The organism is Nocardia cyriacigeorgica (assembly GCF_005863245.1).
GTDB classification, from domain to species: Bacteria; Actinomycetota; Actinomycetes; order Mycobacteriales; family Mycobacteriaceae; genus Nocardia; species Nocardia cyriacigeorgica_C.
Genome location: NZ_VBUT01000002.1, coordinates 113476 through 170509, shown reverse-complemented (window position 1 = coordinate 170509; position 57034 = coordinate 113476). Strand labels below are relative to the sequence as shown.

Below are 57034 nucleotides of genomic sequence, written 5' to 3'. Positions count from 1 at the left end.
CTCGCCTTCGAGTTTGCGGATGTCGCGGTCCAGGTCGTCCAGCACGATCTCCACGGCCACCGCGGCGTCTTTCTGCGCGTTGCGCTCGGCCTCGAGCCGGTCGACCTCCTGCTGCTCGGGCAGTACCGTGCGCCGGTGCGAGATTCGGGTCAGCTCGGCGTCGACGGCGGCGAGCTTCAGCAGCTTGGCCTGGATCGGTGGTTCGACATTCAACGCGGACAAACTCCTGACAACGCTGTGGACGGATAGAAGCTCAACCGTACCGCGCCGACCAGCCGATACCCGCCACCCGTTGGGATCGGCCACGAACCGGGTCGTGACGTGGGCGGTTACCGGCGGGCCAGGGCCGCGAACTGCACGCTCGCGCCCACGAATCCGGCGACCCCGAGGCCGACGCACCACGCCACCGCGATGCCGGCGTGGGCGCCGGTGCCGGTGCCGTCGAGCAGCCCGCGCACCGTCTCCACCACCGGGGTCGCCGGCTGGTGTTCGGCGAAGCCGCGCAGCCAGCCCGGCATGGTGGAGGTCTGCACGAACGCGCTGGAGATATAGGGGATGAACATGATCGCGTAGGTGAGCCCGCCCGCCGCCTCCGGATTCTTGGCGACCAGGCCGAGCGCGACCGCGATCCAGCACACCGCGGTGACGAACAGCGCGATCATCAGCGCCGCCGCCACCCACCCCAGCGGACCGGCCTCGGGCCGGTAGCCGAGCACCACCGCCACCGCCACCGCGATCCCGATCGCGACCATATTCCGCACCACGCCCTCGGCGACGTGGCCGGCCAGCACCGCCTGCCGGAACATCGGCAGCGTGCGGAACCGGTCGACGCTGCCGTTGGTCATATCGGTGGACACGCCGGTGGCGGTGATCGAGGAGGCGAACCCCGCGCACAGCAGCATGATGCCCGGCACCACATAGTCCAGGTACGGTCCGCCGACGTTGATCGCGCCGCCGAACACATAGGTGAACAGCAGCATGATGAGGATCGGCATCAGCAGCGAGATGATCAGCGTGTCGCGGCTGCGCAGCGTCTTGCGGGCGCAGCGCTGGAACATGGTGGCCGTATCGGCGACAACGTGCCCGATCACCGGCCCGCGGCCTCGATGACGTCGGCGGCGCGTGCGCTGGCACCCTCGGTGATCAGCGTCGCGGCGAACTCCCGCGCCCGCGCCGTGCGCTCGGGCGTGAGCACCGACCGCAGTTTCTCCTCCAGCGCGGCCTCGGTGAGCCGGGTGAAGCGCAGATGCGCGCCGACCCCCAGTCGCTCGACCTGCCCGCCCCACATCGGCTGCTCGAACGACACCGAGCACACCAGCGTCGGCAGTCCGGCGCGCAGACTTTCGAACAGCGTTCCGACACCGCCGTGGTGCACCGCGGCCGCACAACGCGGGAAGACGACGTCATGCGCGAATGGCCCGACCACCTTGACGTGCGCACCCACCTCGGCGTCGACGTCCAAATCACTCCACCCCACACTCACCAGCGCCCGCACCCCCAGCCGGGCCGACACCTGCGACACCATCGCCAGCACCGAGGCCATATCGCGGATCGGCATGCTCCCGAAGCCGAAGAACACCGGCGGATCGCCGGCCTCGACCCAGGCCAGGATGTCGTCGTGATCGTCGGCGAGCTCACCGACGGCCGCACGAGTCTGCTGATCGAGGGTGAGGAAGCCGGTGAACGGCCGCCGCTCACCCCACTCCTGGGCCAGGCCCGGCACCAGCGCCGGATCGTAGATCTGGATCTCGGGCACCTTCGCCTTCGCCAGCACCGCGGCAGTGCTCGCGTACGACTTCGGCAGGCCGAGGCGCCCGCGCAGTTCGTTCAGGTAGCGCGCGAACACCACCCGGCGCAGATTCTCGGCCAGCACCCACGTGGTGCGATTGACCAGTGCGGGCGGATCCCAGTGCGGCGGCAGCGCGCCGGGGAACGGATACCGGCCGGTGTAGCGGCACGGGTAGTAGTGCACGCTCACCAGCGGCACATTCATCGCCTCGGCCACCGAACTGGCGCGGTCCTCGGTGACGGTGGTGGCGACGATCAGTTCGGCGTCGGCGCACACATCGATGACTTCCTGATTCATCTGCGCCGCATACCCGGCCATCTGCCGCCCCACCAGCTGCATCAACCGGAAGGTGCTGCCCGCCGCCAGCGCCTGCTGCCCTTCGGGCGAACTGTAGAGCTGTTGGATATCGGGACCGCAAGCGCGGGCGGTGAGCCCCGCGTCGGTGACGAAGTCGACCAGATTCGGTGGCGCGCCGATCAGCACATCGTGCCCGCGGCCTTCGAGTTCGCGTCCCAGCGCGACGATCGGCTGCACGTCGCCACGGGTTCCCGTGAGAGGGATGGCAATCTTCACTCGCGCTTCTTTCGGTATCGCCCGCCCGCCGATGCGGTGCGTCTACTCGTGATGCCTCGGTACAGTGACATTGTGCACATCGCGATGTTCATGGATTACCACCCGGCCACGCTCGGTGGTGTCCAGACGGCGGTCGATTCGCTGTGCCGGGGGCTGGAAAAAGCAGGTCACCGCGTCACGCTGTTCGTCGCGCCGCTCGCGGGCGCTCGGGTGGAAACCGCCGCGAACGTGGTGGAACTCGAGGCCGTCCCGGTCGCGGTGAACGGTTTCCCGATGGTGCTGCCCAGCAAGCGCAATGCCCGCCGCATCGATGACGCCTTCGCCGCGCGCGGCCCGGTCGACGTGGTGCACACCCACACCACCTACGGTGTCGCCATCGCGGGCATGAAAGCCGCACGGCGGCATCGCCTTCCGCTGGTGCACACCGCGCAGAGCCGCGACGACGCGTTCATCGAGCACACCTCCCCCGCGCCCTATCCGGCCGCGCTGGCCCTGCGGGTCTTGCATGGACGTTTCGTCCCGCACCGTCATCACATGCCGCATCGCGCGGAAAGCCGTGCGGCGCGCCATGCCTGGTGGACCATCTCCGCGCAGGCCCAGGCCGCCGACCGGGTGATCGCACCGACCAGGCATTTCGCGGATCTGCTTGCCGATCACGGAGTGACGCGGCCGATCCGGGTGGTGTCCAACGGCGTCGACGACGCGCTGGTCGACAGTCGCTCGGGTGCGGACTACTCGCACGCCGAATCCGGTCCGTTGCAACTGATCTGGTGCGGCAGACTGTCGACGGAGAAGCGGCCGCTCGAAGCGATCGACGCGGTGCGCAGGACACCCGGCTGCACGCTGGACATCTACGGCGAGGGCGACCAACGCGAGGCCGCCGCTGCGTTGATCTCCGAACACCGACTCGGCGATCGAATCCGGTTACACGGCAGGGTGACTCAGTCCGAATGCCTCAACGCCATGGCCAAGGCCGACGCGTTGCTGTTCCCGTCCTCGGGTTTCGACACCCAGGGCATGGTGCTGCTGGAAGCCGTCGCGGTGGGATTGCCCGTCATCTACTGCGATCCCGCGCTGTCGGAATCGGTGCCCGCAGGCGGCGGGATCCGCACCGCCGATCCTTCAGCGGCCGGGATCGCGGAAACGTTGTCCCGGCTGGCGAGTGATCGCACCGCACTGGCCGACATGCGCGCGGTGCAGTCCAAACACAGCGACGGAGTGCGGCAGTCCCGGCAGATCGGCGCGATCACCGAGGTCTACCGTCAGGCCATCGAGGAGGCCGCCGCGAGCCCGGAACAGGTGATGCCGCGCAGCCTGGCCGATATCCCCACCGCGCCCGGCGGTCTGCCGCTCGTCGGCCACAGCCTGCGCGCGCTACGTGACGCGCCCGGATTCGTGACCTCGCTGTCGGAACTCGGACCGATCGTGCGGCTGCACTTCGGCCAGAAGACCGGATACCTGCTCACCACCCCCGATCTGGTGCGTGAGGTCGGGTTGGGTGAGGCGGAGTTCAATCGCGAGGATCTACGCGAGGCGATCAAGGACGTGGCCGGTGGTTCGGTGAATGTGCTGCGCGGCGCCGAACACAAGCTGCGCCGCCGGATGATCGCACCGGCCCTGCGTCAGAGCAGGCTGGCCGAATACACCAGGGCCGCAGCCGATATCGCCGACGCGTGGTCATCGAGCCTGCCCTCGGGCACCACGGTGAACCTCATGGACGAGGCGCACGGACTGGTCCTCGACACCGTGTCCTCCACCCTGTTCAAGGCCAGTTTCAGCGATTCGGCCCGCCGCGAGATCCGCGACAATGTGCCGTGGCTGCTCAGCCAGGTCATCATCCGCACCGCCATGCCACCGCAGATCCGCAGGCTGCGGGTGATCGCGAACTGGCGGTGGGAACGCAAATCCCGGCATCTGCGCGGCGCCATCGGCGATGTGATCGCCGAATACCGCCGCCGCGACGAAGATTTCAACGATGTGGTGTCGGCGCTGATCCGCCACCGCGACGACGAAACCGGCGCCACGCTGTCCGACGAGCACATCATCGACGAGGCGATCCTTATGCTGGCAGGCGGCGTCGGCTCGATGGCCTCGCTCGCGGGCTGGCTGTGGCATGAGGTGATGCGCAGGCCCGAGGTCGCCGAGCGGCTCTACCGCGAACTCGACGAGGTCGTCGGCTCCGGGCCGGTGCGCGCCGATCACATCAACTCGCTGCCCTACCTGAAGCAGATCGTGTCGGAGACGATTCGGTACTGGGGTCCGTGGATCAGCGCCGCCACCGCCGACGGCGACGTCACCATCGGCGGCGTCACCATCCCGGACGGCACCGCGGTCATGTTCAGCCCGTACATGGTGCAGCACGACAAGCGCTACTACCCCAACCCCGAAGCCTTCGACCCCGACCGCTGGTCCCCCGCCCGCGCCGAGGAGATCGACAAGAAATCCAGCCTGTCCTTCGGCGTGGGCCGCCGCCGCTGCCTCGGCGACCACTTCGCCATGCTGGAGATCACCCTCGCCTCCGCCGCCTTCTTCGCCCGATGGAAGCCGACACCGGACCCGGATTACGTTGTGCGGGCGTCGAATCGCGATTTCGTGCTCTCACCGTCGGCATTGCCGGTGACGCTGGCGCCGCGATAGACCGACTGCCGGCGGAGGCGGGCTGCGCGACCACCGCGTAGCGGAGGAGGACGGTGCGAGCGCCGGCGAGCGAACCGCGCGCCGGATCGGCCGTCGGTGCTGCGACGCCGGAAGCGCGCGCCGCGAGCCAGGCATTCGCAGGGTGTCAGTCGCGCAGCGTTGCCGCACCGGCCTGCGCGAACTTCTCATCCAGGTCACCGCTGGGCGCTCCCGCGACGCCGATCCCGGCGATCGGCGATCCCTCGACGGCCACCGGGGCGCCGCCACCGAGGAACAAGGTGCCGGGGATATCGGCCAGCTGCGGAGCGGAGTCGAGGCGCTCGGCCAGCGTCGATGTCGGCGCGTTCCAGGAGACGGCGGTGTAGGCCTTCTTCTCCGCCGACTCGTAGGACTGCGGGCCCGCACCGTCGCCGCGCAGCGTCACGATGGTGTTGCCGTTGCGGTCCACCACGGCCACGCTGACGCGCTGATTCTCCTTGCGGGCGGCGTCCATGGCCGCCTGCGCCGCCTCGGTCGCGGCATCGATGGTGAGATGCGCGCTGTGGGCGATATTGCCCGCGGCGGCATTCACCGCGACCGGCGCCACCTGCGCCTGCTGCGGGGTATCGGCATCGACGGAGACGATCCCGACGGTGCCCGCCGCGATGGCGGCGACGGCGGCGCCGCCGATGGCGATCCGGGTGCGGGTGGCCAGGGTGCTTCGCGAGTTCATGGGGTCTCCTCGTGTCGGTGAACGGCGGTCGCCATTCGGTTCACCATCAATCCTCGGGGCCTGCCGGGGGTTTGCCATCGACTCCGCGGCTCGCCTCGAGCGGATGACCGGCCGATACCGGGGTCATCCGATCGGTTGACCCCGCCACCGCGACGCGCACGGCAGAATGAATGTGTTTGCCCAGTTCGACGCGCGGTGAGGAGGTGGCGATGCCCGAGGGGTCCACGACCGATCAGGGCGAGGAGCGCGTGCTCGCCATCGTCATGCACGTCACCTTCTATGTGTTGCTGGGCGCCTCGCTGGCACGGTTCCTGATCCGCCATCCCGGTAGTCCGCAGTCCGGCTGGGTGCTCGCGCTCTCTGGGGTGCTCGCGCTGCTCTACGTGGCGGGAGCGCCGCGCGACAGACGCGGGCTGGTGTGGTTCGCGCTGCTCGTCGCCTGCTGGGCAGTGCTGGTGGTGCTGGCGCCCAGCTTCGCCTGGTGCGCGGTGCCGTTGCTGTACACCGGTTTTCGGATTCTGTCCGTGCGCGTCGCGGTCGGCCTGGTGGTGGTGCTCACCGGTCTGGTGGTGCTCACGCAGGTGCGGCTCGCCGGCTGGGGTGATCCGAATCTGTTGCTCGCACCGCCCGCGGTCGCGGCGGTGACCACGGCGCTGTTCGTGCAGATGCGGCGCCACACGGTGCGCCAGGCCGGCCTCATCGATGATCTGCTGCGCACCCGGCAGGAACTGGCCGCCACCGAACGCCGGGAAGGCACGCTGGCCGAACGGCAACGCCTCGCCATCGAAATCCACGACACCGTGGCGCAGGGTCTGTCGAGTCAGCGCATGCTGCTACAGGCCGCCGACCGGATCTGGGACAGCGATCCCGCACGCGCGCGCTCACATGTGCGCACCGCCGCCACCGTCGCCGAACAGAATCTCGCCGAAGCCCGCCGCTTCGTGCACGATCTCGCGCCCGCCGATCTCGCCGCGACCGGTTCCCTGGACGCCGCCCTGCGTGCCCTGGCCGAGCGCGAGAACTCCGACGACCTCGCGGTGCGCTACGTCATCGACGGCGCACCCGTGGAGTTGCCCGGCCGGATCGAGGCCACCGTGCTGCGCATCGCACAGGGCGCGCTGGCCAATATCCGCGAGCATGCCGCCGCCCGCACCGCCACCCTGACCCTCACCTATCTCGACGATCGGCTGCTGCTCGACATCGCCGACGACGGCCGCGGATTCGATCCCGCCGCCGCGGACGGCTCCGGCCGCGATCGCGGCTACGGCCTGCCCGCCATCCGGGCCCGCCTCCAGCAGCTCGGCGGCACCCTGACCATCGAGTCCGCGCCCGGTGAAGGCTCCGTACTCTCGGCCGCGATCCCCCTGGAGCGAGGATGACGAATCCGGCTGTGCGCCTGCTGATCTGCGATGATCACGTCGTCGTCCGGGCGGGCCTGCGGGCACTGCTGGACAGCGCGCCCGATATCGAGGTCATCGGCGAAGCGGGCAGCGGCGCCGAAGTGGTGACGCTGGCCGGCGCGCTGCACCCCGACGTCGTCCTGATGGATCTCCAGCTCGGCGGCGACTTCGACGGCGTGGAAGCCACCCGCCGGATCACCGCGCTGCCCGAACCGCGCCCGCATGTGCTGGTCCTCACCACCTTCGACACCGATGCCGACATCACCCGCGCCATCGCCGCGGGCGCCACCGGCTATCTGCTCAAAGCCGAACCACCGGACGAACTCTTCGCCGCCATCCACACCGCCGCCGCCGGGCGCACCGCCCTGTCGGCGCCGGTGGCCGGCCGGGTCATGGCCCGCATGCGCGACCCGCGGCCCGGGCTCACCACCCGCGAAACCGACATCCTCGCCCAGCTCGCGCACGGCCTCGGCAACCGGGAGATCGCCAAGGCCCTGCACATCAGCGAGGCGACGGTGAAGACCCACCTCGGCCGCATCTACGCCAAGCTCGGCGTGGATACGCGAGCGGCCGCGGTGGCCGTCGCCAAAGAGCAGCGGCTGCTCGGCTGAGACGGCGGCTGCTCGGCTGAGACAGCGGCTGCTCGGCTGGCACGGCGGCTGCTCGGCTCAGGCGGCGACGGAGTGCCCGATCGTGACGTTGCCGTAGGTGTTTCGCGCGAACACTCGCACGACGTCCTCGTCCCGGACGGTCTTGTCGACCGGCGCCATCGTGTTCTGAACCGTGCCGCACAAGGCGCGGGTCTCCAGCTGGGCCGCGACACCCGGGCGGATGCCGATGTCGAGGTTGCCCATGGAGGTCTCCAACCGCAGCACACCGCGCGACGCCTCGCCGATCCGGATGCTGCCCATATCGGTTTTCGCCGTCACCGAACCGCGCGGGCGCTCGACCGTGATGTCACCGGCGGACACCTTCAGATCGCATTCACCGAGCTCACCGGCACCCAGAATGCGGCCGGCCGCGGTGGTGGCGTCGAGCCGGGAGCCGGCAGGCACCTCGATGCTCACCTGGATCGAGGGGCACCCGCGGAACCGGGCGAAGTCGCGCCAGCCGCGCGTGTGCTGCTTCACCGTCAGTTTCCCGGCGACGAAATCGACCCGGACCTGCTCGGCGGCGCGCACGTCGTCCTTGTCGGCCGGGTCGGTGGGCCGGATCTGCACGACGGTGTCGCTGCGGTCCGACGCGGTGACGGTGACATCGCCGCAGGCCACGTCGATGTCGACGGTGATGGGGTCGGGGGTCTGGAAGGTGGGCATGGGTTCTCCTCGGGTCGATGCACATCCGCTTCGTTGTACGTAGATGTATACGTATAACGAGCGGCTGCGGTCGACTATACGTAGATGTATACGTACACGCAAGGATCGTTTTCTCGGAACGCGCGATTTCCGGGCTGTCACCGGATTCGGCGTCGATGCGCGCGGTGTGAGCCGATGAGTTCGGGCGCGGCGCTCCGTCTGCATCCATAGACCGATCAACTCGACCCGAGGAGAACCCCATGGCCGCCACCTACACCTTCGATGTCTTTTCCAGCCTGGACGGCTACGGCGGCGTCAATGGCGGTGATTGGGGTGGTTACTGGGGCAAACAGGGGCCCGAACTGCTCGACCACCGCCTCTCCCTGTACGCCACGGAACAGCGAATGGTGTTCGGAGCCAACACCTACCGCACCTTCACCGAGCTCCTGGCCTCCGGCACCGAAGAGATCGGCGACCCGTGGGTCACCCGGATGTGGAACCTGCCGGCGACCGTGGTGTCGAACACGCTGACCGAACCGCTCGATTGGCCCGACGCGACGGTCGTCAGCGGTGACGCGGTCGACGTCGTAGCGCGGCTCAAGAAGGAATCCGACGTGCCGCTGCGCTCACACGGCAGCCTGTCGATGAACCGTGCCCCGATGGCCGCGGGCCTCGTCGACCGTCTCCAGGTGACGATCTTTCCCGTGATCACCGGCCGCACCGGCGACGACCCGCTGTTCGCCGGCGCCGCCGACTTCGACCTCGAACTGATCGAATCCCGCACCCTCGACGGCAATATCCAAGAACTCACCTACCGCCCCACGCTGCACCCCTGACACCGCGCACCGACCTGGGGATACGCTCGGTGGGTGACCAGCGCCCCGGCAACCCCGAGCTTCCCGCAGCGGATGCGGTACATCTGCGGCGCCACGCTGCCCGCGTCGATGACCGAGTGGGTGATCGACGATCTCACCGGGCCGGGGGCCGCACGCCGCTACCTGACGCGCATCTTGGTGCCGATCATAGTGCCGTTGTGCCTGTTCCTGCTCATCCCCGGGCCGCTGTGGATGGGGCTGGCGATGATGGCGCTGCTGTATTTGCCGCTGATCTACTTCACGGTCGCGTTGATGTATGTGTACCGGCGGCACCGGCTGGCCAAGCACGGGCTCGATCCGGCGCTGGCGGATGTGCGCGAGCGGCAGAAGGGTGCGGCCGAGCGGGAAGCCTACGAGCGGCGGCACGGGCGGACCTGAAGTGGCGATGAGCATCGTCGATGACGTGCGCGAGGCGGTCCTGGCCATCGCCCCCGGAACGGTCGCGTCCTACGGCGATATCGGCCGGTCGATCGGCGTCCACCCGCGACAGGTCGGGCGGGCGATGAGCCTGCTCGATGACGGTGTGCCGTGGTGGCGGGTCGTCCATGCGGACGGCACACCAGCCACCTGCCATGGCGGTACCGCGCCGGAATTGCTTGCCCGCGAGGGCATTCCGATGCGGGGAGCGCGGGTGGACATGGATCGCGCCCGTGGAGTGGTGTGCTTCGGATAGTCGGCCCGTGCGATGGACCAGACGCACATGCCCTCAGCGATGGATACCAGCGGAGGCGCCGTCTCCCTTACGAAGCCGACACCGTCCACGGGTCCGTGCGCAAGGTCGATACCCGCGTCTCGAGGTCCGGAAGCCCTGCTCGTACAACGGATTCAGCTTGCCCACACCACGGGAACTCGGTAGCCCAGTGCGCGGCGTCGATCAACGCGGGCCCATGGCGGCGCAGGTGTTCGTCGGCGGGATGGTGTCGCAGGTCGGAGGTGAGGTAGGCGTCGACCTTGCGGCGAGTGACAGTATCCAAATACGAGTCGCCCGCGCCGCCGCACACCGCGACGGTCTGGATGAGCCGCTCCGGGTCACCGGCCGCACGCACACCCCACGTGGTCTTCGGCAGCGCGGCCGCGGCACGGGCGGTGAAGGCGCGCAAGGTTTCCGGCTCGGGCAGCGTGCCGATGCGGCCGATTCCCAGACTGCCGGGCAGGGCCGCGCGTTCGGTGACGTGGAACGCCGGCTCCTCATAGGGGTGGGCGGCGCGCAGCGCGGTGAGGACGGCGCTGCGCGCGGCCGGTGGAGCGACGAGTTCGATGCGGTCCTCGTCGACGTACTCGATCTCACCGATGGTGCCGATGGCCGGTTCGGCGCCGTCCATCGGCCGGAACTGGCCGATCCCCGCCACCTTCCAGGCCGCCTCCCGATACTTGCCGCTGCCCCCGGCACCGGCAGCGAACAGCGCCGCCAGCACCCGATCGGTCTCGGTGCGCGGCACCTGAACCACCCACTTGTCCACGACGGCAGCCGGTTGCGGATCGAGCGGCCCGGTGACGGTGAGCCCGAGCGCTTCGGCGAGCGCGTCGGACACCCCCGGGTCGGCCGAATCGGCATTGGTGTGCGCACTGAACAACGCACAGCCCGAACGGATCAGCCGATGCAGCAGTGCGCCTTTCGCCGTGTCGGCGGCGACGGTATCCACACCCCGCAGCAACAGCGGATGATGCACCACGAGCGCCTGCGCACCCCACTCGATCGCCTCGTCGACGACGGCCGCCGTGGCGTCGACAGCGAAGACCACCCGCCGCACCGCCTCGCCCGGATCGCCGCACACCAGCCCCACCGAATCCCACGATTCGGCCAGCTTCGGCGGATAGGCCGCATCCAGCACCTCGATGAGTTCCGCCAGCGTCGTCACCGCTCAACCTCCATCGTCCGACTCGATCACAGCCATCTTCCCCCGGGGCCGGCCCACCGCAGCGGCAGCCCCGCACGTGCGCCCGCCGATGGTCCGCTTCGCGGCGGCCGAACCTGTGCGGCAGCCACCGGCCGTTCCTCGGCCTCGCGCAGCAGGTAATGGGAGCGCCGGACGATGACGGGCCCGGCATGTTCCCACCGAGGGGATGTCGCCGCCCACCTCTGAGCGACAAATTTCCCACCTCTGGGCAACGATGCCCGAGTTGTCGCTCAGAGGTGGGCGAAACATAGTCCTGTCAGGCAGCACCGAGCCCCACTGCCAGATCGCCGCAATCCGCCGAGATCCACCTCGCCGCCGCAGAACGGCCGAGTCCCGGCCGCCCGCTGCCCGCCCGCGGATATCCAGCTCGCCCTCGCTGGACAGCGGCCGCCGAGTCCGGGTTGCCGCCGATATCCGACTCACCATCGACGCCGGACACGATCAGCGCGCGCCGTCGCGTCCCGAATCGCCGCGATCAGTCGATCGACCTCGGGTGCCGCGCGAACGGCCAAGCGCAGGTGGTCGGCGTCCAGCCCGGGAAAGGTATCCGCACGACGTACCGCTATCCCGTTGTCGGCCAGATGTTTACGAAGCAGCACACCATCGCGCACCCGGATGAGCAGGAAGGGACCGAACGCCGGGGTGTGGACGTCGATGCCGAGGGCGGCCAGCCGGTCGGCCATCGCCGTGCGGTGGTGCGCGATCTGCTCGGCCTGCGCGCGAGTCTCGGCGAGTGCGTGCGGTTCGGCGGTCGCGGCGATCGCTTCCAGCTGCAACGTCCCCAACGGCCAATGTGGACGACCGTGCGCAAGGCGGGCCAGCAGATCGGGCGCACCGAGGACATATCCACACCGCAGCCCGGCCAGCGCCCAGGTCTTGGTGAGACTGCGCAGGACCAGGACGTCGGGCAGGGATTCGGCGGCCAGCGATTCGGGCTCACCCGGGACGGCGTCGGCGAAGGCCTCGTCGACGACGATGACGCGGCCCGGGCGGCGCAGGGCGCGGAGGGTGTCGGCGGGGTGCAGCACCGAGGTGGGGTTGGTGGGATTGCCGAGCACGACGAGGTCGGCGTCCTCGGGCACCTGCCCCGGATCCAGCGCGTAGGGCGGCGCCAGCACCACCCGCGTCACCGTGACGCCGGCCTCGCGCAAGGCCAGCTCCGGTTCGGTGAACGACGGATGCACGACCGCCGCCAGCCGTGGCGCCAGCCGGGGCAGCATCGCGAACCCTTCGGCGGCGCCGGCCAGCAGCAGGACCTCCTCGGGGGCGCGTCCGTGACGGGCGGCGACAGCGGCGCGAGCCACGCGCTCGTCCTCGGCACTCGGGTAGCGGCCGAGGTCGTCGAGGCGGGCGGCCAGACGGGCACGCAACCAGTCCGGCGGGGCGCTGCCCTGCACGTTCACCGCGAAGTCGAGCAGCCCGGGGCGGGCATCCACGTCGCCGTGGTGGCGCAGGGCGGCGAGGTCGATGCGGTCGGCGGACACGTCTTCACACCCTACGGGCCGGATCGCACACCCCACCGGCCGAGATTGCCGACTCGGTCGTTTGATCGATCCAGCAGGTCGGTACCTTGGTTTGCGTGTTCTACATGGTGTGCGCTCCCCACGGTGATCGGTGATGTCGATGCCGCTCGAGCTCGTCTTCGTGTGTACGGGCAACATCTGCCGCTCCCCGATGGCGGAGAAGATCCTCGCCTCGCACCTGTACCGGGCGGGGCTGGCCAATCGCGTCCGGGTCAGCAGCGCGGGCACCACGGCCTGGCACGTCGGCGCCGACGCCGACCCACGCACCAACGCGACCCTGCGCAGGCACGGCTACCCGACCGGTCACGTCGCCGCCGTCTTCGGTGACGGTCACCGCGACGCCGATCTGGTCATCGCCATGGACTCCGGCCACGACCGCGAACTCGCCCAGCTCGGCGTCCCGTCCGAGCGGCGCAGGCTGCTGCGCAGTTTCGATCCCGACGCCGACGGCCTCGACGTCCCCGACCCCTACTACGGCCCCGACTCGGGCTTCGAACTGGTCCGCGATCAGATCGAAGCCGCCGTCCCCGGCCTGCTCGACTGGGTGCGCCTGGCGCTGGCCGCCGCCCCGGAACCGATTGCCGACGGAGGACGCTGATGCGCCGGTTGGCGTTCCTGCTGCGACCCAGCTGGCTGATCCTTGCCGTGCTGGTCGCCGCGTTCGCCTACCTGTGTTTCACCGTGCTCGCGCCGTGGCAGCTCGGGAAGAACACCGACACCTCCGAGCGCAATCAGCTCATCGCCGAGTCGGTGGACGCCGAGGCAGTCGATGTCACGACGGTGTTCGACGGTGACGCCACCGAATGGCGTCGGGTCATCGCCGAGGGCAGCTACGTCCCGGATTCGACGGCACTGGTGCGGTTGCGCCATCTCGACGGCGCGCCCGGTTACTCCGTCCTCGCCGCGTTCCGGCTGACCGACGGACGCATCCTGCTGGTCGATCGTGGCCTGGTGGGCGCGGTCGAGGGCTCGCGCCCGCCGCAGGTCGAGCAGCCGCCGACCGGAACCCAGCGCATCGAAGCCCGGATCCGGCATTCGGAAGGTGTGAGCGCGGACAAGCTGCCGACCGTGCAGGACGGCTACCGCCAGGTCTATTCGATCGACACCGGCCAGGCCGCCGAGGTACTGCAATTGCCGATCACCGCGCTGCCGACCGGCGAGCGCGGCGGCTACCTGCAACTGACCGAGAACCAGCCCGGCGCCTTCACCCCCACCCCGCTCCCCCAGCTCGACGCAGGCCCCTACCTGTCCTACGGACTGCAATGGCTGGCCTTCGGCATCATGGCGCCGCTGGGCCTCGGGTACTTCATGTGGGCCGAGCTCCGGGAACGTCGCAAGGAGCGCGCGGCGAACGCCTCGGCGCCGTCAGAGGTCGTGGCGGCCGGGCCGCCCGCCGACGAGTCCGACCGCTCCGCCGCGGGCGACGAGCCGGCCCGAGCCGAGCCCGCACCCGCCAAGGTGTCCAACGAAGCACGACTCGCCGACCGTTACGGGCGCACCCGCAAGTAGGCGAGGCCGGCTCAGCCCGGCGCCATCCGGCTGAGGTGCTCCCACTCGCGGTACCCATCGACCCTGGCCGCGTCCAGCTCCAGCACCTGGTCGAAGGACTTGCCGCCCACGATGATCCGTCGTGGCGGCTCGGCGAGGTTCGCCAGTACCAGGATGACCGGTGCGGCGGTGCTCGGCTCCGGTCCGGCGTCCTCGCCCCACATCTCGGCCAGTTCCGCCCGCAGGGATTCGTACTGCGGTGCGGGCTCGGTGGCGGTGATCCCGGCGGTGAACAGGCCGGTCGAGTAGCCGCCCATCTCGACGATGGTGACCTTGATGCCGAACTGCTCGACCTCCATCGCCAGCGCGGCGCTGACCGAATCCAGCGCGACCTTGCCCGCGCCGTAGAAGCCGACGGAGGCGAAGCCGCCCACGCTGCCCATCGAGGTGATCTGCAGGATCCGGCCGCCGCCCTGGGCGCGCAGATGCGGGACCACGGCCTGCGATACCCAGATCGCGCCGAAGAAGTTCACGTCCAGGTGGGCGCGGATCTGCTCCTCGGTGGCCTCCTCCACCATCCCGTAGAGCATGCCGCCGGCATTGTTGACCACGACATCGAGCCGGCCGAAGGCGGCCACAGCGCGCTCCACTCCATCGAAGACCGCGGCGCGATCGGAGACGTCGAGCGAGAGCGGCACCAGATCGCCCGGGTACTTCTCGACCAGATCGTCGAGCGGTTCGATATTGCGGGCCGCGGCCACCACCCGGTCCCCTGCAGCGAGGGCCGCCTCGGCGAATGCCCTGCCCAGGCCTCGTGAAGCACCGGTAATGAACCACACTTTGGCGGTCGTCATATCGCCCTCCTTCCATTCGAGACGGTCCGTCTCGTCTCGATAAGCGTGCACGACGCGATCCAGATTGTCAAGACGGACCGTTCCGTCTCGGTGCTAACCTGGGCACATGCCAGATTCGGAGAAGAATTCCCGGCGCAGCGAACGCTCCCGGCAGGCGATCCTGGCCGCCACCCGCGCGCTCATCGACGAGGTCGGCTACGCGAAGACCTCCATCGAGGCCATCGCCGCGCGCGCGGGCGTCGGCAAGCAGACGATCTACCGGTGGTGGCCGTCCAAGGGCGCGGTGATCTTCGATTCCTTCCTCGCGCTCAGCGAAGGAAGCGATCACGAGATGACCCTTCCCGACACCGGCGACCTGCGCGCCGACCTACGGCAGGTGATGCGCGCGACCGTCGCCGAATTCGCCGACCCGGCCTTCGAGAAACCGATCCGGGCGCTCAATACCGAGATCATCAACGACCCGAACCTGGCCGAGCTGTACCGCGACAAGCTGGCCCGCCCCGTCGACGAGGCCAAGAAGGCGCGCCTGCGCAGCGCCCAGGACGCCGGCCAGCTCGCCGCCGACGCCGACCTCGACCTGGTCCTGGAAGTCCTCTACGCCCCGCTGTTCCAGCGCTGGTTGCTCCGAACAGGGCCGCTGACCCCGGAATACGCCGACTCCCTTGTCGAGCTCACTCTTCGCGCCTTCGCCCCCTGACCGTCGGTGTCCAGGCGCACTCACCACGCACCGTCGCACCCCACCGGCGGAGCCTGCACAACAACCAGGCGTCTCGCCTCCGCACCAGCACTGCCGACGTCCGGCCGACCCGCGCCCGCCGTCGCAGCACAGGCGGCGACCGCCATGCCGCCCGGCGACACCCCTGGCGGCAGCTGACCGCGAGGCGGAGGCAGCATGCGCCGCGCTGGCGCCCTCGCCCGCAGCGCGGAGCCGCAGGGGAAGGCGGAGTCTCCGGAGATCATGGACGACCCGAAGGTTCGGAGGTTCAGCGACGCAGGCGGATCACCGACACACCGGCGAGTACGACCACCGCGGCGAGCTGCACCGCTTCCGACATCCGCACCGCGCGACGCAGATCGGGCACGCTGGGCGCCGGACCGTCACCGAGGACGGGCCGCTGCTCGATGCCGTGCCGGTAGTGGGTGGTCCCGCCGAGACGGACACCGAGCGCGCCCGCCATGGACGCTTCGACCACGCCCGCGTTCGGACTGGGGTGGTCGGCGGCGTCGCGGCGCCACGCCCGCCAGGAGCGCGCGGGTCGCCCGCCGATCAGCGGTGCGAGCGCCACGGTGAGCAGGCCGGTGAGCCGGGCGGGCGCAAGGTTGGCGACGTCGTCGGTGCGGGCGGCAGCCCAGCCGAAGCGGTGATAGCGGTCGTTGCGGTAGCCGATCATCGCGTCGAGGGTGTTGATCGCGCGGTAGCCGAGCAGCCCGGGAACCCCGGCCACGGCGCCCCAGAACAACGGCGCGACGGTCGCGTCGGAGGTGTTCTCCGCGATGGATTCCAGGGCCGCGCGGGCGAGTCCGTCGGCGTCGAGCGCTTCCGGGTCACGCCCGCACAGTGACGGCAGCAGCGCCCGCGCGCCCGCGATATCGCCGGATTCGAGCAGTTCGGCCATCTGCCGCCCGGTCCGCGCCAGGCTGCGTCCGCCGAGCACCGTCCACGTCGCCAGCGCCGTCGTGACGACTCCCCCACGCGCCAGTACCACCCCCGCGCCGGTCACCGCGCCGACGAGCACCGCCTCATGCACCACCCCGGCGGCCCGCCGATCCGCGTAGGTCACCGATTCCACCGCCAGTGCCGCCGAACCGAACCCGGCCACCGGATGCCAGCGGCGTGGGTCGCCGAACACCCGGTCCAGCGCGAACCCCAGCAGCAACCCCGCCGCCCTCGACCCAGCCCTACCCACCCCGCGACCCTAACCAGCGCGGACTGTGACCGATCCACCAGGTCACCGCGGCCGGATATCCACCGTCCCCGGGTCGGCGCCGGGCGTGATCCCGATCCGGGATCTGATCGTGGGCGAAGACGGCAGCAATCCTCGCGACGAGGATTACGAGGCACTGTCGAACAACCACTCGTACCGGTGGCGCGGACCATGCGGACCCGGCGCCCCGCACAGTGCCTGGGCGCTGTCGGCTGAGGTCCGACCCCACAGATGCCGCTGCACCCCACATTCGGGCTCCCACCGGTGCGGCTCCCGAGATCGCGGTCTGCGGAAGAAATCGCGCACCAGAAAACGCTGTAGGCCCATCCCTGCCGGGCGGATGTCACACTCGACCGGCCCGCGTCGTCACCTCGACGACAGGAACCGAACCGCCCGGCACCCGGGCCGCAGACGAGGACGGAAGCGCAGTGAGTATCGACAACCGCGGCGAGCGCATCGATCAGGCCGAGCTGGCCCGGCGGTTCGAGGAACACCGGCCCTACCTGCGCAGGCTCGCCTACAGCACGCTCGGCAGTATCACCGACGCCGAGGATGTGGTGCAGGAGGCGTGGCTGCGGTTGCAGCGCCAGCACGAATCCGGTGACGTCGGCGAGATCGAGAATCTGCGAGCCTGGCTGAGCACGGTGACCGGCCGGCTGGCACTGGACTACCTGGGTTCGGCGCGGGTGCGGCGCGAGCAGTACGTCGGCGAATGGCTGCCCGAGCCGACCGTGGTGGACTGGGACGATCCGGCCGACAAGGTCAGCCAGGACGAACGCGTGACGATGGCGCTGCTGGTGGTGCTCGAATCGCTGTCTCCGGCCGAACGCACCGCCTTCGTCCTCCAGGATGTGTTCGGCATGTCCGGACCCGAGGTCGCCGAGGTGGTCGGCCGGACCCCCGCCGCGGTGCGTCAACTCGCCTCCCGCGCCCGCAAACGCGTCGAAGACGGCACCCCGCGCTTCCCGGCCTCGCCGGACGAGCACGAGAAAGTGGTGTCGGCGTTCGCCCTCGCGTGGCGGTCCGGCGATATGAGCGCCCTGCTCGGCGTGCTCGACACCGGCGTCACCCTGACCGCCGACGGCGGCGGCAAGGTGCCCGCCGTGCGCAAGCCCGTCACCGGCGCCGAACTCATCGCCAAACTTCTGCTCGGCTGGTACAGCTCGCCGTCGGCGCGCTCGTGGGGCCGCAAGGTGCTGGTCAACGGCCGCCCGGGCCTGGTGGTCTTCGACGGCACGCACACCGGTGTCTTCTCCTTCACCGTCGACGCCGGCCGCATCACCGCGATCGACGTCGTCCGCAACCCGGACAAGCTGCACGACATCCCCGACTCGGGCGAACCGTGGTTCCTGAACGATTCGCAAGAAGATGGTCCGGTAGCGACGGACTGAGACCGCCTCGGAAGGGCCGCCGAGCAGAGGCAGTCGCAACACCTGTGATGCCGGTGCGCGGCAGCGGTGAGCAGCCGCACCGGCTGTAGTCCGGGCGTTACCGGCTACGCCGAGCCGCCTTGCGGCGCTCGCCGGGCGACCGACCTGAGCCGACGGCGGCACAGCACATCAACCAGCGAGCCCCACTCGGCGAACCGTCGAATACCCATGCGCCGCCGCCACTTCCGGTGACAACAACCGCCCAGCGTCCGCAGTGAGCCCATGGGCGAGCCCCGGATCGGCAGCGCAGGCCGCCTGCCAGCCATCGGCGGCGATAGCCCGGACGTAAGGCAGCGTGGCGTTGGTGAGGGCGACGGTCGCGGTGTGCGGGACCGCGCCCGGCATATTCGCCACGCAGTAGTAGAGCGAATTCGCCACGCGGAAGGTGGGATTCGCGTGCGTGGTGGGATGTGAACCGGCGAAGCAGCCGCCCTGGTCGATGGCGACGTCGACCAGGACCGAGCCGGGCCGCATGCCCGCGACCAGCTCGCGCGAGACCAGTTTCGGCGCCCGCGCCCCCGGCACCAGCACCGAGCCGATCACCAGATCGGCGGCGAGCACGGCCCGTTCGACTTCGGCGGCATTGGAGGCGATGGTGGTGAGCCGTCCACCGAACCGGTCGTCCAGTGCGCGCAGCCGGTTCAGGTTGGTGTCGAGAACGCTGACCCGCGCCCCCATTCCGGCCGCGACCGTCGCCGCATTGGTGCCCGCGACACCCCCGCCGAGCACCACCACATCGGCCGGCCGCACCCCCGGCACACCACCCAGCAACACGCCCGCACCGCCCAGCGGCGCCATGAGGTGGTAGGCGCCGACCTGAGTGGCCAGCTTGCCCGCGACCTCGCTCATGGGCGCAAGCAACGGCAGAGTGCCATCAGGTGCGCGCACCGTCTCGTAAGCGATCGCGGTGGTCCCCGAGCGCAGGATCGCGTCGGTACATTCGCGCGAGGCCGCCAGATGCAGGTAGGTGAACAGCACCTGCCCGTCGCGCAGCCGGTGATACTCCTGCGCGATCGGTTCCTTCACCTTCAACACCAGCTCCGCCGACGCCCATACCGCGTCGGCGTCGGGCACCATCCGAGCCCCGGCCGCGACGTAGTCGGCATCGGGAAATCCCGACCCCACACCCGCCCCGGCCTGCACCGATACCTCGTGCCCGCGCCCGACGAGGTCCGCGGCGCCCGCAGGCGTCAGGGCCACCCGGAACTCCTGCTCCTTGACCTCCCCCGGCACACCGATCCTCATACAGCCATCGTGGCCCAGATGCTGCCCGCGTGCCATGAACCCCGCACGGGTGTCGCAACCTGCTGGCAACCCGGTGTCCGCTCGCGCCGATTCTGATCATGTCGTCCAGATGGGGACGGCCCCGCCTCCACTGCCGGCCGACCCCGAACAACACCATCGGGCCCCGCTGCGGCCGCGGGCATCCGCTATCGACCCGCTAAGTTGCTCGGCATGAGGATTGAAATCGACGGGATCGCCCCCGAGGTCGACGAGACCGCCTTCATCGCGGTCAACGCCACCCTGATCGGCAAAGTGCACATCGGGGCCGAAGCGAGCATCTGGTACAACGCCGTGCTGCGCGGCGACGGCGAACAGATCACCATCGGAGCGCGCAGCAATATCCAGGACGGCTGCGCGGTGCACACCGATCCCGGCTTCCCGGTCGTCGTCGGCACCGGAGTCTCGGTGGGACACAACGCGATCCTGCACGGCTGCACCGTGGAAGACGATGTGTTGATCGGCATGGGCGCCACCGTTCTCAACGGTGCGGTCATCGGGGCGGGCAGCCTGATTGCGGCCAATGCGCTGATCCCCGAGGGCGCGCAGATCCCGCCGGGTTCTCTGGTCGCCGGCGTCCCCGGCAAGGTACGCCGTGAACTCACCGAAGATCAGCAGAATGGCATTCGCCTGAATGCGCTCGCCTACTTGCACCACAGCGGCACACATCGCAACGCGAAGGTGCTGTGATACGTGCCACACCGATCAAGCGTCCAGTAGGATCCGCTGCTAGCATTTTTGGCAGTGCGCCCGCCCAGATCGGGCTCCCCCACCGACCCCACCGATCATCGGTTCGGTCATGGTGTTCCGGCGAGACCCAGGGTGTGGCGCGCTGGCGAGCAGGAGGTAAGTCCGTGGCGTACAAGCAGTCCAGTATGCACCGGCCTAAGGGGCGGATCAGTGTGGCCGATATCGCGGCCCAGCCAGGCGGTATCGAGGCGCTCCAGCGGCGCGTGCACGAATTACGTTCCAGTGGGGTGGATTTCGCGGCCAACGCGATCGAAAAGGAAATGGCCGAATTCGACCTGCCGCGGCACTGAGCGACCCGGCGTCGAGCACCGGCGCATAATTGCGGCAACGAAGCACCGCCGCGACGGCCGTGATGCCGTGCGCCGTCCCCGTGGAGACTCGATGCCGACCGTCCCGCCCATCTTGCAGCGCATCCTCGACAAGCCGGCCGCCGACAGCGAAGCGCTGCTGGAAAGCGCGCTGTCGGCGTTCCTGGATTTCGGGATCAAGCGCACCAGCATGGGCGAGATCGCCCGCCGCGCCGGCATCAGCCCCGCCACCCTCTACCGTCGTTTCGAATCGAAGAACGATCTGGTCGAGGCGGTGAGTGTGCGTGAGGCGCAACGGTTCGTCGCCGATATCGACGCCAGGGTGCGCACCGTCGAGGGCACCGAGAACCAGCTGGTGGAGATCTTCGTCGCCTTCATCGCCGCCATCGCGGGCAATGAACTGCTGCGCAGGCTCTTGCGCACGGAACCGGAGTTGATCCTGCCCCGGCTCACCACGGAGGCGGGCCCGGTGCTCGCCGTCGGCCGCACCTACCTGGCCGGCAAGCTGCGCGAACTGCGCGACGCCGAGGCCGCCGCCGATTTCGACGCCGACCTGGTCGCCGAAATCATGGCCCGCCTGGCGCAGTCGCTCGCGCTGACCCCCGACGGGCTCATCCCGCTCGACGACGAAGACGCCGCCCGCGAGTTCTCCCGCCGCACCCTGCTGCCCATGGTCGGGGTCCGCCCGAGCAGCTAGCGCACCGCGCTGGAAGCGAGTCCACCGAGCCCGCGCCGGGCCTCGAATACTCTTCCCGCACAACGCGAACAGGCCCCGGAACGCTCCGGGGCCTGTTCGTCGTCTGCCGTTCTCAGCCGATCACAGCGGAATGTTCTTGTGATGGCTCGCGCGCGCCGGCGCCGCGGCCAGCGCCGCCGCGATGACGCTGCGGGTCTTGGCCGGGTCGATCACCTCGTCCACCACCCCGATGGCGAGGGCGCGCTCGACGCCGCCCGCGATGGCCTCGTGTTCGGCGGTGAGCCGTTCGTGCAGCGCCTCACGCTCTTCCTCGGGGGCGGCGGCCAGCGCCTTCTTGTGCAGGATGCCGACCGCGGCCTTGGCACCCATCACGGCCACCTCGGAGCCCGGCCAGGCGTACACCGCGGTCGCGCCCAGCGAACGGGCATTCATCGCGATGTAGGCGCCGCCGTAGATCTTGCGGGTGACCAGCGTGACGCGCGGGACCCGGGCCTCGGCGAACGCGTGCAGCAGCTTCGCGCCGCGCCGCACCACGCCTTCCCACTCCTGGCTGACGCCGGGCAGGTAACCGGGGACGTCGGTGATGACGACCAGCGGGATGCCGAACGCGTCGCACAGCCGGACGAACCGGGCCGCCTTCTCGGCGCTCTCGGAGTTCAGGCACCCACCCAGCCGCAGCGGGTTGTTGGCCAGCACGCCAACGGTGCGCCCACCCAGACGACCGAGACCGGTCACCATCGAGCGTGCGTAGCCGCCCTGCAATTCCTCGAAGCTGGACTCGCCGTCGACATTGTCGAGCAGCTCGTGCACCAGCGGCTTGACGTCGTAGGCGCGCTTGGCCGACTCCGGCAGCATCGCCTTGAGATCCACATTGCCGTGCTCGGCGGCGACCATATCGAATTCGCCCTGCTCGGCGAACATCGACACCAGCCGGCGTGCGCGGTGCATGGCGTCGGCCTCGTCGTCGGCCACGATGTGGGTGACGCCGGACTTCTTGCCGTGGGTCTCCGGGCCGCCGAGGGTGGCCATGTCGACCTGCTCACCGGTGACACTGCGCACCACGTCCGGGCCGGTCACGAAGACCCGGCCCTCCGGCGCCATGATGACGATGTCGGTCAGCGCCGGACCGTAGGCGGCGCCGCCGGCGGCGAAACCGAGCACCACCGAGATCTGCGGCACCTGACCGGAGGCGCGGACCATGGCCTCGAACACCAGGCCGACCGCGTGCAGGGCCTCGACACCCTCGGCCAGCCGGGCACCACCGGAATGCCACAGCCCGACCACCGGAATGCCGGAGTCGATGGCGGTGTCGATCGCGTCGACGATGTGCTTGCAGCCCTCGACACCCATCGCGCCACCCATGACGGTGGCATCCGAGCAGTAGGCCACGGTGCGTACACCGTCGACCTCACCGATCGCCGCCAGCACGCCGGACTTGTCGCGCGGATGGAGGGGAAGAATGGTTCCTGGATCGAAGAAGCGCTGGAGTCTGCCCAGCGGGTCACGCGGATCTGTGGCGGTGTCCTGCTGATACGCGGGTGCCAAGATAGTCATCGCGTTCTCTCCTCAATGATTGGCGGCCGCGATCGCAGCTGCGGATGTCGAGGGCCCGGCGGGGGTCGAGCCATTCAGTTGGCCAACCCCCACCGGGTTCGTTGAGCAGTCGGACGGGTCTGGGTCAGGCCCGGCCGAAGGCGAGCGCGACATTGTGCCCACCGAATCCGAAGGAGTTGTTGATCGCGTATTCGATTTCCTGGCGGCGGGCTTCGCCCTTCACCACATCGAGATCGATCTCGGGATCCTGGTTCTCCAGGTTCAGCGTCGGCGGGACGATGCCGTCCCGGATGCTGAGCACGGTGAGCACCGACTCGAGGGCGCCGACGGCGCCGATCGAGTGACCCAGTGCTGATTTGGGCGCGTACACCGAGGCGTGGTTGCCCACGGCCTTGTTGATCGCCCTGGCCTCCGCGGTGTCACCGATGGGGGTGGCAGTCGCGTGGGCGTTGATGTGGGTGATGTCCTTGGCGGACAGACCCGCGGTCTGCATCGCCCTGGTCATGGCGCGCGCGGCGCCGGTGCCCTCGGGATCGGGCGCGACCAGGTGGAAGCCGTCGGAGGTGATGCCGGCGCCGAGCAGGCGAGCGTGGATGGTGGCCCCACGCGCCTTGGCGTGCTCCTCGGTCTCGATGACCATGAGCGCACCGGCCTCACCGAAGACGAACCCGTCGCGATCCTTGTCGAACGGACGCGAAGCGCCCTTCGGATCGTCGTTGCGGGTGCTCATCGCGCGCATCATGGAGAACGCGGCGATCGGCACCGAGTCGATGTAGCCCTCGACACCACCGGTGACGACGATGTCGGCATCGCCCATGACGATCATCCGCCACGCGTTGGCGATGGCTTCCGACCCCGACGAGCACGCCGAGACCGGAGTGACCACTCCCGCCCTGGCCTTCAGCTCGAGACCGACGACGGCTGACGGGCCGTTCGGCATGACCATCTGAACAGCCAGCGGCGAGATCTTGCGATAGCCACCGTTCTTCAGCTTGTCCACCGAATCGATGAGTGCGTCACCGCCACCGAGCCCGGTGCCGATGGCCACACCCAGCCGGTCGGGATCGACCTCGGGGCTGCCCGCGTTGCGCCATACCTCGCGACCGAGCACGGTCGCGAGCCGCTCGACGTAGGCCATGCGCCGGATCTCGACCCGGCTGAGCAGGGTGTCCGGCGAAACCTTCAGGTGACCGCCGATGCGGACCGGAAGGTCGTATTCCTCGACGAAGGAATCCTCGAGAACGTCGATGCCGCTCTCGCCGTTGAGGAGTCCCTTCCACGTCGCATCGACGTCGCCCGCGATCGACGTGGTCGCCGCCAGGCTCGTTACGACGACGTTGGGGAAGTTCCCGTTCAAGGTGGAAGGAGTGGTCACGGTGTCGGCCCTACTCGGCGTTGTCGAACTTGGCCTTGAGCTCCGCGGCGGCGTCAGCGTTCTCCGCCTCGAGCTTCTGGATGTAGGAGACGGCGTCGCCGACCGTCTTCAGGCTGGCCAGATCCTCGTCCGGGATCTTCACGCCGTACTTGTCCTCGGTCTGCACCGCGATCTCGACCATGGACAGCGAGTCGATGTCCAGGTCATCGACGAAGGACTTCTCGATCGTCACCTCGGAGGGCTCGATACCGGTCACCTCTTCGATGATCTTGCCGAGTTCCTCGACGATTTGTTCCTGGGTCAGAGCGGCCACTTTGGTGGCTCCCTTCTTGTTACTGTGTAGGGCTTCACTGTTTTTCTTCGGATCGAGCGGGCGGAAAGTTACGCCTACTCGGTCACGACCGGGCTTCATCGTCGAAGCACGATCGCGGGTGGAAAGCTAGCCGGAGCTGGTGAGCTCGGCCAAGGTGGGGAGGTCAGCGGGGGTCTTCAGCGCAAGATTGGGCGTGCCCTTCAGTTCCCGTTTGGCAATCCCGACGAGGGTGCCCGCCGGCGGCAGCTCCACCACTGCCGAAACGCCGGCCTGCCGGACCGTCTCGGTGCACAGGTCCCACCGGACGGGCCGGGTGACCTGCGCGGCGAGCTTATCGACCGCGTCCTGACCCGAGGCGACCGGCTTGCCGTCGAAGTTCGACAGCAACGTCCGGGTCGGCTCGTTGGGCACGATCTTCGCCACAGCTGCGGTGACCGCGTCCTGGGCCGGAGCCATGTACGCGGTGTGGAACGCGCCCGCGACGGGCAGCGCGCGAACCCTGGCCTTTTCCGGTGGGTTCGCGGCGAGCTCGGCGAGAGCGTCCAGGGCGCCCGCGGCCACGATCTGGCCGACCGCGTTGCGGTTGGCCGGGACGAGGTCGAGTTCCGCGAGCCGGTCGAGCACGGCGGCTTCGTCGCCACCGAGCACGGCGGACATTCCGGTCGGCTCGAGCGCGCACGCCTTGGCCATTTCCGCACCGCGGATGGCGGCCAGGGTGACCGCGTCGTCGGCGGAGATGACTCCGGCGACGGCGGCGGCGGCGAGTTCGCCGACCGAGTGTCCGGCGACGATGGTATCGGCCGGGAGCGTTTCGGTGTCGATTTCGGCGAAAGCGAGCAGCGCGGCGGCGACGACCAGCGGCTGGGTCACCGCGGTGTCGGTGATCTCTTCGGCCGTCGCGGTGGTGCCGAGACGAACCAGGTCCAGACCGGAGGCCTTCGACCACAGCGCGAGACGGTCATGCGCGCCGGGGAGGTCGAGCCAAGGCGCGAGCATGCCGGGTGTCTGGGAGCCCTGTCCAGGGGCGAACAACGCGATCACATCTCTAAGAGAACACTGTGAGGCGGCTCTCGGGAGATGTCGACGCGAATGAAGCTTGCCGACCCGTTTTGTGTGAACTCCACAAAACGCCACGTGGCTCGTCCGGATCGACGCAGCCGCCGATCGCGTTACAGCCCATCTCCGTCGGTCGAGACGTAAGTGGCCTCAGGTGCTGGTGTTGACGATTCGTTACGAGTTCGTGTCAAACGACCTACTGTGGCGGCAATCCTGAGCACGTACGCATCACGCGGATTGAGCGGATCGCGCCCGGTGATTTCACCGATTCGTTTGAGGCGGTAGCGAACGGTATTTGGATGGACGTACAGCTGACGGGCACACGTCTCGACGGCTCCACCACAATCCAGATAGGCATCGAGAGTGTCCGCCAGCGCCGATCCGGCCGCGGCCAACGGTAGGACAAGATACTCGTTCAAGGCGTCGATCGCAGCTCGGTCCCCCAGCAGCGCCCGTTCCGGGAGCAATTCCGAGGCGTGCACCGGTCGCGGGGCACCCCGCCAGCCGATCACCGCCTCCATACCGGCCAGCGCCTCCAGCGCGCTGGCGTGCGCGGCGCCCAGGGTGCGCGTGGTCGGCCCGATCACCACCGGACCGTCGGAGAACACCTCGTTCAACAGGTCCGACAGGAACGACGACACCTGCGCGGTGTCGTCGAGATGCCCGCTGACCACCATCACCAGCCGGGAACCCTGCACCACCGCCAGCGCCGCGCGTCCGTGCCGGGCGGCGATGGTGTGCACCCCACCGACCACCGAGACGCCCTGATCCCGCGGCGGGGTCCCCACGAGCACGGTGGCGGGCGCGGTGGCGTCCCAGTTGAGCGTGGCGGCCCGCGACAGCATGTCCGGGCCGGTGTCACCGCGCACCACCGCGTCGACGACCAGCGCCTCCAGCCGGGTATCCCACGCGCCACGGGACTCGGCCGCGCTGGCGTACACCGAGGCGGCCGCGAAGCCGAGCTCACGCCCGTATCGCAGCACCGCCTCGGTCAGCGCCACCAGCTGCCGGTCGTTGCGTGCCAGCGCGGGCAGCCACTGTTCGAAGAACTCCATGGCCACCCGGACCATGTCCACGGTCTGGCGCAGCGTCAGCCGCCGCGCCAGATCCTGCGGAATCACCTGGAAGGCGTCCAGGCTGAACCGGATATCGCTGTCGGGATCCTGCAACCACTCGAGGAAGTTCACCACCGCGGTCTGCACCAGCATCTGGACGCCGGCGCGTTGCGCGGCGTCCAGATCGGCGAAGAACGGCAACCTGTCCTGCATCGACCCGACGGCCTCGGTGGACAGTCGCCCCGAGAACTGCTTCACACGTTTGAGCAGCGTGTCCGGGAGCGGGTCGCGGGTCTGCCGGTTCGGTGAGAGCGCGCCGGTCGGCAGATACACCTCGTGCTCGGAGGAGCCGTCGGAGATCCGGCGCGGCCGCGGCGGTTTTCGATCCACGCTCTAATGGTGCGCTATTCGGTTTCCCCGTCCGCGCCCGCCACCGGCTTCGGCGCGGCGTCGACGTCGTCGATGCGGTAGCGCTGTGCCGCCTCGGCGAGCACGGACCGCTCGACCTTGCCCGCCCGCACCAGGGCTTCGAGCGCCGCCACGGCGATGGATTCGGCGTCGACATTGAACACCCGGCGTGCGGCCGGACGCGTGTCGGAGAAGCCGAAACCGTCGGTGCCGAGGGTGACGAACTCGCCCGGCACCCACTGGCGCACCTGATCGGGCACCGCACGCATCCAGTCGGTGGCCGCGATGTAGGGGCCCTGGACACGTGAGAGCGCCTCGGTGACGTACGGCACGGCCGCCTCGGTGCCGGGCGCGCGCAGCGCCGCGATCTCCTTGGCCAGCGCTTCCTTGCGCAGCTCACCCCACGACGTCACCGACCACACGTCGGCGGCCACACCCCACTCGGCGAGCAGCTCCTGTGCGCGCAGCCCGTCCGGCACGGTGACGCCGGAGACCAGGATCTGGGCGCGAACATCGCCGTCGGCACCCGGCTTGTACAGGTAGATGCCCTTGAGCAGACCCGCCACGTCCAGGTTGTCCGGCTCGGCCGGCTGCTGGTACGGCTCGTTGTACAGGGTGATGTAGTAGAAGACGTTCTCGCCGCCGAACACATCGGCCTCGTCGCGGGTGTGCGATTCGGTGCCGGGCACCGCGTACGGACCGGCGTCGGGCTTGCCGCCGCCGTACATCCGGCGCAGGCCGTCACGCACGATATGGGCGATCTCGAAGGCGAACGCCGGATCGTAGGTGACCACCGCCGGATTGGTCGCGGCCAGCAGCAGCGAATGCCCGTCGTTGTGTTGCAGGCCCTCGCCGGTGAGCGTGGTGCGACCGGCGGTGGCGCCGAGCACGAACCCGCGGGCCAGCTGATCGGCGGCCGCCCACAGGCCGTCACCGGTGCGCTGGAACCCGAACATCGAATAGAAGATGTAGAGCGGGATCATCGGCTCGCCGTGGGTGGCGTACGAGGTGCCCGCCGCGGTGAACGACGCGGTGGAACCGGCCTCGTTGATGCCCTCGTGCAGGATCTGGCCGACGGTGCTCTCCTTGTAGGCGAGCATCAGTTCCGCGTCGACCGAGGTGTAGAGCTGGCCGTTGCGGTTGTAGATCTTCAGCGACGGGAACCACGAGTCCATGCCGAAGGTGCGGGCCTCGTCGGGGATGATCGGCACGATTCGCTTGCCGATCTCCTTGTCCCGCAACAGTTCCTTCATCAGGCGCACCAGCGCCATCGTGGTGGCGACGTTCTGCTTGCCCGAGCCCTTGCGCACCGAACGGTAGGCCTCGTCACCGGGCAGCTTCAGCGGTTTCGCCGTGGTGCGCCGCTCCGGCAGGAACCCGCCCAGCGCCTTACGCCGGTCCAGCATGTACTGGATCTCGCGGGCCTCCATACCGGGGTGGTAGTACGGCGGCAGGTACGGATCCTTCTCCAGCTCGGCATCGCTGATCGGGATGCGCTGCAGGTCGCGGAAATCCTTGAGGTCCTGCAACGTCAGCTTCTTCATCTGGTGGGTGGCGTTGCGGCCCTCGAAGTGCTTGCCGAGGGTGTAGCCCTTGATGGTCTTGGCCAGGATCACCGTCGGCTGGCCCTTGTGCGCCATCGCCGCGGCGTAGGCGGCGTAGACCTTGCGGTAATCGTGACCACCGCGCTTGAGGTTCCAGATCTCCTGATCCGACAGATCCGCCACCAGTGCCTTGGTGCGCGGGTCGCGGCCGAAGAAGTGATCGCGCACGTAGGCGCCGTCATTGGCCTTGTAGGTCTGGTAATCACCGTCGGGCGTGGTGTTCATCAGGTTCACCAGCGCGCCATCGCGGTCGGCGCCCAGCAGCGCGTCCCACTCCCGGCCCCAGATCACCTTGATGACGTTCCAGCCCGCACCGCGGAAGAACGACTCCAGCTCCTGGATGATCTTGCCGTTGCCGCGCACCGGGCCGTCCAGGCGTTGCAGGTTGCAGTTGATGACGAAGGTCAGGTTGTCCAGGCCCTCGTTCGCCGCGACCTGGATGAGCCCGCGCGATTCCGGCTCGTCCATCTCGCCGTCGCCGAGGAAGGCCCACACATGCTGATCGGAGGTGTCCTTGATGCCGCGATCATGCAGGTAATGATTGAAACGCGCCTGGTAGATCGCGTTCATCGGACCGAGGCCCATCGACACCGTCGGGAATTCCCAGAAGTTGTCGAGCAGACGCGGATGCGGATACGAGGGCAGGCCCTTGCCCGGCCCGCCATGGCTGTACTCCTGGCGGAATCCGTCCATCTGGTCGGCGGTCAGCCGGCCTTCCAGGAACGCGCGGGCGTAGATACCCGGCGAGGCGTGACCCTGGATGAAAATCGAATCGCCGCCGCCGGGATGGTCCTTACCGCGGAAGAAATGATTGAAACCGACCTCGTACAGCGCCGCCGACGACGCATAGGTCGAAATATGTCCGCCGACGCCGATACCGGGGCGCTGCGCGCGATGCACCATGATCGCCGCATTCCAGCGAATCCAGGCGCGATAGCGGCGCTCCACCTCCTCGTCGCCGGGGAACCACGGCTCGTTCTCGGTGGGAATGGTGTTGACGTAATCGGTCGAGGTCAGCGCGGGAATGGACACCCGGCGCTCACCGGCACGCTCGAGCAGACGCAGCATCAGATAGCGCGCACGCCCCGGGCCCTCCCGGTCGAGCATGTCGTCGAAGGATTCCAGCCATTCGCTGGTCTCCTCGGGATCGATATCGGGCAGGTAGGACGCCACGCCTTCGCGGATCACCCGGACCCGTTCGCCGGTCTGACGGCCGGCGGACGATCCGTTCGCGTCGCGGGCACCGGGCGGCGTGGAATCGGGTACAGCGGGTTGCGCTGGAGCGGAAGAGTGGATCAGGTCGGTCAAATCTGCTCCTCGTACATGGGGCGGACAAGCTGATGGCGTCTGTTTCCCCGGGCGGCCACTCTGGTGGGCGGACCACCCGTTTACGAAAGTCCGGGCGCACCCTCCATCCTTGCCGAGGATGCGTCCCAGGTCATCATGTCAGCCACAAATCCAGTACGGTTTCTCCTCGACGGGTTACTCGGCAGTTTCCGGTGTGGACCGGTGTTCGGGGGCTGCCCGGATATCGATCGGACACGAGAAATGAGAGCGGGGAGGACGATGAAACTGCTGGACCCACGCGGGGTCGGGCTGGTGTGCGCGGCCGCAGCGCTGATCGCGGGAGCGACGATCGCGGGCTGCTCGAACAGCGTGGACGGCACCGCCGCGCCCAATGCCGCCGACCTGTCGGCCTACAAGACCTACGCGGCGTCGTCCTCGGCGGCGGCGACCTCCTCACGCAAGGCCGCGGCGCAGGCCAAGGCCATCGCCGACAACTGCGGGCAGTTCCCCGTCATCACCGGTGTCGGGGTCAGCAAATACAACGAGTTCGTCGACGCGCACGACTCGAACGCCCCCGATTACGACGCCAAACGCGATACCGCCGCGAACACCCTGGAAGACGCCGCCAACAAGGTCGAGGCCGGCGTCAACGCCGCCAAGGACGATCTGCCTGCGGACCTGAAGAACAAGCTCACCGAGTACGTCAATGCGGCGCGGGCGTTGGCGCAGGCCACCAGGGGTATGCACTACACCGCGCCGGTCGGCCCGCTCAACGACGCCAGCCGCCGCGTCAACGACGCACGCAACGCGGTACGCGACGACTGCTCGGCACGCTGATCGAGCTCGAATTCCCGCGACATCCGATGGCCAATTCATCGGATCGGCTTGCGTTGCGGCCGATAACCATGTTCGCTTGCACCTACCTGTAGTCGGCATATTGAGGAGGACACCACCGTGGTCGCCGCGGCGGACGCGCAGAATTTCGCTCAGAAGCTTGGCATCACCCACGGCTTGGTCGTCCAGGAGCTGGGCTGGGACGAGGACACCAACGACGACCTTCGGGCCGACGTCGAGGAAACCATCGGAACGGAACTGCTGGACGAGGATTCCGACGAGGTCATCGACGTCGTGCTGCTGTGGTGGCGTGACGGTGACGGCGACCTGGTCGACGAGCTGATGGAGGCGATCGGACCGCTCGCCGACGACGGTTTCATCTGGGTGCTCACCCCCAAGACCGGCCAGCCCGGACATGTCGATCCCAGCGAGATCGCCGAGGCAGCCCCCACCGCGGGCCTGACTCAGACCTCGGCCATCAGCCTCGGTGATTGGGCGGGCAGCCGCCTGGTCCAGCCGAAGGCACCCTCCAAACAGCGCTGACCGGCGTTTCACCTAAGGTTGCGGCCGGGCGATGTGTACGCGCCGCCCGGCCGGGCCCGACATGATGGAGGATCAGCGATGCCACTCGAGGTAGGCACCCTCGCGCCGGACTTCACGCTGAAGGATCAGAACAACCAGGAAGTCAGCCTGTCGGACTTCCGCGGCAAGAAGAACGTGCTCGTGGTGTTCTTCCCGCTGGCGTTCACCGGCATCTGCCAGGGCGAGCTGTGCAAGGTGCGCGACGAGCTGCCCAAGTTCCAGAACGACGACGCCGAGATCATCGCGATCTCCGTCGGCCCGCCGCCCACCCACAAGATCTGGGCCGCCGAACAGGGCTACACCTTCCCGCTGCTGTCCGATTTCTGGCCGCACGGCGCCGTCGCCCAGACCTACGGCGTGTTCAACGAGAAATCCGGCTACCCCAACCGCGGCACCTTCGTCGTCGACAAGGACGGCTACATCCGTTTCGCGGAAATGAACGCCCCCGGCGAGCCCCGTGACCAGGCAGCTTGGGAGAAAGCGCTCGCCGCGCTAGATTCATAACCCGTCGCCGCCGGTAGTTCACCGGCAGCGCCCGGGCGTATAGCTCAGTGGTAGAGCTCTGGTTTTACACACCAGCGGTCGGGGGTTCGAACCCCTCTGCGCCCACAACTTGTCACAGGTCCTCCCGGTAGCTTGCCAGGCCGGACCGCACCAGCCCGACAACCTCGCCGCGCTGGTCGTCGCGCACGATCTGCTGGTCCACGCGGCGGGCCGGCGGAGTCGGGCTCGGTTCGCCGCCGGCCGCGGCGCGTGGCCGGGCTCTGATCGTCCGCCCCGTCGTCTGGTATTCGGCCGGGATTCTGGGAGCGCCATGTGAAGAGCGCAATCGGTCGTGTCATGATCGAACGAAGCGATCGGCCGGCGGGCATGGTGCGCCGACAGGAAGCGGGGGCGTGGATGACGATCAGCGTTACGGGTGTGAGTGTGGGCCACTGGTCGGACCCGATCGGAGAAACCGGCTGTACCGTTCTCGTGCTTCCGGAGGGGACGACAGCGTCCTGCGAGGTGCGTGGTGGGGCTCCGGCCAGTCGGGAACTGGATGCGTTGGCTCCGGACAAGACCGTCGTCACGGTGGATGCCATTGTGCTGACCGGGGGTTCGGCTTTCGGGCTCGCCGCCGCCGATGGCGTGATGCGCTACCTCGAAGAACGTGGACGAGGTGTGCCGACACCCGGCGGCAGAGTCCCCATCGTGCCCACCTTGGCGCTATTCGACCTGGGTGCCGGCGATCCTACGGCGCGACCGACGGCCGAGCACGGCTACGCCGCGGCCCGCGCCAGCAGCGGCGATCAATTCCTGCGCGGCCGTATCGGCGCAGGTACCGGCGCCTATGTCGGCCACTGGCGTGGCCCGCAACTGCGCCGCCCCGGCGGAATCGCCTATGCGGAAAGGCAATTGGGCGACCTCATCGTGGGTGCGCTGTGTGTGGTCAATGCCTTCGGTGACATCGACGACGGCACCGCCGAGATTTCGCTGGATTCGGTGGCCCGGTTGAACCAGCCGTTCGAGTTCGCCGAATCGCGTGTGCACACCACCCTCGGGGCCGTGGTCACCAATGCCCGTTTGGACAAGACCGGATGCCACATCGTCGCCCAAGGCGCCCATGACGGCCTGTCCCGTGCGCTCACTCCCCCGCACACCCGCTTCGACGGTGACGGATTCATCGCTGCCGCCACCGGCGAGGTCGACACCGCTGTCGATACCGTGCGACTGATGGCCTTGGCCTCGGTCGCCGAAGCCATCCGCGCGGTCGCGGGAGCCTGACCGCACGCTGATCGGCACGGAAGTCGTTGCGCTGCGCGGTATGTGCGGCAAGGATGGCGACATGAGCACAGTGTCGGTGTCGACCGAACTGCCCATTTCCGCCGAAGACGCCTGGCGACTCGCGCAGAAGCCGGAGATGTTCCAATACGTTCTCGCGCCGATCATTCGGATGTCAGGGTTGGCCCTGCCGGAGCGGCTCGAGCCGGGTGCTTCGGGGACGGCGCGGATGTGGATGTTCGGGGTGATCCCGGCCTGGACCCACCACATGACCGTGGTGCGGCTCGAGCCCACCGAGATCTACACCAACGAACACGGCGGCCCGGTGCGCGTCTGGAACCACCGCCTCACCTTCACCCCGCTCGGCGCCAACCGCTGCCGCTACACCGACGAGATCGAAATCGATGACGGCTGGCGCGCACTAGGCCTGCGCCAGTTCGCCACCTTCCTGTTCCGGCACCGCCAGCGCCGCTGGCGCCAGTTCACCCGCATCATCGCCGACTGATCTCTGCAAGATCAACGATCGCACGCAGTCGCCCCGTGCCTCGCTGCGGCGACGCGCAATCTGCGCCACAGACCCACCTGATGCCGGAATCGGCGCTGTGCTGCACTCCGTTCAGAGCGGTGACCGAGCGACCTTCGCCACCCACTCCACGTTGGGTTCGATCGCATACGGCTTCGTCGACCCACGGTCTATCCAGCTCGGTTCGAGGAAGGTCTCGGCGGACCAGCAGGTGTGCCGGTAGAACCAGCAGTGGTCGGCGCTGGTCGCCACGTCGGCTTTGCGGACGATGATCCAGCCGCTGCCATCGGCGCGCAGGCAGTGGCTGCGGCCGTCGTCCGGGCATTCCTGTGGAGTGAAACCGGCTGCCTTGTTCAGGATCTCGGGCTTGCCGTTGTTCTCGTTCTCACCGGCCAGCACCCGCAGGCGGTTCACCGGGAGCTTCGATGGCATATCACCGCCGTAGCCGGTGGTCCACACCGCGCGTACCCGCGGGTCGTGGTTGGGTGCCAGGTGGGCGACCGCGCCGCCTTGGCTGTGCCCCCAGGTCGCGATGCCGAGGTCGCAGTCGACGGTGTCGAGCGCGCACGCGGTGCGCAGCAGGCTGCGGGGTTCGTGCGGGGCGAACAGGCATCGGGTCTGGTTGCCGTGATCGCTCAGTAGCGCGAGCACGGTGTTGTCGTAATCGACCATGAGCGCGACGAAGCCGCGACGCGCCATCGCCTGGGTGACGGCGTTCGCGGCGGGAATGTTGTCCCGGATGTCCGCCTCGGGGTCCTTGCCGAAATTGGTGCCGACGAAGTACAGGAACAGCGGGTGGCGGCGGCCATCGGAGGAGGCGGGCTCGAATCCGCGCGTCTGGTACTCCCGCCGGCAATCGGCACTGTTGTCCACGGTGCCTGCGTAGGTGGGCGGGGCGGCGATCTCCCGCACCGTCTCCCAGTCCTGCGCCGACGCCACTCCCACCGGGCCTGCGCAACCGAGCAGCAGCGCGACCAGCCCCACGAGCAGCACCCGCAGGCCGTCGCGCCGGTGCGTTCGATCTCGCGAATCGTCGTTCGACGTCAATGCGATCGCCACGCCGCAGAGCGTAACCGGGAAGGCCCAGGAGTTTCGGTCCCACGCCGAAAGGCCGGCTCCCGTGCCGATTCCGCCGTGAACTACCGCAGCGTGGGGCTCCGCTCGGCCACGACCTCGTCGGGTTCGATGACCTGCTCCGGTTCCGCACGTTGTTGCGCCCGCCGCGCCAGAACCATCCAGCCCAGCATCAGCAGCGCCATCCACACATAGGCATCGCCGACGATGTGCTGGCCGATCGACCAGCTCAGTTCGCGGTCCTCGCCCTGCGGGACACGTTCGTGGGGTGCGTAGTAGAACACCCACGCGATGGCGATCGTCGACAGGTAGCAGGCGATCGCGGCATTGCGCGGCAGTCTGCCGGCGTAAGCGACCATGACCAGCAGGCCCGGCGCCACCCACACCCAGTGGTGTGACCACGAGATCGGCGACACCAGCAGCGCGAGCAGTGCGTTCGCGAACAGCGCCAGCGGCGGCACGTCGGCGACCTTGCGCATGATCGCGTAGACCACGGCCAACGCCACCGCGGCCAGTACCAGCCACAGCGCGGTGAAGGCGATACCAGAGATGCCGAACCGGGCCAGCACACCCTGGATCGACTGGTTGGTATGGAAGACCGAACCGGACAGCCCGGACATATTGCCGCCACCGAACCAGTAGTCGAACGACTCACGAGGCAGCACCACGAAGGCCAGCGCGGTGACCGTGGCGCCGGTGGCCGCGGCGGTGATGGCGGCCTTGTAGTCCTTGCGGACCAGGAAGTACAGCACGAACGCGGCCGGGGTCAGTTTGATCGCGGCGGCGATACCGACCAGCACCCCGCGCGGCCACTTGGTCTTCTCGGGCAGGCAGTCGGCCGCGACCAAGCCCATCAGGATCAGGTTCACCTGACCGAAGTCCAGCGTCGAGACCGTCGGCTCGAGCAGCAGCGTCAGCGGCAGTGCGGTCGCCGCAGCCCACCACCCCAGACCGCGCTGTGACGGCCACATCCTCCTGGCCACCAGGAACAGGGTCAGCGCGAGGGCGGCCACCGAAACCGTGAAATAGCCGACCACCGCCGCACCCCACGGCAGCAACGCGAACGGCGACAACGCCAGCGCGGCGAACGGCGGATAGATGAACGGCAGCCCGATGCCGAACGAGGTCTCGGGCAGATCGCCGTACATGTCACCGCCGTCGCGGAGGGTGTCGATGCCGATCCGGTAGACCTCGAGGTCGATGAAACCCCGGGAGATCTGGTCCGACAGCCAGAAGGCGACGACAACCGCGAGCACCACCGGAATACCCCATGGCAGTACCCGGGACCAGCGTGTGGGCAACGTGAGCGGACTGTGTGTCATAAGGAGGGGTGTGTGTTGTGCGGCCTCGGACTCGGCTGGGCGTCGTTCCCGGTCGATCCGGCTTCCCGGCGTGCTCGGATTCCGACCACCTCCCCACTGCTCGACGACCTCGGCAACCATACACAAGCGCGAGCAATCGATGGGAACGAGGTGCGTGCGGCCCAGCGTGCGGGGGCCGGTTCAGTGCGGGCGGCGCGCGCTCGCACCGGTCCGGCTCACCCGACGTCGCGGCGCAGCCAGGTGATCTCCGCGCCCTCGCTGCCGCAGCGGTAGACCTCGAGGTCTTCGTCCCAGGCGGTGCCGAGGGCGCGGTCGAGTTCGGCGGCCAGGTCGTAGCCGGAGTACTTGTCGAGTTCGCGGGCGGTTTGCAGCATCACCCGAAGCCGCATCTCGCCGATGGTGACGTCGCCGTTGGCGCTGGTGGACCCGTGCCAGAGGCCGAGGGTGGGCACGAAGCTGTAGCGCTCCCCGTCCACGCCTTCGCTGGGGTCCTCGGTGACTTCGAATCTCAGCACCGGCCAGGAGCGGAGGGCTTGAGCGATGCGCGCGGCGGTGCCGACGGGGCCGACCCAATCGCTGGTTGCCCGCAGTTGGCCGGCGGCGGCCGGCTGGGCGGTCCAGCGGAGTTTGGCGGGGGCTCCGAGAGCAGAGGCGAGGGCCCACTCGATGTGCGGGCACAGCGCGGCAGGCGACGAGTGGATGTAGACCACACCCGCCGTCGCATCCGCGAACTGACTCGATGCGCGCACCACAGACACCTCCAGCTTCGACGAGGAACGTCTTCCCCAACGGCCTGTCGAACTGGCGTTGCCCGAGTGTACTCGAGTGTCCGGTGTTACACCTGTTACTTAGCGGACGAGTTGCTTCGGCGTGTCGCCTCCGCGATCACCGCATCGCTGAACGGCGGCCATACCGCCCGTGCCCAATCGCCGAAATTCTCGTCGCTCAAGGCGAGACACGCCAAGCCGACTTCCGGGTCGACCCACAAAAAAGTTCCGGATTGGCCGAAATGGCCATAGGTTCGCGGCGAGTTCGCCGTCCCGGTCCAATGTGGGGTTTTCCCATCGCGGATTTCGAATCCGAGTCCCCAGTCGTTGGGGCGTTGCGAACCGTAGCCGGGCAGAACGCCATTGCGTCCAGGGAACTGGACGGTCGTCGCCTCGGCGTGGGTTTCGGCCGAGATCAGCTGCGGACGCAGCAATTCCGCGGCGAAGCGCAGCAGGTCGGCGGCGCTGGACCGGCAGGCGTGACCGGCGGAGCCCTCCAGCACCGACGACGTCATCCCCAGCGGCGCGAAAACGGCGTCGCGCAGGTAGTCGTCGAAGGCGATGCCGGTCTGTTCGGCGACGAAGTCGGCCAGCACTTCGAAGCCCGCGCTGGAGTAGATGCGGCGTTGTCCCGGTTCGGCCATCACCTCGGTGGTGTCGAAGGCCAGCCCCGAGGTGTGCGCCAGCAGGTGGCGCACGGTCGAGCCCGGCGGACCGGCAGGCTGGTCGAGTTCGATCGCGCCTTCCTCGACCGCGATCAGCACGGCGTAGGCGGCAAGGGGTTTGGTGACCGACGCCAGCCGGAACACCCGGCCGGTATCGCCCGCGACGGCGGTCTCACCGTCATCGAACACCACACCGGCCGCCGCATTCCGGACCGGCCATTCGCTGATCTGCTCGAGTGCACGCACGCACCCGAGCCTACGAGACCACCGCCGATACCATCGAGTAACCATGAGTGCGCACCCCACGATCCACGGCGACGTGGCGGCCGGTTTCGGTCCCGTCGCCGACGCTTTCCGCCGCAATTTCACCCACCACGGCGAAATCGGCGCCGCCGTCGCGATCTACGACGGTGACAAGCCAGTGGTGGATCTGTGGGCCGGGCATCGCGATCGGGCGCGGGTCGTGGAGTGGGAGCGCGACACCATCGTGCCGGTGTTCTCCTCGACCAAGGGGATGGCGGCGTTCGCGCTGGCGACAGCGGTGTCGCAGGGTTTGCTCGACTACGAAGAACCCGTGGCGAAGTATTGGCCGGAGTTCGCGGTCAACGGTAAGGACGCGATCACCGTCCGTCAGCTGATCGACCATCAGGCCGGACTATCCGGGCTCGATCGTCCGGTGAAGGCGGCCCAGGTCGCCGATCTCGATGCGCTGGCCGAGATCCTGGCCGCGCAGAAACCCGCGTGGCGGCCGGGCACCCGGCACGGCTATCACGCGTTGACTCTCGGCCTGTACCAGGGCGAATTGCTGCGCAGGGTGGATCCGAAGGGCCGCACCATCGGCCAGTTCTTCGCCGAAGAACTCGCGAAACCGCTCGGCTCGGATTTCTACATCGGCCTACCTGCCGAGCTGAGCTTGGACCGAATCGCCGTCCTGTCCGCCACCAAGGGCCTGGACATCCTGCGCTACGAACGCGATATCCCGCTACGCATCGGCGCGGAGGTCTACGCCAAGCGCGGCCTGTCCTATGCGGCACTGACCAATCCGCGTTTCGGTGCTCCGGCCCGCGCCACGCGGCGTGAATTCCTCGAACTCGGCGTGGCCAGCCACGGTGGCGTCGGTTCGGCCCGCGCGCTCGCGTCGATCTACGGCGCCGCGGCCGGACGCACCGGCACGTTGCCGATCGACGACGCGGTACTGGACCGGCTGGCCCTCGCCGACACCGCAGACGACGTCCCCGCCGAGGATCTGGTGCTGCACACCAAGAGCCGCTACCACCTCGGCTTCCGTAAGTCGCGGGGCGCGTTCCGTTTCGGATCCGACAAACGCGCCTACGGCACCACCGGCCTCGGCGGTTCCTTCGGATTCGCCGACCCCAGCACCGGATTCGGATTCGGCTACGTCATGAACCGCCTCGGGATGGCGGTACTCGACGACGTCCGCAGCCGGAATCTGCGCGAGGCGCTACTGCGCTGCGTATGATCCCACGCCCTACGCCACGCATTCGAGTGCCGGCGCCGACTGCACGCCACGGTGAGCCCCGAGGCTACGCAACCAGAGACATCGGTCGGCCAAACCCCCGTTTTCGAGCGAAGCGAGACCGAGCCCCAAAGTTCGCGGCCCGTCTCGCGTCTCAGCGACCGCTGCGCAAGCCGAAGGCAAGCAGCGGTCGCTGAGACGCGAGACACCCAGGGGCCGCGAACACGCGGCGCCGGAGGCGACGCATTATCTATCAGCGTCGGTGTACTTGATGATGCCGCGGATGTTCTTGCCGTCCAGCATGTCCTGGTAGCCCTGGTTGATCTCCTCGAGGGAGTAGGTGCGGGTCACCATGTCGTCGAGGTTGAGCTGGCCGCTCTTGTACAGCGAGAGCAGGCGCGGCGCGTCCTGGCGGGCGTTGCCGCCGCCGAAGATGCAGCCCTTCACCGTCTTCTGCAGCATCGACAGCAGGAAGCTGTTCATCTTCACCTCGCCGGCGTCCATCCGGCCCATCGAGGTGACGACCAGGGTGCCGGCCTTGGCAGTGAGGATCAGGCCCTCTTCGATGTAGTCGCCGTGCATTTCGCCCATGGTGAGGATGACCTTCTCGGCCATCCGGCCTTCGGTGGCGTCCATCAGGGGCATGATGGCCTCGGCCATGCTGGCGTAGGTGTGGGTGGCGCCGAACTTCTGCGCCTGCTCCCGCTTCCACGGGTTGGGGTCGATGGCAACGACTTTGGAGGCACCGGAGAGCACGGCGCCTTGCAGCGCGCTCATGCCGACGCCGCCGATGCCCGCGATGACCACGGTTTCACCGGGCATGACGTTGGCGACGTGGGTGGAGGAGCCGAAGCCGGTGGGCACACCGCAGCCGACCAGGCAGGCGACCTCGAACGGGATCGACGGGTCGATCTTGACCACGGAGGTGTGGTGCACCGTCATGTACGGGGAGAAGGTGCCGAGCAGGCACATCGGGATGACGTTCTCGCCCCTGGCCTGGATGCGGTAGGTGCCGTCGCTGATGGCCTGGCCGAGCAGCAGACCCGCACCGAGGTCACACAGCGCCATATTGCCCGAGACGCAGGCCGGACAGCGACCGCAGGCCGGGATGAACGACAGGATGACGTGGTCGCCGACCTGGAGGTCGCTCGGCACGCCGGGGCCGAGTTTGGTGATCACGCCCGCGCCTTCGTGGCCGCCCATGACGGGGAAGCTCGGCATCGGCGTCGCGCCGGTGACGATGTGATGGTCCGAATGGCACATGCCCGCGGTCTCCATGCGGATCTGCACCTCGCCGGCGACCGGGTCGCCGATCTCGATTTCTTCCACCGACCACGGCTGATCGATCCCCCACAGGATCGCGCCCTTCGTCTTCATTCCTGTCGACCTCTCGCGTGCTTCAATGTGACTGCACCCACAGTACGAGAAAACTGGAACGCGTTCTAGTGTCTGATGGAAAATTCATCCATCTCGACCCGCGAACAGCGCGAACACGTTCTATTATTGGAAGCCGTTTTCAGCAGCGAGCGGTGCGGGCATATCCGAAGCGCGAGAGTCGGTAGTTACTCCATCAGGCCCTGTGCCCGCTCGAACAGCTCCAGGGTGATGGCGTGCAGGAAATCGCCGACCTGCTTGGGCGCCTTACCGGCGAACGCCCTGGCGTGCGTGCCCTCGAGCACGATGCCGAGCTTGAAGCAGGCGAGCACGGTGTACCAGGTGACGGCGCTCAGATCGCGTTCGGAGAACTTCGCGTAGTGGGCGACCATCTCCTCCGGTGTCGGCAGGCCGCCGACGGCGCCGAGCTTGCCCACCAGCGCCGCGCCGGTGGTGCCCGGCACCGGGCGGGTGGCGATCTGCCAGCCCAGATCCAGTAGCGGATCGCCGATGGTCGACATCTCCCAGTCGACCATGGCAGCGACCTCGGGGCCGTCGTAGGAGAACATCATGTTGGCCAGGTGGCAGTCGCCGTGCAGGATGCCGGGCGTCCACTGTGCGGGCCGATTGCGGTCCAGCCACTCCCCCACCCGCTCGACGCCGGGGATCTCCGGGCCGGGATAGCCCTCGTTGGCCGAGTAGGACTCGAGCTCGCCCATCCAGCGCGGAACCTGCCGCTCCAGGAAGCCTTCCGGCTTGCCGTAATCGGCCAGGCCGAGCGCCTGGTAGTCGAGCGAGCCGAGGCGGGCGATCGCCTCGACGGCCGACAGACCCATCTGCCGCCGGACCTCCGGATCGCCGGCATGCAGTTCGGGAAGTTCGTTCTGCGGATTGAAGCCGGTGATCGGCTCCATCAGGTAGAAGACGGCGCCGAGCACGGATTCGTCGGTGCAGGCGGCGATCACCCGCGGCGCCTTGACCTCGGTGTCGCCCAGCGCGCCGAGCAGCCTGGCCTCACGCCGGATGACGTCGTTACTCTTGGCCCGCAGGTGCTTCGGCCCGCGCCGCAGCACGTAGTCGCGGCCGCCGCGACGGAACCGCAGCATGATGTTCTGGGTGCCGCCGCCGAGTTCGGTGACGGCCTCGAACTCCCCTTCGGGCAGACCCTGTTCGGTCATCCACTTCCCGACCACGCCGAAATCGACGACCTCGCGGTCCACACCTACCGGTTGCGCAACAGACATGTCCCACATTCTGCACCACCGCGCACGCGAATCTGAAGGCAGCTGACAGCAGTTTCCTGATCGGGCCGGAGCGTAGGGTTCGGACCACCATGCGCACGCTGTTGATCGACAACTACGACTCGTTCACCTACAACCTGTATCAGCTGATCAGCGAGGTATATGGGACCGAGCCGACGGTCGTGCGCAACGACGAGGCGCAGGCGGTGCGGCAGCTGCGACTCGACCGATTCGACAACATCGTCATCTCGCCGGGACCTGGCCGCCCCGACGTCGCCCGCGACGTCGGCATCTCCGCCGCGGTGATCCGCGAGACCGGCCTGCCGCTGCTCGGCGTGTGCCTCGGCCATCAGGTCGTCGTGGTGGCCGAGGGCGGTGTGGTGGAGGGCGCCCCGGCGGCCCGGCACGGCTACCTCGACCGGATCGACCACGACGGCGCCGGATTGTTCGCCGGTCTGCCGCAGCGGTTCACGGCGGTGCGCTACCACTCGCTGTGCGCGGCCGAGCCGCTCCCCGATGCGCTGGAGGTGACCGCGCGCTCCGCGGACGGCGTGGTCATGGGGGTGCGGCACCGCGGCCGCCCGCAGTGGGGCGTGCAGTTCCATCCGGAGTCGATCGCGAGCGAGTACGGGGCGGCGATTCTCGCCAACTTCGCGCGGTTGACGGCGGAACACGCTGGTCACGCAAGGACTTCGGCTCCCGTTGCCGTGCAGGCCCGCCCGGCGTCGGCCGCTCGCCCCGCGCGCCTCCCGGTGCCGACGCTCGCGCCGACCGCCGCCGACCGCGCCGACGACGGTATCGACTCCCCGTCGCCTGCGGGCCCTCCTCCCTCCCCACGCAGCACTCGACCGGATATCAGATCGGCAGACGGCGTTCCGTCCGCGGATCCGGCTCGCGCATCAGCGGACACGCATCCGTTGGCGCACACTCCTGCACCGGCGAGCGCGTGCACCGCCGCGCCCGGGACCTCGTCGAGCACTCACAGCGGTTCCGGCTCGGTGGCCGGTGCCGACACCCTTCGGCTCGAGCACCGCGTGATCGAACGTGCGGTGGACACCGAAGCGGTGTTCCTCCGGTTGTACGCGAACTCCACAACCGCGTTCTGGCTCGACAGCGAGCACGTCGAGCCGGGGTTGGATCGGTTCTCGTTCCTCGGCGATGCGAGCGGGCCGCTGGCGGAGGTGGTGCGGTATCGGGTGGGCGCCGGGGCCGTGACGGTGACTCGGGCCGACGGTGAGCTCACCGTCCCGGGGCGGATTCTGGATTATCTCGATACGCAACTGCGGGAGCGGCGAATCGAATTGCCCGATCTGCCCTTCGATTTCACCGGCGGCTATGTCGGCTATTTGGGGTATGAGGTGAAGGCCGAGTGCGGGGCCGCGGCCGCGCATCGGGCGCGGACGCCGGACGCACAGTGGATCTTCGCCGACCGGCTCGTGGTGGTCGACCACGAGGCGGGACGCACCCACCTGCTCGCCCTGACCGGCACCGACGGATCCGACGCCGTCGACTGGTTGCGCACCACCGCGCAGGCGCTGGAATCCCTGCCCACCTGGGCCAATCCGCCCGATCTGGCGATCGAGGCCGATACCGCGGCCGTCGCGGCGGCCCTCGGACGGGGCCGGGAGCGCTACCTGATCGACATCGCCATCTGCCAAGACGCGTTGCGGGCGGGCGAATCCTATGAGGTCTGCCTGACCGATACCGCCACCGTGCCCGCCACCGCCGAGGGACTCGACGTCTACCGGACGCTGCGCCGCTGCAATCCCGCCCCCTATGCCGCCTACCTGCGGTTCGGCGAGCTCGAGATCGCCTGCTCCTCCCCCGAGCGTTTTCTGAAGATCGACCGGCACCGCACCGTGGAAAGCAAACCCATCAAGGGCACGGCGCCGCGCGGAGCCACGCCCGCCGAGGATGAACTGCTGTGCCGGGAACTGGCTTCCAGCCCCAAGACCCGGGCCGAGAACCTGATGATCGTCGACCTGCTGCGCAACGATCTGGGCCGGGTCTGCGAGATCGGCAGCGTGCACGTGCCGAAGCTGATGGCGACCGAAACGTATTCGACGCTGCACCAGCTGGTCTCGACGGTGCGCGGCACGCTCCGCCCCGAAGCGGGGGTGATCGATTGTGTGCGTGCGTGTTTCCCCGGCGGTTCGATGACGGGTGCTCCCAAGCTGCGCACCATGGAGATCATCGATGGTCTGGAAACCCGTGCGCGCGGGGTCTATTCGGGCACCATCGGATTCCTCGGGCTCGGCGGGACCGCCGACCTCAATATCGTGATCCGCACCGCCGTCCTGCACGAGGGACTCTGGCAGATCGGCGCCGGCGGTGCCATCGTGCTGGACTCGGTGGCCGAGGACGAGTACGCGGAGATGGTGTTGAAGGCCGCCGCCACCCATCGCGCACTCGGCGCCCTGAACCCGAATTCGTCAGGTCCGGGCGCGTAGCTCCGCGAGCTCGGCGTCGATCCGACCGCAGTTCCAGCGCGTATGCGGCCGGATCGGCGCATCCAGCCCGCCGGTCGTATGCCCTCGGTGACGCCGCATCGGGTGGTCCGCGCCGGCGCGCGATCGGCCCGGCACCGGGTGGCTCGGTATGCGACGCTATCGACGCTTCGACCGCCCCGATCGCTGATCCTTCGGATCGGGTGCTGGAGCCTCCTCACCGCGACCCGCCAGCCGCCCGAGCATGCTCACCCCCGGCAGCTTCGACAGCGCCCCGAACAGATCCTCACCGAGGGAGATCATCGCTTCCAGGCGCGGCAGCAGCCGGTCGTAGGCGGCGAAGGCCGGATCGGCCAGAGCCAGCGTGCGGTCGAGCCGGTCGATGGTGGAGTTGAGCCGGTCGATGGCGGTGGACAGATTGTCCAGCAGGTCGGGCAGCTGCGAGGCCAGCTGCGCCGAGGCCGGTGGCAGCCGCACCGCCGCGTCGAAGGAGTAGCCGGCGGTCATCCGCGCGGCGTCCAGCGCCTGCCCGGCCGCGGTCTGCGCCGCCTCCACCGCCGACTGGGCCGCGGCCAGGACGTCGCCCGGGTTGGGCACCTTCCGCGATCCGGGCGCCCGCCCCGGCGGCTGCTTGCCCGCATCCTTCGGATTCGTCATAGCACCACTGTGCCCCAACCTGCGCCGATGCGACAGGATTGCCGGGGGCGCATTCCCTGGTGTCGGCAAGCACGCGGCCGGCGGCGATCGCGGGCCGTGGCTGCGCGCCGGACCTGTCGGAGGGCCGTGGCATAGTTCGACCACGATGAAACTCAGCAAGGGCGCGAACGCGCCGGTACCGACTTCGCTTCTAGCCGTGGTTGTTTCATGGCGTTCGGAGCATGCGGTGGACGCGCACGCGCTGCTGCTCACGGATTCGGGCACGGTGCGCAACGATCGTGATCTGGTGTTCTACAACGCGCCCCGGCACATCTCCCAGGCCGTCACCCTCGATCAGGCGGCCCCGGCGGGCACGGCACGGCTGAGTGTGTCGTTGCCGCGCACCGAAGCCGAGATCGCGCGCATCGTCGTGTCCGGGTCGGTGGACGACGGCAGCTTCGCCGATGTCGCGGGCCTCACCGTCACGGTGCACGATGCCGACGGCGCGATCGCGGTGTTCGAGATCGAGGGCTCGGAGCCGGTCACCGCGATGATGTTCGGTGAGTTCTATCGGCGCGAGGGGCAGTGGCGATTCCGGGCCGTGGCGCAGGGCTGGGCGTCCGGGATGACCGGGCTGGTCACCGAGTTCGGTGTGGTCGTCGACGAGCCGGGCAGGCAGGCCGCACCATCGCAGGCACGTGAGCGCACCCAGGGCTCCGTGCTCACGCAGGAACCGGCGCGCACCGCACCGACGCTGACGTTGCGTCGCGATGCCGTCGTGGAACTGCCCGCCGAACCCGGACCGCCGCCGAACGCCGAGCGAGCCGACTGGCACGTCGACCCGCATGACAGTGCCCGGCTGCGCTGGTGGGACGGCTCGCACTGGACCGGCGACACCCGCCCTCGCCTGCCCGCACAGCCGCACACCTGCGATCGGTGCGGTAACCGCAGGCGCCGCAAGCTCTTCGGCGGACACCACCCGTGCCGCGGCTGCGCCGAGGAGATCGAGGAGTATCTGACCCACTGGCACACCCAGGTCTGGCGGGTGCTGTCCGGTCCGGGACCGCAGGGTCCCGAATGGGAGCAGCTGTGGGCGTCGCTGCGATATCAGCGCATCGACGAGAGCGTCGGGCGCGCATCCCTGCATCCGCTCGCGCTCGACCATATGGAGCGGATGGTGGCCTTCGCGATGGCCGACGGCCAGATCGAGGGCCCGGAATTCGAGCGCTTCAAGGAGACCATCGCCGAACTACAGCTCACCGGACCCGCGATCGACGACCTGTACCGCCGGATGCATCGCGGCCGCACCCTCACCCGGTTGCGCGCCGGGGACCTGCCGACGGTACGCGGCCACGGCCTGCACCTGGACCCCGAGGAGAAGGTGCACTTCGACGCGGACGCCACGCAGATTCGCGTGCTGGCCAAGGGGCCCAAGTACACCGACGGGCGGCTGATCGTCAGCAATAAGAAGCTGCGGTTCGTCGGTTCCGACTCCGGGATCGAGATGCCGTGGTCACGGATCGTCTCGGTCGCCATCGAGCGCGAGGACACCTCCGGTGCCGACACCGTGGTGATCGCCGCGACGTCGGCGCGCGGCGGGGCCCGCTTCGCCGTCGACGATCCGCACTACCTGGCCGCGGCCGTCGAGGGTGCGCTGCGGGTCGCCAAACGCCTGGCTCTCACGCCAGGGCAGCGCGACACCAGGAGCATCCCGCAGGAGGTGAAAGCCGAGGTCTGGCAACGCGACGGCGGGCGATGCGTCGAATGCGGCGACGGTCATTACCTGGAGTTCGACCACATCATTCCGCTCAGCCGCGGCGGCGCCACCAGCGCCACCAACCTGCAGATCCTGTGCCGGGCCTGCAACCGCGCCAAGGGCGCCCGGATCTGAGCGCTCAGCCGGGAATGAGTCCGGCGGAGCGGCCGAGGTCGGCCAGCATGGCGTCGAACAGCACCTCCGGATTCGACAGCGGCACCGGATAGTTGCCGAACACCTCGAGGGTGACGTGCCCGTACAGCCGCGCCCAGATCTGGATCATCAGATAGGTGACGCCGAGGTCGATCCGGTCGGCGGCGGCGGGCTGGCCCGCCTCGGCGAGCGCGCCAAGCAGTTCGGCCTGGAAGCGTTGCAGGTCGGCGCGTAGTTCGTCCGGGATGTCGTCGGCGGGCGGGGTGATGACGTCGTAGGTGGCCAGCAGCCTGCCGGCGGCGGCCAGGAAGATCCGGCCGAACGGCTCGTCGAAGCCGCGCACGCCGCGCCCGGCGCCCGGCGAGGCGAACACGAGCGTGAATTCCCTGGTGTGGGCCAGCGCCCAGTGCCGGAACCCCTGGCAGATGGCGAAGAACTGGACCGCGCCGTCGTCGGGGAGTTCGGCGATCCGGTCCGACAGTTCGGCGGCCAGGTCGGCGCAGATCTCCAGGCGCAGGGCTTCCATCAGGTCGTCGAGCGATTTGTAGTACCGGTACAGCGCGGGTGCGGTGACCCCGAGCGAGCGGGCGATCGCGCGCAGCGTGACCGCGTCCGCGCCGTGCTCGACCAGAAGTTCCCTGGCCGCGCGCCGGATGTCGGCGTCGGTGATCACCGGCGCGCGCCCACGCGGCACGGGTTGGCTGATCCGGAGGTTCACACCGGAAGATGTAACCACAACCGGCCGACGAGTAAACGCCGTTTAGTAATGTCGGTTAACTCACCCTGCCGGTCGACGCCGCCACACGCTCGATCCGCACTCGACCTGGTCAGGTGACCGGTTCGAGCGGCGGCGGCACCCACGCACCGGTCCGAGCCGCTTCCTTCGGCGCGTACATCCGCAGCACCAGCGAAAACTGTCCCGCGGGCGGGATCGGCAACCAGTTCCCGGCGGGCACCGCGGAACCGGGATCGGCGTATTGGACCGCGAGCTCGAGCGAGCCATCAGGCTGGAAGACCACCGGAACCTGATGACCGATGGAGTAGATCCCGGCCGGGTTGGCGATCAGATGCCCCTCGGGACCGTAGGCCGTCAGCGACCAGAAGGCGTCCACCGGCGGCGTCTGGCCGGGTGCGAACCGGAGCCGGAACGGGACCGGCAGCCCCTGGTCGCCCGCGTCGCCGAACAACGTCGGGTAGATGACGTCCTCGGCGACGTTCGCGCCGAGTCCACGGTCGGCGGTGGAGGCCCGCAGCAGATAGTTGGTCCCGTAGCGGCCGATGGCGGTATTGATCACCCAGCCGTTGACCGTCCTGGTCCCGGGATCGAGGTACACCGCGATCTGCCGCTGGGCGGTGTCCGCGCCCGCGGTCAGTTCTTCGGTGCCGATGCCGCGGGGGCGCCCGCCCGGGGTGATGCCGATGGTCGCGAAACGGTCGAGCGCGGGCGCGTCGCCGGGGGCGGGCGGGTTGTCGTCCATCAGTGCGCACATGCGCTCGAAGAAGTCGCGGGCGGGCATGCGCGCCACCACATCGACGGGCGGTTCCGGCAGTTCCACCGGGCCGTCGGGGGCGAGGGCCGGCGCACCGTCGTCGGGCGGCCACGCACTCAACGGCAGCAGCCTCAGCCGGGTTTGAATGTCGCGGACGGCCTGCACATCGCCGGGACCGTTCACCTGGATCCGGCCAAGCAGCCACACCATCCGGGTCGGCATGGGTAGCGCCCGCATCCCTTCCGGCACCTCGCCCGACCACCCGGGGCCCGAAATCAGATACGTGTAGGGCGCCCCCGCGCTCTCGGCCTGCGGACGCACGCTGCTCGGGTTGTGCACGGTGTTGGTCCAGGCATCCAGCAGCTGCATGATCCAGTAGCGGCGCGGATCGATCGCCGGCACCTGCAACACCATGGGTTCCGCACGCAGATCGAGCCACGCCGAGGAGTACAGGGTGTCCAGGCCCACCCGGCGCGCGCCGCGACTGCTGGGGACCGGCAGGGCGGTGCCGTGCAGGAACCGGTTGTTGCCGCTATCGGCGGTCATCGCGGCACGAGTGGCGTCCATGAGCACGAGCGGATAGCCGAAGACGTAGGCCTCGGTCGCGACGTCGACGCGGTCCTCGGGCGTACCGGAGGGCGTGGCCGTACCGTCGTCGGCGGATTCGCCGCAGGCCGCGAGACCGGCGGCGGCGACCATCGCCCCGAGCACGGCGCGGCGGGAAAACGCCGGTCGCTCATCGGATGCCGAGTCCGGTGCCGCCGGCCCGGCGTACTTCGGTGCGGTGCGACTCATCGCCGAACTCCCTGCTTTCCGAGATCGCCGGAGGTGGAGAGATACGCGAGGAAGTATAGCCACCGATTTGCCGGCTCAGGCCGGCAGCGCGACCGCAGGGATTCAGGTGCCGAGCACGGCATTCATGATGGTGCCCGCACTGGTGGCGACGGTGCCGCCGATCATCGCGCCCGCGACCATCTTCGGCGACTGCAGCGAACCGCCGCTCCACTTCTCCCAGGCGAAACGACCGCCTGCATAGATGATGCTGATGATCCCCGAGAACATGGCCAGCCAGGTGGCGTACCGGACGAACTGCTCGGCCTTGTCGGCCAGCGGCGGCGGCTCGGGTGTGGGGTCGCTCATCTGCGCGAGCGTCGTGACCGTGTCCACCAGTGACGTCGAGATACTCACGTCCCTACCCTCTCCGTGCAACCGAACCGATATCCACTGCGCAGGGACGTAAAACGTTCCACACCAAGCGAATCGACGCGTCCGGTGGTGTCCCCCGCGCTCCCCATCATCCCGGACCCTCATCGGATACCGCAAGTGTTGGCACACAGCGGTTTTGACCACCGATGCGACGCGAAAACGCCAGTTCAGGGCCACGTGACTGCGATCGGCGGAATGACCGGATATGATTTGCACGAAGAGTTCCCGCCCACCCCGAACCAGAGTGAGCAGCGAGATGATCCTGGCCGCCGTTTACGACACCGTCGCGCAAATCGGCAACCCCACTCCCGAAGCGCCGCCGATGTCGGAGAAGATCCTCCAACTCGTCCGCTACCTGACCTGGTTCGTGCTGCTGTCCGGGGTCTGCGGCATCATCTACGCGGGCGGCAAGTTCGCCTGGGAGAAGTGGACCGGCGGCGGTCTGGAGTCACCGAAGATGGTCGCCGGCGCGATGATCGGTGGTGTGGTCGCCACCAGCGCGGGCACCATCATGAACGCCGTCATCGGCTGATTCCACCCGCACCGGCGGACATCGTCACCGGTGAGCTTGACCTTCGAGTTGGTTGAAGGCCGATGATGGCCGGGTGACTGCGGACAGGCAACTGATCACCATCGGAGTGCTGGCGCGCGCGTGCGGGCTGACGCCGAGCGCGTTGCGCTTCTACGACGACTGCGGGCTCCTGGTGCCCGCCGAGGTCGACGCCGCAACCGGCTACCGCTACTACACCGACGACCAGCGCGAACGCGCGGTGCTCATCCGCAAACTGCGCGATATCGGCATCGGGCTCGACACGGTCGCCGCGATCCTGTCCGCAGAACCTGGCGAGGCGGCGCGGCTACTCGACGAGCACGTGGACGCGATGGCGCGACGCGCCGAGGACGCTGCGGCGACGGCTGCCGCCATCAAATCCGAACTCGCCGCCCTGCCTCGTGTGTCCCTGCCGGGCGCACTGCTCGCGGAGGCGATCGGGCAGGTCGGTTCGGCGGTCGCGCGCGGCGGCGAGTTCCCGGTGCTCACCGGCATTTTCGTCGAAGCCGCGCGCGAGGCCGTCGTCCTCACCGCCACCGACCGCTACCGGCTGACCACTCGCACGCTCGTACCGCGTCAGTGGACGGGTGCGAGCTGGTCACGGGTCGTGGACGCGGACGAGCTGGCACGGGCCGTGCCGTGGATGATCGACCAGGCCGATGTCGTGCTGAGTCCACGCGCCGGCGCCGTGCAGCTGGCCGGCGCCGCGACCGAGCACCAGTGCACCACGATCGAGGAGCAGTTCCCGGACTACCGGGCGCTGCTGGCGGACCTGGCGCCGGTGCGGACCCGGGTGATCGTGGGGCGCGGTGAGCTGATCGACGCCGTCGAATCTGGCGGGGACGTTCTGTGCATGTCGATCGATGCGGGTGCCGTGACCGTCGGCGGGACCGGTGTGCTCCCGACGACTGATCCCGGAGCCGAAAGAAGCGGGCCGGCGGCAGGCGATCCGACCGCCGATGCCGGCGAGCATCGCGCGAGGGACGGCAGCAACCCCAGCTCGCGGAGGGTCGGCGAATCCGGTTCCGAGACCGAGCGTGACCCGGGCACCAGCGGGAAGCGAACGGCATGCGCACTGACGATCCCCGCGACGGTGACCGGCCCGGACATCACGCTGGCCTTCGCTCGCTCCACCCTGCGCCCCGCCCTCACCGCCGCCGTCGGCCCCGACATCATGCTCGACATCGCCGCACCCGACCTGCCCGTCGTCATCCGCTCGGCCACCGACGGCGATCTCACCACGCTCGCCATGCCGACCCGTCTGCCCACCACCTCCGAGGAGAATCCCGCATGACCGATCCGACCATGGCCGCCATCACCGAGGCCGTCACCCGCGGCCGCGCAGGCGACGATGCCGGCGCCCGCACGGCGCTCACCGAACTGTGGGCCGATATCGGCCCGCACGGCGACCCGTTCCACCGCTGCACCCTCGCCCACTATCTCGCCGACCTGCACGACGATCCCGCCGAGGCGCTGACCTGGGACGTCCGCGCCCTTGACGCCGCCGAAGCGCTCACCGACTCCCGGACACAGCAATTCGACGCCGCCCTCGAGGTCCGTGGCTTCTTCCCGTCACTGCACCTCAACCTCGCCGACAACTACCGCCGCCTCGCCTCCTTCGACGCCGCCCGTAGTCAGGTCGACGCCGCCCGCCGCCACCTGGATGCCCTGCGCGACGACGCATACGGCGCCATGATCCGTACCGCGCTCGACGAGGTGGAAGCGGCCATCGACGCCGGTAACACCGGGCGCCGGGACTCTGCCCCGACTGGCCGACCTAGCGAGCGCGGGTGAGTGGACGTGTCGACCGTCCGCGTTGCGCAGTCGCGCCCCTCGCGCCGACTTCGGACAGCGCGATGAGCGCGCCTTCACCGTTGAGCAGCCGCGCGCTTTCCCGCACATAGAACGGGTTGCCGCCGGTGCGCGGTCAGGTCGAGAACGTTCGACACCTCTGGCGCGGTAGAGGTTCTCGAATTCCGCCGAACCAGTCGGCGCACTGCGAGTTCGCCGCCAGCGCTCGTGAGCCGAGCATGCCGGTGGGCGATCACACCACGGCGATCTGCGCCGGTGATCGCCCACCGAGGTGTTGCCGATCAGCGCCGCTGCAACGTCACCCCGGCCAGCGGGTACGGCGCCGCGAGCGGAGTGTTTGCGATATTGATCGTCCCGATCCAATGCCCTTGGCGCGGATCGATATCGCGCAGATCCAGCCCGATCGGCACGAAGTCGAAGCTCACGTAGGTTTCGTCGGTGCCGACCGGGCGCTGGTGCCCTGCCCTGCTGAAGGTCGGGCAGACCAGCACGACCGTCCTGCCGTCCACGAACACTTGCAGATCGCAATTCTCCAGCGGAGATCCGATGACGTTCGAGGGATGCCGGACCACGTGGTAGGTCCCCGGCGGGATGACTCCGTTGCGCGGGAATTCCGGATCCTGCGCGGAAGCGACGGCAGGCGCGAGGCCGAGCGCCGCCGCGGCGAGCGCGACACCGGCCACCAGATGACGAGGTTTCACTGCGGCTCCTTCGGGTTTTCGTCCACCGTAGGCGGCACCGTCCGCGCGGGCCCGCCGCGAGCCATGCGTGTCGCCGCGGGAGTCGACCGCTTCCGTTCCGCCGGACTGATCATCCGTTCCATGGCCTCGGATCGCCAGTTGTCCAGCGACGTCGGCACGCTCGACGCCATCTCAAGAAGTTCGTCGCGGATCGCGCCGCTCCTCGAACAGCCCGAGGCGCTGCTCGAGCACGGCCTGTTCGGCCGGATTGCGGGTGAGTGCGAGGGCGCGCTGGTCGGCGGCGAACGCTTCGTCGGCGCGGCCGAGTTCGCGCAGGAGTTCGGCGCGGGTGGCGTGCAGCAGGTGATAGTTCGCCAGCGGGCCGGCCAGCTCGTCCAGTTCGGCCAAGGCCGCGCGTGGTCCCTCGGTGCGGGCGAGCGCGACGGCGCGGTGCAAGCGGATCACCGGTGACGGCGTGAGCCGCAGCAGCATGTCGTAGAGCACGACGATCTGCGGCCAATCGGTGGCCTCCCAGGCCGGGGCCTCGGCATGGCAGGCGACGATCGCCGCTTGCAGCTGGTACGGACCCGGGCATTTGCGCCTGCCGGCCTCGGCGAGCAGCCGGATCGCACGGTCGATGGCGGCGTGATCCCACTGCGTTCGATCCTGGTCGCGCAGCAGCACGATTCGTCCGTCGGCGTCGAATCGGGCGGCGGCCCTGGCGCGATGCAAGCGGATCAACGCGAGCAGGCCCATGACCTCCGGTTCGCCCGGCAGCAGACGGTCGGTCAGGGTAGCGAGCCATTCGGCGTCGGCGGCCAGATCGCGGCCGCCGGAGTGCTCGGTGGCGAGATAGCCCTCATTGAACAGCAGGTAGATGACGGCCAGCACCTCGCTCAACCGGTCACCCAGCTCGTCGTCGCGCGGGATGCGGTAGGGAATGCCTGCTTGGCTGATCTTGCGTTTCGCGCGGGTGATGCGTTGAGCCACCGTCGATTCCGAGATCAGGAAGGCTTTCGCCAACTGGGCCGTACTCAGCCCGCACACCATGCGCAACGTCAACGCCACCTGCGCTTCGCGGGACAGGGCCGGGTGGCAGCAGGTGAACATCAACCGCAGCCGGTCATCGGGCTCGTCGTACACCGGCCACTGCAATTGCCGCAGCTTGTCCCGATAGTTCGCCTCGCGCCGCAGCACATCCAGCCCGCGCCGGCGCGCCACGGTGAACAGCCACGCCTGCGGTTGCTCGGGGATCCCGTCCACCGGCCAGGTCCGCAGCGCCTTCTCCACCGCATCCGACACCAGGTCCTCGGCGGCGGAGAAATCACCGAGCAGCGACACCAGCGCCGACGCCAGCCTGCTGCCGTGCTCGCGAACCACCTCCGCGAGCACGGCAGCAGCCTGCGGCTCGGTCACATCAGGACCGGCCGGATCTCGACCAGCGGGCATCCCGGCCAGGTCCGCGCCATCGCCAGCGCCTCGTCCAGATCGGCCACCTCGACCTCGACATACCCGCTGACCACCTCCTTGCCCTCCACGAACGGACCATCGGTGATCAACGGTTCACCCTCGGTGTCGAGCCGCACCGTCGTCGCCGTCCCGGGCTCGGCCAGCTTGCGATTGTGCAGAATCCGGTCCGAATACCGCGCCAACCACGCTTGAACCTCCCCGAACCCCCGATCCAGCTCCTCCTGATCCATCGCCTCCCACTTCTTCTCCCACTGCTCGGTCTCGCAGAACATCAGCACGTATTTCATGCCGGTTCACCTCCTTCTACCCATTAGACGATCGGGAGTCGCCGGAATCCGACAACCGGAACACGTAGTTGCCGGACGCCGGTGGGAACGACGCCATCAGACGCACGTTGAACGCCCGGCTGCCGGTCCAGGATGGTCAGCCCAGGCGGTCGAGACGGGTGCGCAGGGCCTGGGCGAAACAAGCGAACACCGGTTCCATATCCGGGTGCGGCGGCCAGCCGTTGATAGCGGCCACCAATTGCCAGTACCGCGTCACCCGAGGGTCGTCGGCGACCTCGAGCCGTTCGAGGATCCACCGGGCCAAGGTGGTGTCATCGGCCCTGCCGAAGGTTTCGGCATAGCGTGCGGTGAGTGCGGCGACAATGGCGGCGGCCTGCTCCGAATCCGGTGCGAGCCCTTCCGTCAGCGCGCGGCCGACCTCCGCACGTACGGTCTCGGTCAGGTCGTGATGCAGACCGGTGGTGTCTCCGTCGGCGCGTTGGGCGGCCTGATACTCGGCCATCCGCCGCACCGCCGCCCGGAAGCCGCCGTCCTGCACCAATTCCACCAGTTCCATCCACGCCTCGACCTGCTCGGCGGTGGCGTCTTCGGGTAGCTCCGGCATGCTCGACCGCAGCAGTTCGACCATGGCCGGATTGGCGTCGGCACTACCGAAGGTGTCGTCGATGAAATCCTCGATGAAGCGGCGCCGTTCGGCATCGGACAGGTTCACCAGTTTGTGCATCAGATCCATCTCCTGAGGGTTCGATTCCCGTTTCGCCACCGCCGACAACACCGCACGCCGCAACCGCAACGTCCGGATCTGCACGTCGAGAGCTGCCGCGTGCGCTGCGGCGACTTCGGCCAACGAGGTCTCCCGAGCCAGCACCCTCCGGACCGTGGCCAGATCGACATCCAGCTCACGCAGCGTCCGAACCAGCTCCAAACGAGCCAGGGCAGCCATGTCGTACAGGCGGTAACCGGCCGGGCTGTAACAGGTCGCCGGAACGATCCCCCGATCGGAATAGAACCGGATCGTCTTCACCGACAGCCCGGTCCGCGCAGCCAAAGCCCCGATCGTGAGAAGGTTCTCGTCGTCCATGCCCACCAGGCTGCACCCTCCCCCTGATGGAGACTCAACCCGACATCGCCGCGGCGGCAAGCCGCACCATTCCCCGATGACGAGATCGGGCCGGACTACACGAGCCGTGGACTCATAATCCATTGGTCGCGGGTTCGAGCCCCGCCCGCCCCACAAAACACCTATCTGCCAGCGAAAACGCGTTGTTCGAATGGCCGGTGATCCGCAGGGGTCTCCCGTTGGGGCAATGTATGTGCGCGCTCGTTGCCCGTCGCGGCGGTGCGGGAGGCTCGCTACACTCGTCTACCAGCTCGATACGGCCGTGGACGCCCGGGACCGGAGGGGTGCGGCGAGCAGGATGCCGGCCGCTCGGTGAATCGAGCACCACACCGATCGGGCTCGTCTAGGGTGTGGGTGCGGTTAGGCCGCACAGTCAGTGATGCGTGATCAGCGGGATGTTCGTGGTGTGCTCCATCGAATTGAAAGGCGCTGCATGGCAAGGGACTTGACGCAACTCGAGCTGCTCACCGAGCTGGAACCGGTGGTGGCGACCAATATCGACCGGCACTTGGCCACGGCCAAGGACTGGCATCCACACGACTACGTGCCGTGGGATGAGGGCCGTAACTTCGCGGCCATGGGCGGGGAGGATTGGCATCCGGAGCAGTCGCGGCTGTCGGAGGTCGCCAAGGTCGCGATGGTGACCAACCTGCTCACCGAGGACAACCTGCCCTCCTACCACCGGGTGATCTCGGAGAACTTCTCCCAGGACGGCGCGTGGGGCACCTGGGTGGGCCGGTGGACGGCCGAGGAGAACCGGCATGCCATCGCCATGCGCGACTACCTGATCTGCACCAGGGCCGTCGATCCGGTCGCCCTGGAGAACGACCGGATGGTGCACATGACCCGCGGTGTGCACGCCCCGGAGGGCTTCGGCGGTGTGCTCGACCAGGTCGCCTACGTGACCATTCAGGAACTTGCCACCCGGATCAGTCATCGCAGCACCGGCCGGGTCTGCGAGGATCCGATCGCCGATCGCATGCTGCAACGCATCGCCGCCGACGAGAACCTGCACATGATGTTCTACCGCAACATCACCGCGGCGGCCTTCGACATCGCCCCGGATCAGACGATGGAATCGGTGACCCACATCGTGAAGACGTTCTCCATGCCGGGCACCCGCATGCCGAACTGGCGTCGCAACGGCGTGCTGATGGTCAAGCACGGGATCTACGATCTGCGCCAGCACCTCGACGAGGTCGTGCTGCCCGTGCTGCGCATCTGGAATGTGTTCAAGCGCAACGATTTCGGTCCGCGCGGTGAACGCAGCCGGGAAGAGCTGGGCGAGTACATGGAGAAGCTGACCCGTGATGTGATCAAGTTCGAGGAGCAGCGCGAACGCATCCTCGCCCGCGAGGCGGCCCGCGAAGCCGCCCGCGTGGGATAGCGCAACCGGGTCTCACGTCACCGGGAGTTCGACGACGAAGCGGGCGCCACCCTGTGGCGCCCCTTCGACGCGGATCGCTCCCTGATGGCGTTCGACGACGTCGCGGACGATAGCGAGACCGAGTCCGGCACCGCCATCGTCGCGACTGCGCGCCTCGTCCAAGCGGACGAAACGCTGGAAAATCCGTTCGCGGTCGGCCTCCGGGACGCCGGAGCCGTCGTCGGCGACGTCGATGATCGCGGTGCCCGCGCTGCGGGTGAGGCCCACGCGCACGGTCGCGGCCGCGTGCCGTTGGGCGTTGTCGACCAGATTGCCCAGCACGCGTGCCAG

56 protein-coding genes and 1 tRNA gene (2 of these 57 running past the window's edge) are annotated in these 57034 nt (G+C 68.7%); 26 read left to right on the top strand and 31 right to left on the bottom strand.

Annotated elements, in window-relative coordinates:
- The 3 genes from FEK34_RS04125 to FEK34_RS04115 form a co-directional block, all read right to left on the bottom strand.
- Positions 1-213, bottom strand: partial view of a zinc ribbon domain-containing protein gene (locus FEK34_RS04125; protein ID WP_138446527.1) — the 5' end (the start) only. 525 nt of this gene lie to the left of the window's left edge; only the first 213 of its 738 coding nucleotides appear in the window; it begins with the start codon at positions 211-213; its stop codon lies beyond the left edge, outside the window.
- Between the two features lie 116 nt (positions 214-329).
- Positions 330-1091 (bottom strand): ABC transporter permease, encoded by a 762-nt coding sequence (locus tag FEK34_RS04120; protein ID WP_138446526.1) that lies wholly within the window; start codon positions 1089-1091, stop codon positions 330-332.
- Positions 1088-2362, bottom strand: coding sequence for a glycosyltransferase (locus tag FEK34_RS04115; RefSeq protein WP_138446525.1), 1275 nt, complete (start codon positions 2360-2362; stop codon positions 1088-1090). Before FEK34_RS04115 ends, FEK34_RS04120 begins: the two co-directional genes overlap by 4 nt.
- 72 nt (positions 2363-2434) lie before the next feature.
- On the opposite strand from FEK34_RS04115, the gene FEK34_RS04110 reads away from it, so the two are divergent.
- Positions 2435-4999 carry a cytochrome P450 gene (locus FEK34_RS04110; protein WP_138446524.1) on the top strand — a complete coding sequence of 855 codons (2565 nt, stop codon included), beginning with the start codon at positions 2435-2437 and terminating at the stop codon, positions 4997-4999.
- 145 nt (positions 5000-5144) lie between these two features.
- Here the strand turns inward: FEK34_RS04110 and FEK34_RS04105 are convergent, their stop codons facing one another.
- Positions 5145-5711: a GlcG/HbpS family heme-binding protein gene (locus tag FEK34_RS04105; RefSeq protein WP_138446523.1), complete on the bottom strand. Its 567-nt coding sequence runs from the start codon at positions 5709-5711 to the stop codon at positions 5145-5147.
- Between the two features lie 209 nt (positions 5712-5920).
- Here FEK34_RS04105 and FEK34_RS04100 point away from each other — a divergent pair, with 209 nt between their 5' ends.
- Together FEK34_RS04100 and FEK34_RS04095 are read left to right on the top strand one after the other, a co-directional pair.
- Positions 5921-7090, top strand: a complete 1170-nt coding sequence (locus FEK34_RS04100) for a sensor histidine kinase (protein WP_138446522.1) — start codon at positions 5921-5923, stop codon at positions 7088-7090.
- Positions 7087-7722 carry a response regulator gene (locus tag FEK34_RS04095; RefSeq protein ID WP_138446521.1) on the top strand — a complete coding sequence of 212 codons (636 nt, stop codon included), beginning with the start codon at positions 7087-7089 and terminating at the stop codon, positions 7720-7722. The genes FEK34_RS04100 and FEK34_RS04095 overlap by 4 nt, the downstream gene beginning before the upstream one ends.
- A 57-nt stretch (positions 7723-7779) precedes the next feature.
- On the opposite strand, the gene FEK34_RS04090 is transcribed toward FEK34_RS04095, so the two are convergent.
- Positions 7780-8427, bottom strand: coding sequence for a DUF4097 domain-containing protein (locus FEK34_RS04090; protein ID WP_138446520.1), 648 nt, complete (start codon positions 8425-8427; stop codon positions 7780-7782).
- A gap of 239 nt (positions 8428-8666) precedes the next feature.
- On the opposite strand from FEK34_RS04090, the gene FEK34_RS04085 reads away from it, so the two are divergent.
- The 3 genes from FEK34_RS04085 to FEK34_RS04075 are packed head-to-tail and all read left to right on the top strand — an operon-like array spanning position 8667 to position 9954.
- Positions 8667-9242 carry a dihydrofolate reductase family protein gene (locus FEK34_RS04085; RefSeq protein ID WP_138446519.1) on the top strand — a complete coding sequence of 192 codons (576 nt, stop codon included), beginning with the start codon at positions 8667-8669 and terminating at the stop codon, positions 9240-9242.
- 33 nt (positions 9243-9275) lie between these two features.
- Positions 9276-9659, top strand: a complete 384-nt coding sequence (locus FEK34_RS04080; RefSeq protein WP_283206581.1) for a DUF5313 family protein — start codon at positions 9276-9278, stop codon at positions 9657-9659.
- A gap of 7 nt (positions 9660-9666) precedes the next feature.
- Positions 9667-9954, top strand: coding sequence for an MGMT family protein (locus tag FEK34_RS04075; RefSeq protein WP_138446518.1), 288 nt, complete (start codon positions 9667-9669; stop codon positions 9952-9954).
- Between the two features lie 67 nt (positions 9955-10021).
- On the opposite strand, the gene FEK34_RS04070 is transcribed toward FEK34_RS04075, so the two are convergent.
- Complete coding sequence (locus tag FEK34_RS04070; protein WP_138446517.1) at positions 10022-11140, bottom strand: Nif3-like dinuclear metal center hexameric protein; 1119 nt, start codon at positions 11138-11140, stop codon at positions 10022-10024.
- 458 nt (positions 11141-11598) lie between these two features.
- Positions 11599-12663, bottom strand: a complete 1065-nt coding sequence (gene cobC, locus FEK34_RS04065; RefSeq protein WP_138446516.1) for an Rv2231c family pyridoxal phosphate-dependent protein CobC — start codon at positions 12661-12663, stop codon at positions 11599-11601.
- A 133-nt stretch (positions 12664-12796) separates the two neighbouring features.
- On the opposite strand from cobC, the gene FEK34_RS04060 reads away from it, so the two are divergent.
- Together FEK34_RS04060 and FEK34_RS04055 are read left to right on the top strand one after the other, a co-directional pair.
- Entirely contained in the window at positions 12797-13300 is a 504-nt protein-coding gene (locus FEK34_RS04060) for a low molecular weight protein-tyrosine-phosphatase (protein WP_171048040.1), read from the top strand.
- Positions 13300-14211 carry an SURF1 family cytochrome oxidase biogenesis protein gene (locus tag FEK34_RS04055; RefSeq protein ID WP_138446514.1) on the top strand — a complete coding sequence of 304 codons (912 nt, stop codon included), beginning with the start codon at positions 13300-13302 and terminating at the stop codon, positions 14209-14211. Before FEK34_RS04060 ends, FEK34_RS04055 begins: the two co-directional genes overlap by 1 nt.
- Before the next feature lie 11 nt (positions 14212-14222).
- On the opposite strand, the gene FEK34_RS04050 is transcribed toward FEK34_RS04055, so the two are convergent.
- Positions 14223-15044: an SDR family NAD(P)-dependent oxidoreductase gene (locus FEK34_RS04050; RefSeq protein WP_138446513.1), complete on the bottom strand. Its 822-nt coding sequence runs from the start codon at positions 15042-15044 to the stop codon at positions 14223-14225.
- Positions 15045-15150: 106 nt separating this feature from the next.
- Between FEK34_RS04050 and FEK34_RS04045 the strand changes: the two genes are divergently transcribed.
- A complete protein-coding gene (locus tag FEK34_RS04045) occupies positions 15151-15741 on the top strand; it encodes a TetR/AcrR family transcriptional regulator (protein WP_138446512.1) in 591 nt (196 codons plus the stop codon).
- A gap of 286 nt (positions 15742-16027) precedes the next feature.
- Here FEK34_RS04045 and FEK34_RS04040 read toward each other — a convergent pair whose 3' ends face one another.
- Complete coding sequence (locus FEK34_RS04040) at positions 16028-16951, bottom strand: cobalamin biosynthesis protein (RefSeq protein ID WP_138446511.1); 924 nt, start codon at positions 16949-16951, stop codon at positions 16028-16030.
- Positions 16952-17397: 446 nt separating this feature from the next.
- Between FEK34_RS04040 and sigJ the strand changes: the two genes are divergently transcribed.
- Positions 17398-18360, top strand: coding sequence for an RNA polymerase sigma factor SigJ (gene sigJ / locus FEK34_RS04030; RefSeq protein WP_171048039.1), 963 nt, complete (start codon positions 17398-17400; stop codon positions 18358-18360).
- Between the two features lie 168 nt (positions 18361-18528).
- Here sigJ and ald read toward each other — a convergent pair whose 3' ends face one another.
- Positions 18529-19644: an alanine dehydrogenase gene (gene ald / locus FEK34_RS04025; RefSeq protein ID WP_138446510.1), complete on the bottom strand. Its 1116-nt coding sequence runs from the start codon at positions 19642-19644 to the stop codon at positions 18529-18531.
- Between the two features lie 210 nt (positions 19645-19854).
- Here ald and FEK34_RS04020 point away from each other — a divergent pair, with 210 nt between their 5' ends.
- The 3 genes from FEK34_RS04020 to FEK34_RS04010 all read left to right on the top strand — a co-directional run bounded on the left by FEK34_RS04020 (position 19855) and on the right by FEK34_RS04010 (position 21435).
- Positions 19855-20370, top strand: a complete 516-nt coding sequence (locus FEK34_RS04020; RefSeq protein ID WP_138446509.1) for a gamma carbonic anhydrase family protein — start codon at positions 19855-19857, stop codon at positions 20368-20370.
- Positions 20371-20534: 164 nt separating this feature from the next.
- A complete protein-coding gene (locus FEK34_RS04015; protein ID WP_130915656.1) occupies positions 20535-20720 on the top strand; it encodes a hypothetical protein in 186 nt (61 codons plus the stop codon).
- Between the two features lie 91 nt (positions 20721-20811).
- On the top strand, positions 20812-21435 hold the full coding sequence (locus FEK34_RS04010) for a TetR/AcrR family transcriptional regulator (RefSeq protein ID WP_138446508.1): 624 nt from the start codon (positions 20812-20814) through the stop codon (positions 21433-21435).
- A gap of 120 nt (positions 21436-21555) precedes the next feature.
- Here the strand turns inward: FEK34_RS04010 and FEK34_RS04005 are convergent, their stop codons facing one another.
- The 6 genes from FEK34_RS04005 to aceE form a co-directional block, all read right to left on the bottom strand.
- A complete protein-coding gene (locus FEK34_RS04005; RefSeq protein WP_138446507.1) occupies positions 21556-22989 on the bottom strand; it encodes an acyl-CoA carboxylase subunit beta in 1434 nt (477 codons plus the stop codon).
- A gap of 124 nt (positions 22990-23113) precedes the next feature.
- Positions 23114-24364 carry a KasA/KasB family beta-ketoacyl-ACP synthase gene (locus FEK34_RS04000; RefSeq protein ID WP_138446506.1) on the bottom strand — a complete coding sequence of 417 codons (1251 nt, stop codon included), beginning with the start codon at positions 24362-24364 and terminating at the stop codon, positions 23114-23116.
- A gap of 10 nt (positions 24365-24374) precedes the next feature.
- Positions 24375-24677: a meromycolate extension acyl carrier protein AcpM gene (gene acpM, locus FEK34_RS03995; protein ID WP_014349925.1), complete on the bottom strand. Its 303-nt coding sequence runs from the start codon at positions 24675-24677 to the stop codon at positions 24375-24377.
- 126 nt (positions 24678-24803) lie between these two features.
- A complete protein-coding gene (locus FEK34_RS03990; RefSeq protein ID WP_138446505.1) occupies positions 24804-25718 on the bottom strand; it encodes an ACP S-malonyltransferase in 915 nt (304 codons plus the stop codon).
- Between the two features lie 128 nt (positions 25719-25846).
- The gene (locus tag FEK34_RS03985) at positions 25847-27121 is read right to left on the bottom strand and encodes a PucR family transcriptional regulator (protein ID WP_036534976.1); all 1275 of its coding nucleotides are present in this window, start codon (positions 27119-27121) and stop codon (positions 25847-25849) included.
- A gap of 71 nt (positions 27122-27192) precedes the next feature.
- Positions 27193-29988 carry a pyruvate dehydrogenase (acetyl-transferring), homodimeric type gene (gene aceE, locus FEK34_RS03980; RefSeq protein ID WP_138446925.1) on the bottom strand — a complete coding sequence of 932 codons (2796 nt, stop codon included), beginning with the start codon at positions 29986-29988 and terminating at the stop codon, positions 27193-27195.
- A gap of 378 nt (positions 29989-30366) precedes the next feature.
- Between aceE and FEK34_RS03975 the strand changes: the two genes are divergently transcribed.
- From FEK34_RS03975 to FEK34_RS03950, 6 genes are all read left to right on the top strand, one after another.
- Positions 30367-30924, top strand: a complete 558-nt coding sequence (locus tag FEK34_RS03975; protein ID WP_138446504.1) for a hypothetical protein — start codon at positions 30367-30369, stop codon at positions 30922-30924.
- Between the two features lie 117 nt (positions 30925-31041).
- Entirely contained in the window at positions 31042-31464 is a 423-nt protein-coding gene (locus tag FEK34_RS03970; RefSeq protein ID WP_014349920.1) for a DUF3052 domain-containing protein, read from the top strand.
- A gap of 78 nt (positions 31465-31542) precedes the next feature.
- Positions 31543-32007, top strand: a complete 465-nt coding sequence (locus tag FEK34_RS03965) for a peroxiredoxin (RefSeq protein ID WP_014349919.1) — start codon at positions 31543-31545, stop codon at positions 32005-32007.
- A 33-nt stretch (positions 32008-32040) separates the two neighbouring features.
- A tRNA-Val gene (locus FEK34_RS03960) sits at positions 32041-32112 on the top strand.
- 231 nt (positions 32113-32343) lie between these two features.
- The gene (locus FEK34_RS03955; RefSeq protein ID WP_349292405.1) at positions 32344-33270 is read left to right on the top strand and encodes a P1 family peptidase; all 927 of its coding nucleotides are present in this window, start codon (positions 32344-32346) and stop codon (positions 33268-33270) included.
- Between the two features lie 61 nt (positions 33271-33331).
- Positions 33332-33772, top strand: a complete 441-nt coding sequence (locus FEK34_RS03950) for an SRPBCC family protein (RefSeq protein WP_138446503.1) — start codon at positions 33332-33334, stop codon at positions 33770-33772.
- A 111-nt stretch (positions 33773-33883) separates the two neighbouring features.
- Here FEK34_RS03950 and FEK34_RS03945 read toward each other — a convergent pair whose 3' ends face one another.
- From FEK34_RS03945 to FEK34_RS03930, 4 genes are all read right to left on the bottom strand, one after another.
- Complete coding sequence (locus FEK34_RS03945) at positions 33884-34849, bottom strand: hypothetical protein (protein ID WP_138446502.1); 966 nt, start codon at positions 34847-34849, stop codon at positions 33884-33886.
- A gap of 80 nt (positions 34850-34929) precedes the next feature.
- Complete coding sequence (locus FEK34_RS03940) at positions 34930-36165, bottom strand: glycosyltransferase family 87 protein (RefSeq protein ID WP_249358779.1); 1236 nt, start codon at positions 36163-36165, stop codon at positions 34930-34932.
- A gap of 236 nt (positions 36166-36401) precedes the next feature.
- Positions 36402-36935, bottom strand: coding sequence for a DUF3145 domain-containing protein (locus FEK34_RS03935; protein ID WP_138446501.1), 534 nt, complete (start codon positions 36933-36935; stop codon positions 36402-36404).
- A gap of 95 nt (positions 36936-37030) precedes the next feature.
- Positions 37031-37864, bottom strand: coding sequence for a serine hydrolase domain-containing protein (locus FEK34_RS03930; RefSeq protein ID WP_138446500.1), 834 nt, complete (start codon positions 37862-37864; stop codon positions 37031-37033).
- Between the two features lie 43 nt (positions 37865-37907).
- Between FEK34_RS03930 and FEK34_RS03925 the strand changes: the two genes are divergently transcribed.
- The gene (locus FEK34_RS03925) at positions 37908-39098 is read left to right on the top strand and encodes a serine hydrolase domain-containing protein (RefSeq protein ID WP_138446499.1); all 1191 of its coding nucleotides are present in this window, start codon (positions 37908-37910) and stop codon (positions 39096-39098) included.
- A 243-nt stretch (positions 39099-39341) separates the two neighbouring features.
- Here FEK34_RS03925 and FEK34_RS03920 read toward each other — a convergent pair whose 3' ends face one another.
- On the bottom strand, positions 39342-40472 hold the full coding sequence (locus tag FEK34_RS03920) for an NDMA-dependent alcohol dehydrogenase (protein ID WP_138446498.1): 1131 nt from the start codon (positions 40470-40472) through the stop codon (positions 39342-39344).
- Between the two features lie 185 nt (positions 40473-40657).
- Positions 40658-41713, bottom strand: coding sequence for a phosphotransferase family protein (locus FEK34_RS03915; protein ID WP_432760924.1), 1056 nt, complete (start codon positions 41711-41713; stop codon positions 40658-40660).
- 89 nt (positions 41714-41802) lie between these two features.
- On the opposite strand from FEK34_RS03915, the gene pabB reads away from it, so the two are divergent.
- A complete protein-coding gene (gene pabB / locus FEK34_RS03910) occupies positions 41803-44160 on the top strand; it encodes an aminodeoxychorismate synthase component I (RefSeq protein ID WP_138446496.1) in 2358 nt (785 codons plus the stop codon).
- A 156-nt stretch (positions 44161-44316) separates the two neighbouring features.
- Here pabB and FEK34_RS03905 read toward each other — a convergent pair whose 3' ends face one another.
- A complete protein-coding gene (locus FEK34_RS03905; RefSeq protein ID WP_138446495.1) occupies positions 44317-44814 on the bottom strand; it encodes a hypothetical protein in 498 nt (165 codons plus the stop codon).
- A gap of 145 nt (positions 44815-44959) precedes the next feature.
- Here FEK34_RS03905 and FEK34_RS03900 point away from each other — a divergent pair, with 145 nt between their 5' ends.
- The gene (locus tag FEK34_RS03900) at positions 44960-46684 is read left to right on the top strand and encodes a TerD family protein (RefSeq protein ID WP_138446494.1); all 1725 of its coding nucleotides are present in this window, start codon (positions 44960-44962) and stop codon (positions 46682-46684) included.
- Between the two features lie 4 nt (positions 46685-46688).
- Here FEK34_RS03900 and FEK34_RS03895 read toward each other — a convergent pair whose 3' ends face one another.
- The 3 genes from FEK34_RS03895 to FEK34_RS03885 form a co-directional block, all read right to left on the bottom strand.
- Positions 46689-47420 (bottom strand): TetR/AcrR family transcriptional regulator, encoded by a 732-nt coding sequence (locus FEK34_RS03895; RefSeq protein WP_138446493.1) that lies wholly within the window; start codon positions 47418-47420, stop codon positions 46689-46691.
- 109 nt (positions 47421-47529) lie between these two features.
- Positions 47530-48987, bottom strand: a complete 1458-nt coding sequence (locus tag FEK34_RS03890; protein WP_249358778.1) for a DUF1254 domain-containing protein — start codon at positions 48985-48987, stop codon at positions 47530-47532.
- Positions 48988-49089: 102 nt separating this feature from the next.
- Positions 49090-49332 carry a hypothetical protein gene (locus tag FEK34_RS03885; protein WP_171048068.1) on the bottom strand — a complete coding sequence of 81 codons (243 nt, stop codon included), beginning with the start codon at positions 49330-49332 and terminating at the stop codon, positions 49090-49092.
- 322 nt (positions 49333-49654) lie between these two features.
- On the opposite strand from FEK34_RS03885, the gene FEK34_RS03880 reads away from it, so the two are divergent.
- The 3 genes from FEK34_RS03880 (at position 49655) to FEK34_RS03870 (ending at position 51742) form a co-directional block, all read left to right on the top strand.
- Positions 49655-49930, top strand: a complete 276-nt coding sequence (locus tag FEK34_RS03880; RefSeq protein ID WP_138446920.1) for a hypothetical protein — start codon at positions 49655-49657, stop codon at positions 49928-49930.
- A 73-nt stretch (positions 49931-50003) separates the two neighbouring features.
- Positions 50004-51242, top strand: a complete 1239-nt coding sequence (locus FEK34_RS03875) for a MerR family transcriptional regulator (protein ID WP_171048037.1) — start codon at positions 50004-50006, stop codon at positions 51240-51242.
- The gene (locus FEK34_RS03870; protein WP_138446491.1) at positions 51239-51742 is read left to right on the top strand and encodes a hypothetical protein; all 504 of its coding nucleotides are present in this window, start codon (positions 51239-51241) and stop codon (positions 51740-51742) included. The genes FEK34_RS03875 and FEK34_RS03870 overlap by 4 nt, the downstream gene beginning before the upstream one ends.
- A gap of 299 nt (positions 51743-52041) precedes the next feature.
- On the opposite strand, the gene FEK34_RS03865 is transcribed toward FEK34_RS03870, so the two are convergent.
- The 4 genes from FEK34_RS03865 to FEK34_RS03850 form a co-directional block, all read right to left on the bottom strand.
- Positions 52042-52461 (bottom strand): hypothetical protein, encoded by a 420-nt coding sequence (locus tag FEK34_RS03865; RefSeq protein ID WP_138446490.1) that lies wholly within the window; start codon positions 52459-52461, stop codon positions 52042-52044.
- A 171-nt stretch (positions 52462-52632) separates the two neighbouring features.
- Positions 52633-53856 (bottom strand): RNA polymerase sigma factor, encoded by a 1224-nt coding sequence (locus FEK34_RS03860; protein ID WP_138446489.1) that lies wholly within the window; start codon positions 53854-53856, stop codon positions 52633-52635.
- Positions 53853-54197 carry a YciI family protein gene (locus tag FEK34_RS03855; protein WP_138446488.1) on the bottom strand — a complete coding sequence of 115 codons (345 nt, stop codon included), beginning with the start codon at positions 54195-54197 and terminating at the stop codon, positions 53853-53855. The genes FEK34_RS03860 and FEK34_RS03855 overlap by 4 nt, the downstream gene beginning before the upstream one ends.
- A gap of 136 nt (positions 54198-54333) precedes the next feature.
- Positions 54334-55278, bottom strand: a complete 945-nt coding sequence (locus FEK34_RS03850) for a MerR family transcriptional regulator (RefSeq protein ID WP_138446487.1) — start codon at positions 55276-55278, stop codon at positions 54334-54336.
- A gap of 472 nt (positions 55279-55750) precedes the next feature.
- Between FEK34_RS03850 and FEK34_RS03840 the strand changes: the two genes are divergently transcribed.
- Complete coding sequence (locus FEK34_RS03840) at positions 55751-56704, top strand: acyl-ACP desaturase (protein ID WP_138446486.1); 954 nt, start codon at positions 55751-55753, stop codon at positions 56702-56704.
- A 12-nt stretch (positions 56705-56716) separates the two neighbouring features.
- On the opposite strand, the gene FEK34_RS03835 is transcribed toward FEK34_RS03840, so the two are convergent.
- Positions 56717-57034, bottom strand: the 3' portion of a protein-coding gene (locus tag FEK34_RS03835) for a sensor histidine kinase (protein ID WP_138446485.1). Its footprint extends 1452 nt past the window's final position; only the last 318 of its 1770 coding nucleotides appear in the window; the start codon falls outside the window, past its right edge — the gene reads right to left on this strand; it ends in the stop codon at positions 56717-56719.

Excerpts from the sequence above, each read along its gene's own strand:
- FEK34_RS04085 (WP_138446519.1), top strand. The coding sequence starts at position 8,667 with ATGGCCGCCACCTACACCTTCGATGTCTTTTCCAGCCTGGACGGCTAC.
- FEK34_RS03840 (WP_138446486.1), top strand. The coding sequence starts at position 55,751 with ATGGCAAGGGACTTGACGCAACTCGAGCTGCTCACCGAGCTGGAACCG.
- FEK34_RS04050 (WP_138446513.1), bottom strand. The coding sequence starts at position 15,044 with ATGACGACCGCCAAAGTGTGGTTCATTACCGGTGCTTCACGAGGCCTG.
- FEK34_RS03975 (WP_138446504.1), top strand. The coding sequence starts at position 30,367 with ATGAAACTGCTGGACCCACGCGGGGTCGGGCTGGTGTGCGCGGCCGCA.
- FEK34_RS04100 (WP_138446522.1), top strand. The coding sequence starts at position 5,921 with ATGCCCGAGGGGTCCACGACCGATCAGGGCGAGGAGCGCGTGCTCGCC.
- FEK34_RS03880 (WP_138446920.1), top strand. The coding sequence starts at position 49,655 with ATGATCCTGGCCGCCGTTTACGACACCGTCGCGCAAATCGGCAACCCC.
- FEK34_RS04075 (WP_138446518.1), top strand. The coding sequence starts at position 9,667 with ATGAGCATCGTCGATGACGTGCGCGAGGCGGTCCTGGCCATCGCCCCC.
- FEK34_RS04010 (WP_138446508.1), top strand. The coding sequence starts at position 20,812 with ATGCCGACCGTCCCGCCCATCTTGCAGCGCATCCTCGACAAGCCGGCC.
- FEK34_RS03855 (WP_138446488.1), bottom strand. The coding sequence starts at position 54,197 with ATGAAATACGTGCTGATGTTCTGCGAGACCGAGCAGTGGGAGAAGAAG.
- pabB (WP_138446496.1), top strand. The coding sequence starts at position 41,803 with ATGCGCACGCTGTTGATCGACAACTACGACTCGTTCACCTACAACCTG.
- FEK34_RS04005 (WP_138446507.1), bottom strand. The coding sequence starts at position 22,989 with ATGACTATCTTGGCACCCGCGTATCAGCAGGACACCGCCACAGATCCG.
- FEK34_RS03925 (WP_138446499.1), top strand. The coding sequence starts at position 37,908 with ATGAGTGCGCACCCCACGATCCACGGCGACGTGGCGGCCGGTTTCGGT.
- FEK34_RS03915 (WP_432760924.1), bottom strand. The coding sequence starts at position 41,713 with ATGTCTGTTGCGCAACCGGTAGGTGTGGACCGCGAGGTCGTCGATTTC.
- FEK34_RS03850 (WP_138446487.1), bottom strand. The coding sequence starts at position 55,278 with ATGGACGACGAGAACCTTCTCACGATCGGGGCTTTGGCTGCGCGGACC.
- FEK34_RS04020 (WP_138446509.1), top strand. The coding sequence starts at position 19,855 with ATGAGGATTGAAATCGACGGGATCGCCCCCGAGGTCGACGAGACCGCC.
- FEK34_RS03955 (WP_349292405.1), top strand. The coding sequence starts at position 32,344 with ATGATCGAACGAAGCGATCGGCCGGCGGGCATGGTGCGCCGACAGGAA.
- FEK34_RS03920 (WP_138446498.1), bottom strand. The coding sequence starts at position 40,472 with ATGAAGACGAAGGGCGCGATCCTGTGGGGGATCGATCAGCCGTGGTCG.
- ald (WP_138446510.1), bottom strand. The coding sequence starts at position 19,644 with ATGAGGATCGGTGTGCCGGGGGAGGTCAAGGAGCAGGAGTTCCGGGTG.
- FEK34_RS03870 (WP_138446491.1), top strand. The coding sequence starts at position 51,239 with ATGACCGATCCGACCATGGCCGCCATCACCGAGGCCGTCACCCGCGGC.
- FEK34_RS03885 (WP_171048068.1), bottom strand. The coding sequence starts at position 49,332 with ATGAGCGACCCCACACCCGAGCCGCCGCCGCTGGCCGACAAGGCCGAG.
- FEK34_RS04095 (WP_138446521.1), top strand. The coding sequence starts at position 7,087 with ATGACGAATCCGGCTGTGCGCCTGCTGATCTGCGATGATCACGTCGTC.
- FEK34_RS04045 (WP_138446512.1), top strand. The coding sequence starts at position 15,151 with ATGCCAGATTCGGAGAAGAATTCCCGGCGCAGCGAACGCTCCCGGCAG.
- FEK34_RS04055 (WP_138446514.1), top strand. The coding sequence starts at position 13,300 with ATGCGCCGGTTGGCGTTCCTGCTGCGACCCAGCTGGCTGATCCTTGCC.
- FEK34_RS03950 (WP_138446503.1), top strand. The coding sequence starts at position 33,332 with ATGAGCACAGTGTCGGTGTCGACCGAACTGCCCATTTCCGCCGAAGAC.
- FEK34_RS03890 (WP_249358778.1), bottom strand. The coding sequence starts at position 48,987 with ATGAGTCGCACCGCACCGAAGTACGCCGGGCCGGCGGCACCGGACTCG.
- FEK34_RS03900 (WP_138446494.1), top strand. The coding sequence starts at position 44,960 with ATGAAACTCAGCAAGGGCGCGAACGCGCCGGTACCGACTTCGCTTCTA.
- FEK34_RS04105 (WP_138446523.1), bottom strand. The coding sequence starts at position 5,711 with ATGAACTCGCGAAGCACCCTGGCCACCCGCACCCGGATCGCCATCGGC.
- FEK34_RS04090 (WP_138446520.1), bottom strand. The coding sequence starts at position 8,427 with ATGCCCACCTTCCAGACCCCCGACCCCATCACCGTCGACATCGACGTG.
- FEK34_RS03905 (WP_138446495.1), bottom strand. The coding sequence starts at position 44,814 with ATGACGAATCCGAAGGATGCGGGCAAGCAGCCGCCGGGGCGGGCGCCC.
- FEK34_RS03965 (WP_014349919.1), top strand. The coding sequence starts at position 31,543 with ATGCCACTCGAGGTAGGCACCCTCGCGCCGGACTTCACGCTGAAGGAT.
- FEK34_RS04060 (WP_171048040.1), top strand. The coding sequence starts at position 12,797 with ATGTCGATGCCGCTCGAGCTCGTCTTCGTGTGTACGGGCAACATCTGC.